44 protein-coding genes (2 of these 44 running past the window's edge) are annotated in these 57671 nt (G+C 48.6%); 32 read left to right on the top strand and 12 right to left on the bottom strand.

Annotation, left to right across the window (positions count from 1 at the left end):
- On the top strand, window positions 1-226 hold the final stretch of the coding sequence (locus tag JJU34_RS10155; protein WP_228692247.1) for a hypothetical protein. Its footprint begins 323 nt before the window's first position; the window shows 226 of its 549 coding nt (coding positions 324-549); the start codon falls outside the window, past its left edge; it ends in the stop codon at window positions 224-226.
- Window positions 223-414 (top strand): hypothetical protein, encoded by a 192-nt coding sequence (locus JJU34_RS10150; protein WP_228692246.1) that lies wholly within the window; start codon window positions 223-225, stop codon window positions 412-414. Before JJU34_RS10155 ends, JJU34_RS10150 begins: the two co-directional genes overlap by 4 nt.
- A gap of 430 nt (window positions 415-844) precedes the next feature.
- On the opposite strand, the gene JJU34_RS10145 is transcribed toward JJU34_RS10150, so the two are convergent.
- Complete coding sequence (locus JJU34_RS10145; RefSeq protein ID WP_228692245.1) at window positions 845-2551, bottom strand: glycoside hydrolase family 43 protein; 1707 nt, start codon at window positions 2549-2551, stop codon at window positions 845-847.
- 294 nt (window positions 2552-2845) lie between these two features.
- On the opposite strand from JJU34_RS10145, the gene JJU34_RS10140 reads away from it, so the two are divergent.
- From JJU34_RS10140 to JJU34_RS10070, 15 genes are all read left to right on the top strand, one after another.
- Complete coding sequence (locus JJU34_RS10140; RefSeq protein ID WP_228692244.1) at window positions 2846-4444, top strand: sodium/solute symporter; 1599 nt, start codon at window positions 2846-2848, stop codon at window positions 4442-4444.
- Window positions 4445-4490: 46 nt separating this feature from the next.
- Window positions 4491-5570, top strand: coding sequence for a Gfo/Idh/MocA family oxidoreductase (locus JJU34_RS10135; RefSeq protein WP_228692243.1), 1080 nt, complete (start codon window positions 4491-4493; stop codon window positions 5568-5570).
- 158 nt (window positions 5571-5728) lie between these two features.
- Entirely contained in the window at window positions 5729-6991 is a 1263-nt protein-coding gene (locus tag JJU34_RS10130) for an enolase C-terminal domain-like protein (RefSeq protein WP_228692242.1), read from the top strand.
- Window positions 6992-7474: 483 nt separating this feature from the next.
- On the top strand, window positions 7475-10681 hold the full coding sequence (locus tag JJU34_RS10125) for a TonB-dependent receptor (protein ID WP_228692241.1): 3207 nt from the start codon (window positions 7475-7477) through the stop codon (window positions 10679-10681).
- A 16-nt stretch (window positions 10682-10697) separates the two neighbouring features.
- A complete protein-coding gene (locus JJU34_RS10120) occupies window positions 10698-12584 on the top strand; it encodes a RagB/SusD family nutrient uptake outer membrane protein (RefSeq protein ID WP_228692240.1) in 1887 nt (628 codons plus the stop codon).
- Between the two features lie 175 nt (window positions 12585-12759).
- A complete protein-coding gene (locus tag JJU34_RS10115; protein ID WP_228692239.1) occupies window positions 12760-13209 on the top strand; it encodes a hypothetical protein in 450 nt (149 codons plus the stop codon).
- A gap of 172 nt (window positions 13210-13381) precedes the next feature.
- Window positions 13382-14644 carry a sialate O-acetylesterase gene (locus tag JJU34_RS10110; protein ID WP_228692238.1) on the top strand — a complete coding sequence of 421 codons (1263 nt, stop codon included), beginning with the start codon at window positions 13382-13384 and terminating at the stop codon, window positions 14642-14644.
- Between the two features lie 70 nt (window positions 14645-14714).
- Window positions 14715-15737: a family 43 glycosylhydrolase gene (locus tag JJU34_RS10105; protein ID WP_228692237.1), complete on the top strand. Its 1023-nt coding sequence runs from the start codon at window positions 14715-14717 to the stop codon at window positions 15735-15737.
- Between the two features lie 98 nt (window positions 15738-15835).
- Window positions 15836-17230, top strand: a complete 1395-nt coding sequence (locus tag JJU34_RS10100; RefSeq protein ID WP_228692236.1) for an alpha-L-fucosidase — start codon at window positions 15836-15838, stop codon at window positions 17228-17230.
- A gap of 4 nt (window positions 17231-17234) precedes the next feature.
- Entirely contained in the window at window positions 17235-17969 is a 735-nt protein-coding gene (locus tag JJU34_RS10095; RefSeq protein WP_228692235.1) for a GDSL-type esterase/lipase family protein, read from the top strand.
- Window positions 17966-19390: an alpha-L-fucosidase gene (locus JJU34_RS10090; protein ID WP_228692234.1), complete on the top strand. Its 1425-nt coding sequence runs from the start codon at window positions 17966-17968 to the stop codon at window positions 19388-19390. Before JJU34_RS10095 ends, JJU34_RS10090 begins: the two co-directional genes overlap by 4 nt.
- The gene (locus tag JJU34_RS10085; RefSeq protein ID WP_228692233.1) at window positions 19387-20847 is read left to right on the top strand and encodes a sulfatase; all 1461 of its coding nucleotides are present in this window, start codon (window positions 19387-19389) and stop codon (window positions 20845-20847) included. The genes JJU34_RS10090 and JJU34_RS10085 overlap by 4 nt, the downstream gene beginning before the upstream one ends.
- Window positions 20847-23156, top strand: a complete 2310-nt coding sequence (locus JJU34_RS10080; protein WP_228692232.1) for a glycoside hydrolase family 95-like protein — start codon at window positions 20847-20849, stop codon at window positions 23154-23156. Before JJU34_RS10085 ends, JJU34_RS10080 begins: the two co-directional genes overlap by 1 nt.
- Before the next feature lies 1 nt (window position 23157).
- Window positions 23158-25875 carry a sialate O-acetylesterase gene (locus tag JJU34_RS10075; RefSeq protein WP_228692231.1) on the top strand — a complete coding sequence of 906 codons (2718 nt, stop codon included), beginning with the start codon at window positions 23158-23160 and terminating at the stop codon, window positions 25873-25875.
- A gap of 131 nt (window positions 25876-26006) precedes the next feature.
- On the top strand, window positions 26007-26648 hold the full coding sequence (locus JJU34_RS10070; protein ID WP_228692230.1) for a TetR/AcrR family transcriptional regulator: 642 nt from the start codon (window positions 26007-26009) through the stop codon (window positions 26646-26648).
- Between the two features lie 68 nt (window positions 26649-26716).
- Here the strand turns inward: JJU34_RS10070 and JJU34_RS10065 are convergent, their stop codons facing one another.
- Window positions 26717-27937 carry a DSD1 family PLP-dependent enzyme gene (locus JJU34_RS10065; RefSeq protein ID WP_228692229.1) on the bottom strand — a complete coding sequence of 407 codons (1221 nt, stop codon included), beginning with the start codon at window positions 27935-27937 and terminating at the stop codon, window positions 26717-26719.
- A 194-nt stretch (window positions 27938-28131) separates the two neighbouring features.
- Between JJU34_RS10065 and JJU34_RS10060 the strand changes: the two genes are divergently transcribed.
- Window positions 28132-28824, top strand: a complete 693-nt coding sequence (locus JJU34_RS10060) for a DUF6563 family protein (protein WP_228692228.1) — start codon at window positions 28132-28134, stop codon at window positions 28822-28824.
- 247 nt (window positions 28825-29071) lie between these two features.
- On the opposite strand, the gene JJU34_RS10055 is transcribed toward JJU34_RS10060, so the two are convergent.
- The 5 genes from JJU34_RS10055 to JJU34_RS10040 all read right to left on the bottom strand — a co-directional run bounded on the left by JJU34_RS10055 (window position 29072) and on the right by JJU34_RS10040 (window position 32765).
- Window positions 29072-29602, bottom strand: coding sequence for a dihydrofolate reductase family protein (locus tag JJU34_RS10055; RefSeq protein WP_228692227.1), 531 nt, complete (start codon window positions 29600-29602; stop codon window positions 29072-29074).
- 107 nt (window positions 29603-29709) lie between these two features.
- On the bottom strand, window positions 29710-29943 hold the full coding sequence (locus JJU34_RS21810) for a DUF5615 family PIN-like protein (protein WP_366512692.1): 234 nt from the start codon (window positions 29941-29943) through the stop codon (window positions 29710-29712).
- 110 nt (window positions 29944-30053) lie between these two features.
- Window positions 30054-30281 (bottom strand): DUF433 domain-containing protein, encoded by a 228-nt coding sequence (locus JJU34_RS10050; RefSeq protein ID WP_228692226.1) that lies wholly within the window; start codon window positions 30279-30281, stop codon window positions 30054-30056.
- 286 nt (window positions 30282-30567) lie between these two features.
- Complete coding sequence (locus JJU34_RS10045) at window positions 30568-31773, bottom strand: class I SAM-dependent methyltransferase (RefSeq protein ID WP_228692225.1); 1206 nt, start codon at window positions 31771-31773, stop codon at window positions 30568-30570.
- 2 nt (window positions 31774-31775) lie between these two features.
- Window positions 31776-32765, bottom strand: coding sequence for an aspartate-semialdehyde dehydrogenase (locus JJU34_RS10040; protein WP_228692224.1), 990 nt, complete (start codon window positions 32763-32765; stop codon window positions 31776-31778).
- A gap of 117 nt (window positions 32766-32882) precedes the next feature.
- Between JJU34_RS10040 and JJU34_RS10035 the strand changes: the two genes are divergently transcribed.
- From JJU34_RS10035 to JJU34_RS10010, 6 genes are all read left to right on the top strand, one after another.
- On the top strand, window positions 32883-38156 hold the full coding sequence (locus tag JJU34_RS10035; protein ID WP_228692223.1) for a lamin tail domain-containing protein: 5274 nt from the start codon (window positions 32883-32885) through the stop codon (window positions 38154-38156).
- Between the two features lie 79 nt (window positions 38157-38235).
- Window positions 38236-39225 carry a TRAP transporter substrate-binding protein gene (locus JJU34_RS10030; protein ID WP_228692222.1) on the top strand — a complete coding sequence of 330 codons (990 nt, stop codon included), beginning with the start codon at window positions 38236-38238 and terminating at the stop codon, window positions 39223-39225.
- Window positions 39226-39402: 177 nt separating this feature from the next.
- On the top strand, window positions 39403-39876 hold the full coding sequence (locus JJU34_RS10025; protein WP_228692221.1) for a TRAP transporter small permease: 474 nt from the start codon (window positions 39403-39405) through the stop codon (window positions 39874-39876).
- Window positions 39873-41147: a TRAP transporter large permease gene (locus JJU34_RS10020; RefSeq protein WP_228692220.1), complete on the top strand. Its 1275-nt coding sequence runs from the start codon at window positions 39873-39875 to the stop codon at window positions 41145-41147. The genes JJU34_RS10025 and JJU34_RS10020 overlap by 4 nt, the downstream gene beginning before the upstream one ends.
- 184 nt (window positions 41148-41331) lie before the next feature.
- A complete protein-coding gene (locus tag JJU34_RS10015) occupies window positions 41332-41787 on the top strand; it encodes an Hsp20/alpha crystallin family protein (protein WP_228692219.1) in 456 nt (151 codons plus the stop codon).
- 264 nt (window positions 41788-42051) lie between these two features.
- A complete protein-coding gene (locus JJU34_RS10010; RefSeq protein ID WP_228692218.1) occupies window positions 42052-43635 on the top strand; it encodes a DUF5060 domain-containing protein in 1584 nt (527 codons plus the stop codon).
- A 202-nt stretch (window positions 43636-43837) separates the two neighbouring features.
- Here JJU34_RS10010 and JJU34_RS10005 read toward each other — a convergent pair whose 3' ends face one another.
- The gene (locus JJU34_RS10005; protein ID WP_228692217.1) at window positions 43838-44029 is read right to left on the bottom strand and encodes a hypothetical protein; all 192 of its coding nucleotides are present in this window, start codon (window positions 44027-44029) and stop codon (window positions 43838-43840) included.
- 164 nt (window positions 44030-44193) lie between these two features.
- Here JJU34_RS10005 and JJU34_RS10000 point away from each other — a divergent pair, with 164 nt between their 5' ends.
- A complete protein-coding gene (locus tag JJU34_RS10000) occupies window positions 44194-44367 on the top strand; it encodes a hypothetical protein (protein WP_228692216.1) in 174 nt (57 codons plus the stop codon).
- A 65-nt stretch (window positions 44368-44432) separates the two neighbouring features.
- On the opposite strand, the gene JJU34_RS09995 is transcribed toward JJU34_RS10000, so the two are convergent.
- Window positions 44433-45293, bottom strand: coding sequence for an N-acetylmuramoyl-L-alanine amidase-like domain-containing protein (locus JJU34_RS09995; protein WP_228692215.1), 861 nt, complete (start codon window positions 45291-45293; stop codon window positions 44433-44435).
- Between the two features lie 4 nt (window positions 45294-45297).
- On the bottom strand, window positions 45298-45759 hold the full coding sequence (locus JJU34_RS09990; RefSeq protein ID WP_228692214.1) for a DinB family protein: 462 nt from the start codon (window positions 45757-45759) through the stop codon (window positions 45298-45300).
- Between the two features lie 169 nt (window positions 45760-45928).
- On the opposite strand from JJU34_RS09990, the gene radA reads away from it, so the two are divergent.
- The 3 genes from radA to JJU34_RS09975 all read left to right on the top strand — a co-directional run bounded on the left by radA (window position 45929) and on the right by JJU34_RS09975 (window position 50339).
- Window positions 45929-47305, top strand: a complete 1377-nt coding sequence (gene radA, locus JJU34_RS09985; RefSeq protein ID WP_228692213.1) for a DNA repair protein RadA — start codon at window positions 45929-45931, stop codon at window positions 47303-47305.
- A 45-nt stretch (window positions 47306-47350) separates the two neighbouring features.
- A complete protein-coding gene (locus JJU34_RS09980) occupies window positions 47351-49696 on the top strand; it encodes a hypothetical protein (RefSeq protein WP_228692212.1) in 2346 nt (781 codons plus the stop codon).
- Between the two features lie 433 nt (window positions 49697-50129).
- On the top strand, window positions 50130-50339 hold the full coding sequence (locus JJU34_RS09975; protein ID WP_228692211.1) for a hypothetical protein: 210 nt from the start codon (window positions 50130-50132) through the stop codon (window positions 50337-50339).
- A 123-nt stretch (window positions 50340-50462) separates the two neighbouring features.
- Here JJU34_RS09975 and JJU34_RS09970 read toward each other — a convergent pair whose 3' ends face one another.
- Window positions 50463-52259 (bottom strand): SLC13 family permease, encoded by a 1797-nt coding sequence (locus JJU34_RS09970; protein ID WP_228692210.1) that lies wholly within the window; start codon window positions 52257-52259, stop codon window positions 50463-50465.
- A 356-nt stretch (window positions 52260-52615) separates the two neighbouring features.
- On the opposite strand from JJU34_RS09970, the gene JJU34_RS09965 reads away from it, so the two are divergent.
- Complete coding sequence (locus JJU34_RS09965; RefSeq protein WP_228692209.1) at window positions 52616-52795, top strand: hypothetical protein; 180 nt, start codon at window positions 52616-52618, stop codon at window positions 52793-52795.
- 103 nt (window positions 52796-52898) lie between these two features.
- Here JJU34_RS09965 and JJU34_RS09960 read toward each other — a convergent pair whose 3' ends face one another.
- Window positions 52899-55034 carry a M3 family metallopeptidase gene (locus JJU34_RS09960; protein ID WP_228692208.1) on the bottom strand — a complete coding sequence of 712 codons (2136 nt, stop codon included), beginning with the start codon at window positions 55032-55034 and terminating at the stop codon, window positions 52899-52901.
- 249 nt (window positions 55035-55283) lie between these two features.
- Here JJU34_RS09960 and JJU34_RS09955 point away from each other — a divergent pair, with 249 nt between their 5' ends.
- From JJU34_RS09955 to JJU34_RS09945, 3 genes are all read left to right on the top strand, one after another.
- A complete protein-coding gene (locus JJU34_RS09955; RefSeq protein WP_228692207.1) occupies window positions 55284-56294 on the top strand; it encodes a dipeptide epimerase in 1011 nt (336 codons plus the stop codon).
- Between the two features lie 3 nt (window positions 56295-56297).
- Window positions 56298-57365, top strand: a complete 1068-nt coding sequence (locus tag JJU34_RS09950) for an aminotransferase class I/II-fold pyridoxal phosphate-dependent enzyme (protein ID WP_228692206.1) — start codon at window positions 56298-56300, stop codon at window positions 57363-57365.
- 220 nt (window positions 57366-57585) lie between these two features.
- Window positions 57586-57671 carry the start of a hypothetical protein gene (locus JJU34_RS09945; protein ID WP_228692205.1) on the top strand. 640 nt of this gene lie beyond the right edge of the window, so 86 of the gene's 726 nt are visible here — the first part of the coding sequence; the start codon lies at window positions 57586-57588; the stop codon falls past the right edge of the window.

The following is a 57671-nucleotide window of genomic DNA, read 5'->3' as shown; positions in this document are numbered from 1 at the left end:
CGCCAAATACTGGACTGATGGTAGTTTTATTGAAGTATGCAATGAGTCGGAATCATCAAAAATATTTTACTTTACTGGGGATCATTCAGCAATAATGTCAACCATTTCCGGGTATTATGATTCCAAATGGGGCCCGGACATACTGGTAAGGCATGCGCCAACGAACTTACCGGGAATATATGTACCAGCGGATCGTAGATATTTTGCATCTATTCTACTAAGATGAGAGGGCTACGCCCCTTTGGATTGATCGTAGGCTTTGCTACTGGCTTTTTGATTCGTCATAACGAGGGAGAAAAATCCAAATTTATTTCCTTTGCGTCTTGGCGCCTCTGCGTGAACCTCTTTTTTCCCGGAACAACGAACGGGTATGTTGAAGATTTCAGGGCTAACGCCCTTGGGTGGCTGTTGTAGATATGCGGATTCTACTGATATGTCAGGGCTCTGCCCCTTTGAGATTGCACTCGACTTGGTATTTTCTATTAAGCTATCAGCGCTAACACCCCTGCGGTGATTAGAAGCCTTTGCCACAGCTATTTTTGGTTTCTTCCCGCAACGAGGGAGACGAATTTACCCCTATTTTCTTTGCGTCTTGGCGCCTTTTCGTGATCCTTTTTTATCGGAGAGATCGAGATAACAGCGCAGCGAGCAGATAGAGTTATCTTTGTTACCTGGCGGTACTGATGAATACTTGAGAATATGCATATTTCACTTGACCGATTGCTAGAAAGAAAAAAATTATCAAAATCTATTTCCGGAATTTCGTCAGAGCAGGAATTGATGACTTCCAAGCCTTCCCTGTCTGCGATACGGATGGATTGCTGATTTAAGAAATTTTCCTCAATTACTCAGGCTTCACGTCATTGGCAGTGGTGGCATATAGCCCAATCAGGGTTCCGGTGAATCCTCCCGCCACATTGGTGGAAAGGATGTCTCCCGAAACGCCTCCGCCCAAATTCTGAAAATCACCCCCTTTTGTCGCATAGCTGAAACGGTAAGCATCGCCTTCCGCTTCTACCCGAAGCTGTACCGGCCCATTTGCCGCAAGCTTGCGGCTGCCTACCAACGTAGAAACACCGTTTTCGGTCCGCTCCAGTACCAAATACTGCTCATCTCCCTTCCTGGTGATTCCAAAAACATAATGGAATTTCTCGCTTTGAAGACAGCTTATACCTGCCAGATCCTTTTCCGAGGCGGGTGAATAGTCCACGGTCGCCGTAAAGCTGAATTTTTTGTGCTGCTGCCGGTAGAAGAGCGATGAAATGGGCTTTACCTCTTTGATATTTACCGCAAAAGGACGTATTTCCAACCCCTTTTGGCTGGTGGCGATAAAATCTTCCCGCGGCCCTCTCAATCCGATCCAGCGGTAGTCCAGCATTTCGGATTGAAATGTTTCCGTGTAGGTAAAGTTGCCATTTGGAAAGAAACCTTCCTGCCCTGTTTTGTTCTGTACACCTGTGGGCAGCTTGAGTTTAGGGCTGATGGGGATCAGGCCATTTTCAAAAACCGGAAACGCTCCGGTCCAGTCTACAGGCAAGATGAACGTTTCACGACCCGTGTTTACCCGATCCACTTCATTGGGGCGAATACCCAGAAAGACGCCATAATACCTGTCATCCGGGCCCAGCACCAAATCCGCATGTCCAGCCCAATCCACTTTATTTTTTCGGTCCTTTGCGAAGTATCGCTGGGTAAGGATGGGGTTGTTGTTTGCCGGCACGTAGGGACCGGTTGGCTTGTCGCTTACAAAGATCACTTCGCTGTGCCAGGATCCGGTTCCCCCTTCGGCACACATCAGGTAATAGCGCCCATCTTTTTTGTAGATATGCGGGGCTTCTATCCAGATAGGTTTTTGGCTAATGTCGACACCTCCATCCACAATCACTTGGTCGGTTCCCTTGATCACTTGGTCTGCGTTGACATCGTATTCCCATAGTTTGATTACCCGATGCCCTTCGTAAAGCGCTTTCACCGGAGCGTCGTTGTGTATCACATAGGCTTTTCCGTCATCATCAAAAAACAACGCCGGATCAATCCCCCCGAAGTCCAACTTGATCGGATCACTCCATCCCTCCCGTGGATCGCTGGTTTTCACCACCATATTGCCTATTCCTCCGGCGAATTGGGTCGTGATCATATAAAACGTGTCGTTGTGGGGGTTGTAGATTATATCCGGTGCATAGATCCCCGCACTGATGCCCGTATCGGCTACTTTCAATTGGGATTTTCGGTCCAATACATGGCCCAGTTGGGTCCAATTAACCAGGTCATTGGAATGAAAAATCGGAACGCCCGGAAACATGGCAAAGGATGAGGTAACCATATAGTAGTCATCTCCTTTTCGGGTTATGGAAGGATCCGGATAACACCCCTGCAAAATGGGGTTGTAAAACTCGCCATCCGCCAAGGGATAGTCGTTATACACGTCATCATTGCCCTGGTACACCGCATTGGAGAAGGTTGGATAATTCTCCGGTGTTTGCTGGCTGTGGGCTAGCCCTAGGCAGAATAGGACCAGTGTTAGGGTAGCGATTGCTTTGGGTGCTTGCATCTGTCAATTGGAATTTTACCAAATATAAAATGTAATTTCTACACTAGATAATCTGTAGCCGTTTTATTTACGTCAGTTTTTAGCAAGTGATGGGATGCTGCAAGTAATAAGGACTATGCTCTTTCACACAGATTTATAGGTCCTTACCCCAAACCTAGTCCCAGTAGCAACAAATTTCACAAAAGACCTGAATCATAAATTAGGTCCCATGCCCTATTTTATATACTTTTGAGTCATGTAGCTTTGTTAAAGATACAGTCTTATATAATTGATGTGCCAAATGGCCTTAACAATATGAATTCACTGGAGACTATAGACCTACTGGTCATACTGGCATATTTGGTAGGCATTGTTATTATTGGACTAAGGTCCGGCCGAAGTAGTCGCAAAACAGGTAACGACTATTTTTTAGCCGGAAAATCATTGTCTTGGGCCGTTATTGGAGCGTCTCTTTTTGCCTCCAACATATCTACGGTACACTTGGTCGGCTTGGCAGAATCTGGCTTTACCGATGGGATCGTTTGGGGAAATTTCGAATGGTTTTCGGTAATTGAACTCCTGCTCCTAGCCTTTGTATTTGTGCCTTTTTACTTGAGAACCAAAATTACTACGCTCCCTCAGTTTCTGGAACTACGTTATGATTCACGATCCAGGGTGCTATTGGCGATTTTTAGTATCCTTGCAGCGCTGTTTATGCACATTGGCGTGAGTTTATATGCCGGTGCGGTGGTATTTGAAAATGTATTTGGCCTTAGCGTGCCCATATCCATTGTCCTAATTGCCCTTGCCACCGGAATCTATACCATAGTTGGTGGACTGACCTCCGTGGTAATCACAGAAACGGTTCAGACCATCATATTAATCGCCGGATCGATTACCATTACGGTACTTGCCATCCTTCGCTTGCCGGAGATGGGAATTACTTCTTACGAGGAGCTTAAGGAGGTGGTAGATCCCGACCGTCTGAAAATAGTTAGTTTCGATGCTGCCAAAACCGGATTCACATTTAGTGACATGTTGTTCGGGTACTTGATTTTGGGCCTTTGGTATTGGTGTACGGACCAAACGATTGTGCAGCGGGTATTAGGTGCCCGTTCTGAAAAACAGGCCAAGCTCGGCGCTTTATTTGCCGGCTTTCTGAAAATCCTTCCGGTTTTTTTCATGGTGGTTCCCGGTATTTTGGCTTTTGCCTTATTCAGGCAGGAAGTTGGAAATGAAACCAAAAATGTATTACCCTTAATGATCAGCAACCTAATGCCGGTAGGCTTGAAAGGTCTTATGGTTGCGGCCCTGCTGGCAGCGGTCATGAGTAGCGTGGCAGCCGCTATTAATAGCTGTTCCACGTTGATCGTTTACGATGTCTTTGATAGGGTCAAGCCCCATCTTACCGATAGCAAGAAAGTATACATAGGAAGGGTTACCGGACTTATAGTCTTGGTTGCCGCCGTGATATGGTCCCCGTTTTTGGGAAACTTGGGAACCCTATTCGAATTGATCAATCAAATGTTTTCCATATTTGCCCCATCCATCGTGGCTGTTTTTCTGTTCGGAGTGGTATCGCCCCGAGGTACTGCAAATGCGGCCTTTTACACGCTTTTGATTGGAAGTTTATTTGCTGCAGGTGTATTTGTCATTGAGAAGTATGTGCCCATAAATGGAGGTTTGAATTATGTATCTAGGCCGGATGGATTACATATCAACTGGCTAAAACAAACCTACCTTTTCTTTGTGTTCTCTGCCGTACTTTATGTCTGTGTTTCCTATTTTGACAAAAACGTGCAGGTAGTGTCCCCTACATTCTTTCTGAATGTGAAAAGCCCATCCAAAATGGTCAATTTGCTGAGTGTGATCTTACTGGCGATCATGTTGATCTTGTACTGGGTATTTTACTAAAAAGAAGGAATTATGGCACACCTAAACCGTTCATTTATTCGGACATATGCATTTTAAACAAGCCCCAGAAATTCCCGAAAACCCGCTTCCTATTGTCGTTATAGGAGGAGGCGGAATTGTGCGCGATGCCCACTTACCGGCGTACGCGTTGGCTCAATTTCCTGTCGTGGGAATGTATGACTTGGTGCCCGAAAAGGCTAACTCGCTCTCGCAATCCGTTGGAATGCCACAATGCGCATTCGATTCGTTGGATTTGTTGATTCAGAAAGCCAAGGAAGTAAGCGCAGTCTTTGATGTGGCGGTACCTGCGGATCAAATTTTGGAAATTTTGGAGCAATTGCCGAATGGATCGGCTGTGTTACTACAAAAACCCATGGGGGAAACCTTACAGGAAGCGAAGCATATCCTTCAGCTTTGCCGGCAAAAGTCCTTGGTAGCTGCAGTCAATTTTCAGCTTCGCCATGCTCCCTATATGTTAGCCGCCATGGATGTGATGGAAAGGGGCCTGATCGGAGAAACGTTCGATGTAGAGTTTAACGTTTGCGTGCACACGCCGTGGGAGCTTTGGGGATTTCTGAAAACCAAACCTAGGTTGGAGATTTTATACCATAGCATCCATTACCTAGATACTGTCAGGGCTTTTTGGGGTGAGCCGAAACGAGTTTTCGCATCTACTATCAAACACCCGAACCATGCGCAATTGGCCCCTACAAGAAGTACCATCGTGCTTGACTATGGTGCCTACCGGCAGGCACGGATTATGACCAATCACGGGCACGATTATGGACCCGAGCACCAGCAATCGTACCTAAAAATTGAAGGAACAGATGGTGCAATCAAGGTACAAATTGGTACTTCCTTCGACTACCCGAAGGGCAGACCTTCCAGGTTTGAATATCATACCCGAAAAGAAGCCGAGAAGGGTTGGCAGGAAGTTCCCTTGATCGGTGATTGGTTCCCCCACGCATTTATAGGTCCCATGGCATCATTGCAACGGCACCTTCAAAACCCCCATTCAGCATTCCCAAATGCCGTAGAGGATGCGTATCAAACCATGAAGTTGGTCGAAAGACTGTATGAATCAAATGAGATAGGGGCTCTTCCCCTCGAAAATTTTAGTAGCTAATAAACTATAGCGTTGCAGACGAATCGGAAGATTCACCGATTAGGCCGCAGCAATCTTGAAAATAATTAGAGGAACATGAAATCGAGCACGACGCAAGGAGGGACGATCATAATTTGTGCGAGATTCCATCTGACCTTTGAAAAACAAATTATAGACAGATGAAATCAATTGTTATCAAATCGGGACGATCTCAGGATGTCCAATTTGCGTTAGAAAACGGAGCCGGCTCTGACGCAGTCCATTCTACACCGATCTACGCCTATGCACTTTGTAGGTTGGATACCGACGCTCATTTAGAAGGCGTTGGCATGGCACTGACACTAGGTGCCGGCAACAAGCTGGTATGTGGTGCCATTGACTATTTGGTACAGCATGTGGTTGGTAGGGAGATAAATGAACTCATGGCCGAATTTGGAGTCACCTACAAAAAAATGGCCGATGATCCTAACCTTAGGTGGTTGGGGCCGCATAAAGGAGTTATTCACCTTGCCCTGGCCTCTGTGGTGAACGCCTGTTTTGATCTTTGGGCAAAATCGAGGTGTCAGCCGTTATGGAAATTGTTGATTGAGCTCTCTCCCGAAGCGCTAGCCAATACGCTGGATTTTTCTTACTTCGAAGACATTTTACCCAAGCATGAGGCAATCGCTCTGTTAAAAGCCCAAGAAGATGGGCGGGTCGGCCGCATGGAAATTATCAAGCAGGGCTATCCTGGATACGATACTTCCATAGGCTGGTTTAATTACTCCGACGAGCAGGTTATAAACAATATTAAAAAGTCCATCGACCGGGGGTTTACCGCCATTAAGTTAAAAGTTGGGTCGATAGATGCAGACAGGGATATCCGTAGAGCCGAGTTGGTACGCCACGCGGCGGGACCGAAAGCGACCATTATGTTGGACGCCAATCAGCAATGGTCCCTTCCTAAAGCGATAGCTATCTGTCGCCGACTTCAGGACATAACCCCCTTTTGGATAGAGGAGCCCACCCATCCGGACGATATTCAGGCACATGTTACTCTCTCCAAAGAGGTAAATCTTCCAATTGCACTTGGAGAACATGTGCCTAACAAGATTATGTTCAAGAATTTTATTCAATCCGGCTGCATGTCTTTCAATCAGGTGGATGCCGTACGGGTAGGAGGAGTATCGGAGTTTCTGCTAATAAGCCTACTGTCGCGAAAATATGGCATTCCGGTAGTGCCCCATGTGGGGGATATGGGACAGATACACCAGCATTTGGTACTGTTTAACCATATCGGTCTTGGACACCCGGCACTTTTACTGGAACACATACCTCATTTGAAAGACTATTTTAAATATCCGGCGCAGGTAGTTGGTGGTAAGTACCTGACACCACAAGAACCAGGCTTGAGTGCCGATTTCAAAGATTATGTATTGGAAAGGAAAGCTCTCTCCTACTGATTTTTGAGCCTACAGTCCGCTCAGCAAAATTTTTTGTAAAAACCTTTCAAAAATTAGGTCTTATGACCTATTATTCCTAATATTGGGCATATGACCTAAATTTGATTGGTGTCAATCTACTGTGGCTGTGGTTTTTGGGTTGCCTACTAAACAATATGCTACGTCCACTTGCATCAGTCTGTATAGGTACATGCATGACATCATGTATATGTACAAGAAAAATCGCCCTTTCCGCTACGAATACTTCTGGGTGCCAGCCCTCGCTCAAGTAGCGCTGTCTGTTAATTACCGATGGCAGTCTCTCATGGACAGGGAATGCCTATTACCCTAACCACCAAAATTTCGACCGATGGCAACGATATACCCGAACACCTCTTAGCAATCGAACACCTTAACCGGTGAAAACGCCCGATTTCGGCAGTCCGTGCCGACGGTGCCCTAGCACCCAACTTTAGATACGAATAAACCTAAATCCATAAAATTATGCTTGAAAATTTACTTGTAGAATGTCGGTCGTGGTCTCGCAGCGCCTTTTTTGGTCTCGCCGCCCTGCTACTGATATTTCAGGGGGCGGCAGCTGTTGCTGACCCTAGCGAAAAAATGCTCTTGTCAGCATCTATGCCATCAACAGGAGTGGAAGCGTCCATTGTGACGGGTAAAGTAGTAGATAAGGATGGAAACCCTATTCCGGGAGCAGCCATTCTTATCAAGGGTAGCAGCAGAGGTACTTCTACTGACATTGATGGAGAATTCACCTTGGAAGTGCCAGATGGCGGGGTGATAGTGGTTTCCTTTTTGGGATTTGTTACGCGAGAGATAGCTGTAGGTAACCAAACAGAAATGGAGATCACCCTCACGGAAGATATGACCCAAATGGATGAAGTGGTGGTCGTAGGTTTCGGAACTCAGAAGAAATCTCACCTAACCGCAGCAGTAGAGCAAATAGGCAGTGATCTGATAGAGAACAGGCCCATTAATCGATTGTCTGAAGCACTTCAGGGAGCAGTTGCCGGTTTGTACGTTACACCGGTAAATGGCGGTCCGGCTCAGGAGTCAAATTTTAACATTCGTGGTTTCACCGGATTCGGCCAAATGGGAGGCCCTTTGGTACTGGTAGACGGTGTGGAACGCGTCATGAGCGATGTAAACCCCAATGACGTAGAATCGGTCACGGTTTTGAAAGATGCTGCAGCTTCAGCCATCTATGGTTCCAGAGCGCCTTCCGGCGTTATCTTGATTACCACCAAAGGAGGAAAAAAAGGGGACAAAATGCAGGTCAATTACAGCGGCAATTACAGTATCGGGTCACCTATAGGCATGCCGCAATGGGCCAATTCTTGGGAATACGCTGAAAAGATCAACGAGCAATACCGGAACTCGCTACAGGCGCCTATTTATACTGAGGACGCGATACAACGAATGAGGGATTATGGAGCAGGTTTGATTCCCAATAACATCGTAACCGGAAATGGTACCTACGGAGCCCATTGGGATATGAATGGAAACAGCGATTGGTTTAGCTTGATGTACAAAAACTCGATACCAAGCCAACAGCACAATGCCAGTGTTTCGGGAGGGAGTAATAGCACCGGATACTATGTGGGTCTGGGTTATAATGAGTCTCAGGGGATCATTCGAGGTGCAGACGATAAATTGAATAGGTACAATGCGCTTTTAAAGGTGACTACGGATGCCACAGATTGGCTAAGTCTCCGCATGAGTATGAACTATGTGAGGACAGATGAACAGGCCCCCAATTATCGTGGCGGTGGACCCAATTACAGTGATATCTGGACGAATGCGTCCGCTTCACTTCCGAATTGGGTTGATTTAAATCCAAACGGAAGCCCCTCATTCTTGAGCAGCGGTCCGTCGCTACGTGGCGAAGGCGGCGACCAATCCAATCAACGGAACGAAACAACGCTCACTGGCGGGTTCACTATAAAACCGTTTAAAGGCTTTAACATTAGGGGAAACTATACCTGGAGAAACCTTACCTCTCACCTGGAGCGAAACACGTTTGTCATTTTAGTAGAGGAGGCTAATGGAAGCATCCGTAACTCCGCAAGGTCTGCCCAGCAGAGCAGTGTACTTCGCCAAATGAATTTCACAAACTACCATACGGCAGATATCGTAGCCGATTACAATACGCAGCTAGGAAAGCACTCCATCAATGCGTTGGTCGGATACCAGGAAGAGTATAATAACTTCTCCCAGTTATCGGGAACAGGCAGGGATTTATACACCAATTCGGTGCCCAGCATAAGTACCACGTTTAACCCGAACCCTACAGTGACTGATGCATTAAGTCACTGGGCAACCCAAGGTGTTTTTGGAAGAATGGCCTACAACTATGCTGAAAAGTACTTCATCGAATTTAACGGACGGTACGATGCACACTCCAAATTTCCGGCAGATATCCGATGGTCCTTCTTTCCATCCGTTTCCGGAGCATGGAATATTGCAGAAGAGAACTTTTGGTCCATAAGCAAAGTGGATGCCTTTAAAATCAGAGCAGCCTACACATCTTCCGGAGATCCCGGACAGGGCAATTACCTGTACCTGCCAACCATGGGAACAGGCATAGGAGTTGGCGATGTACTGTTAGGAGGAGTAAAACCCAACATGGTATTTATGCCGCCACTGGTCAGTGCGGACCTGACTTGGTCCTCACCGCAAACCATGGGTTTTGGTCTAGATATCATGGCGCTGCAAAATAGACTTGAGTTGACGTATGACTGGTATCAGCGAACAATCTACAACCAACCCGGGCCGGCCAAAGTTTTACCCCAGACGATTGGAACGGGTTTGCCAAGTGTCAACAACTCGGTGAGTGAAACCAGAGGATGGGAATTTTCCATGAAATGGCGAAATACCGGAAGTATAGCAGGTCGCCCATTTAATTATTCCGCAAGATTTAACATTGCCGATTACATCGGGTATGTAGTCGAATACGACGAAAACATCACCGGACTGAGGAACGGAACCTGGACTCCAGGAGAGGTCTTTGGCCAGATTTGGATTTATGAGTCAAATGGCATCGCACAGAATATTGCAGATGTAGAAGCCAATGTACCCCAAGGGGCCGCTTGGTACTATCCTGGAGATTTGATGATCAAAGATTTGAATGGGGATGGACAAATTAATGCCGGAGAAGGCGGCAGATGGTATGCCAGAGGCGACCAAGTGATGGCCGGATACAATTACGGGCGTTATCGGTATGGAATGAATCTACAGGCCAATTGGAATGGGATCGATCTCTCCGTTACATTCACCGGGGTGCCCCAATGGATTGCTTTTTCGGGCAATTTTCATGTCAGACCTGCCGGACACGATATCTGGAATTCAAAATGGTTTACCAATCATCGCGAGCTAGGTACCTGGACAGCGGAGACGCCGGATAACTATTTCCCAAGACACTCCTTTAAAACCTATCCTGCCACGGATCAATACCTTGAAAACCTGGCACATTTACGGGTTCAAAACTTACGCATCGGCTATAATCTGCCCAGAGCTCTTATTGATAGAGCCAAGCTGAGCAAAGTATATGTCTATACCAGTGCGGAAAACTTAGGTATGATCTACTATAAATCTAATTTTAGATACGAACCTGAGATTATCGCCAGATACGGTGGCGCCGGATACCCTCCGCAACGCCAAATTTCAATGGGTATTAACATTGGTATCTAATTAACTGACAGTAACTATGAAATCTCTTATAAAATATAGTTGGACGTTGCTTATCCTAGTTGCCATGTCCATATCTAGCTGCATGGAGGACTTTCTGGAAAGATATCCCTTGGATGCAATGACGGATGCTACCTACTTCACTTCTCCGAATGATTTAAAAGTAATGGCCAACGGTTTTTACAGGCTATTGCCCAGATATCATTTTCAGGGACAGGGCAATGGTGCCCAGAATAACCAATTGGATGCCAATACCGACCTACAAGTAGGCACAGCTCCTTCGGGATTTTTGTTTCAGAGAGGAGCCACGGGTGAGGCACCGGCCACAGATGGAAGTTGGAACAGCAGCTTTAGCTGGATACGACAAATCAACTATTTGATAAATAATGCCAGACGGGTGGCCGTAAATCCGGAATCGAATCAGTACACCGGAGAAGCCTATTTTTTTAGAGCCTGGGTGTATATGAACCTGTTGGATCGCTATGGAGACGTACCGATTTACACAGAAGTGCTGACGACGGATAGTGAACGACTGTATAAAGCAAGAGATCCCAGATCTGACGTGGCAAGGTTTATCATTCAGGATTTGGACTCTGCTATTGCAAACCTTGGCTGGAAAAATTCAACCTTCGCTGCATCCGGAAGGGTTACCAAAGAGGCAGCTTTGGTCATGAAGGCCCGAGCGGCCTTATTTGAAGGCACTTGGCAACGCTACCACGGCGCAAAAAGCACCCCTTTTGCGGTAACCGGACAAGATGGGAGCGAATTTTTGCGCATGGTAGAACCTACCATTCAGCAATTAATCGATCGTCAAGGCGCTACTTTATTTACCAATGGAGGTCCCTTTAATGAACCCTATAACCAGTTATTTTCGCAACAGGATGCCTCGTCGTCGCAAGGAGTCTTTCTATACCGGATATACAATGTAAATGAAATCGTGGGCCATAATTTCTACGATTTGGTTGTAGATAATGCACAGGCTGTAACCTGGAAACTGGTATCTAGCTATTTGGATAAAGAGGGCATTCCCCAGCATTTATCTGGTTTGCCCATCGATTATACAAGTCTAAATAGTCTGGGTGAAAACTTGGATCCACGATTTAGACAGACTATCTGGACACCGGATCGTGGGCCTCAACAACAAATTCCGGGTTATAGAACAACTCCAACTCCATTGCCATTGAGGTATCCGCAACTCAATAATGTGTTCTCCAACAATTTTACGTCTACAGGACTTCGCAGGTGGAAAGGCGCCATCATGGATGAAAATGAATGGAGAAATGGTTCAACCGACGAGGTATTGATACGTTATGCGGAGGGGCTATTGGCACTTGCAGAAGCAAAAGCCATTTTGGGTACAATCAATCAGGGAGATTTGGACAAAACGGTAAACCTACTACGTGCTCGGGTAGGTATGACGCCTATGTCGTTGGCTGAAATCAACACTTGGCCGATCCAATATTCCACAAAAGACGGTTTCGATCCATCGGAATCAAATATCGTTAACGAAATTCGCAGGGAACGCGTGGTAGAATTGGCCTTTGAAGGACACCGTCAGCGAGACTTAAAGCGATGGGCGATTTTCCACGACGTAATCAACGAATGGAAGCCAAAAGGTGCGCATTTTCAGGAGTTTGTAGATTACTACAACGATCCTTCCAGATTAGCAGCAGATGGTATCAATCCAGCTAATACCGGTGTTTGGCAGCTAAGAATGGGTGAGAATTTCAGTACCTTCAATGACGGTAGTATCAATCCATTCTTTAGAAATCCTGATTTCCGGGAAGGTGGAGAAGGGTTTTTCATTGAGCCTGACCGCGTTTATTTGTCTCCGATCCCTAGAAATGAAATTGAAGTGTATGCCGATGCCGGATACGAATTGAAACAAAACCCCGGATGGTTTTAATAATCTGTGAATAACGAAATACTTAAAATTATGAAATCGAGCATGACGTAGCCGTCACACAGTGGGATGCCCCGATAGCTTTCGGGGCAACCATGCGACCTGCCTGCCGGTAGGCAGGGATTCCATCCCGATAAACCGGGACAAGTTTTGACCGCTAAAAAATAATTATAGACATATGAAAAAGCACCTTATAATTGCCTATATTTTCGTTCTAGGAGGATTACTATTTTCCTGTGAACCCAGAATTGACTTTGACGAAGGACAGTGGGGTGATACGGCCTTTATCACAAACGCGAATGTATTTACCCTTCAGGCTGACGAGCACGAACTACAGGAGTTTTACGAAAGCGGGGTACTGACACCCGCACGCAGACGGCTTATAGTTTCTACCGGTAATGCGGTGATCGAAAACGAAAACTTCACCGCTACCGTCCGGGTACCAGCAAACGCTGACCTTACCCGTGCCGGAATCATTATCAATCACCAAAGTATGCGGGTAGAACCTGTTGGTGACACCCCTCCAGCAGGTATAATTTCAGACCTTTCGTCTGGGGAATTTGTCTACAGACTTATTTCTGCGGATGGAACTAGACGCGAATGGGTTATTCGGATTGTGAAGCAATAACACAGCCCTTGTCTAGTTGCTGCCCGCGTGGGGTAAGAGTCATTTCAAGCAGTCAGGTGTAGTAGCCTGGCTGCTTGTTTTTAGATCATTTTATATGCCTGTCCAAAACGGGAGTTTTAATTATATAGAAGACGGGTCCATTTTCAATTTGTTGAAGCGGATTGTATTAGCAATGAAAACGTTAAAATTTTCCATACTATTATTTCTGTCCCCTTTATTGCTGGGAGCACAGGGTACAATAGATCTTTTCATTTGGGCAGGACAGTCAAATGCGCAGGGTTACACCGGGGATGCCGTAGATTATCCGGAAGACGTCGAAGACCTCGACAACCATATCCTTTTGAACTATACCGTATTTGGAAACGAGCAAACAGCGGGGAGGTGGATATCCATGCAGCCACAGCAAGGAAGGTATCCTGCCGGTCATTTCGGCCCTGAGGTTAGTTTTGCCCGCAAACTGAAAAAGGAGGGTTACCATCCGGCAATATTCAAATATACCCGAGGAGGCACCGGCTTGGCAAAGGATTGGAAAGGTCCCGGAGAAGGAGGCATCTACGATAAGATGGTGGCCGGACTGCAAACTGCCATCCGACAATTAAAGGAAGATGGATGCAGGGTCCATGTGCGCGGATTTATCTGGATACAGGGAGAAACTGACGCCGGAGACGACCATGCTGCCCGTAACTATGAAGGAAATTTAATGGAAATAATTCGGCATTTGCGTTCTGATGTTTTGCAAAACGACACCCTACCGGTGATTTTGGGGGTGGATGAACAACACTATTTAGTAGAGGAACGACCGATCGTCATGGAAGCGCAACAAAAAATAGCGCAATGGGATCCGCACATCATTTATACAACCATGTATGGCCTACCCAAGGCCGATGTTACCCATCTGACACCTGCCGGACTTGTCACACATGGTCACCGAATCTACAGCGCATATACGATAGTAGCAAGTCGCGGTCACGATCATCCGGTGAAAACGTCGTTTGCAGATCATTGGAAGTATGTAGGCCTTGGGGTAGCTGAACCGGGATATGTGGTATGGGGCACCCCGCGGGTCATAGGGGATGATGGGAAAACCCATCTGTTTGCTGCTCGCTGGCCTGGAAATAGCGTGGATCCGAGTTGGCGTTCCCATAGTGAGATCGCGCATTATGTGGGCGAAACTCCGGAGGGGCCATTTGTTTTTTCGGATATAGCGCTGAAAGGGATCGACAAAGCAACCTGGGACAGGTTTGGGATGCATAACCCGACAATACACAAAATAGATGGACAAAGTATTTTGCCTGTTGACGACAGACATTCACGGGTATATCGAAAAAGGTGGAGGTATACTCTGGCAATCCAAAGACGGCATCAAATTCGATCAGAGAGAGCAAGGTTTTTATCCAGTGGAAGCCTATATGGGCAGGGAAAAACTGACCAATGATAAATCCGGGATTTAAAATACCTTTAGTGTTTTGATTTAGGGCCTCGAGGACAAATTAACCCATTTAACAATGAAATATATCTGCTTCCATTGCTTTCTGTTACCGTTACTGATTTGGGCCAATTCAATAGTAGCACAGGATACAGCCAAAAATTTTAACAATATTGAATTTACATTTTCGGAAATCTCGGGCATAGGCTTCGAAAAGGGGGTAACGCGCAGGGACCCAAGCGACGTGATCAAAGTTGGCCAAACCTACTACGTATACTATACCAAAATCCCCGACGCCCAACCCAAATACTGGGGAGCGGGCTACTGGGGCGCCAGTGTCTGGGGCGCCAAATCGGAAGACGAGGGGTTTACCTGGAAGGAACTGGGGCAAATGCTGGATGTAGGGGAATCAGGTCAATGGGATGCACAAGCGGTTTTTACGCCAAATATTTTGGTTGCGGATAAGAAATACTACCTCTACTACACCGGTGTGAAACCCACACCTGGAAATGCCGATGGGGAATTTGAGAACAATAACATCAGTGACATCACTGCTATCGGCGTTGCTGTAGCTGATTCCCCTGAAGGACCCTTCAAAAGGATTGACCGGGCACCTATTTTGAAGGTAAGCGTTGAACCGGAGAAGTTTGACAGCTACCGTGTAGACGATGCTGCTCTCCTGTACCGAAATGGATTGTACTGGCTGTATTACAAGGGCAGGTCCCTGCTCGGTGGACAAGGTGGCCCCGCTCACACAGCCATGGGTGTGGCCTACTCCAGCTATCCAGAAGGCCCCTACACCAAATTTAGAGATGCCATACTGGACAGAAGCCACGAAGTAATGATATGGCCGCACAGTACCGGAGTGGCCGCCTTCGCCTCCTTATCGGAAACCTTTGAATATGCACCCGATGGCATCGATTTCATGTCCAATAAACTGAATGCAAAAGTTAGCAAACGTGCCGTCGCGCCCGGAGCTTTTCGCCCGGATCTCACTAACCCGGTGGTCGTGGGTGAAGGACTTAAGTGGGGGATATCGATGATACCTAACAAACACGAATGTTACCTGGTGCGTTTTGAACTGACTTCCACCCAGAAGTAGACTTGTCTTCCAATGAGATTACCCAATTGATCGGCACAGCTTTGTGCTTTCTGTGACTAATGCATTAAAACCACTGTTAGAATATGCTCAATAATCGAATGAAATCAAGATTGTTACTACTTTTTACCGCCTGTCTAATGCTACTGCATGTAAAAGGTCAGGCACAGTCAGAGGTTCCCATCCCTACCCAGGCCCAGTTGGACTGGCAAAATGCGGAACTCGTAGCCGTTTTCCATTACGATTTACATGTCTTTGATGGGAAGCCCTATAACCAAGCAAAAAATCGAATAACCCCAATCCCAGATTATAATATCTTTAATCCCTCTAACTTGGATACGGATCAATGGGTAAAAGCTGCCTATGATGCGGGATTCAAAATAGCTATTTTGACGGCCACCCATGAAACTGGTTTTGCGCTGTACCAAAGTGATGTCAATCCTTATTCCCTGAAGGCTGTAAAATGGCGGGAAGGAAAAGGAGATATCGTCAGAGACTTTGTCAATTCCTGCCGCAAATACGGTATCCAACCGGGCATATATATCGGTATTCGGTGGAACTCCTTCTTTGGTGTGCACGACTTTAAAGTACTTGGAGACAATGAGTTTTCCGCAAACAGGCAAGCCTATTACAACAAGATGTGTGAGGGAATGGTAGAGGAACTCACCTCCCGGTATGGCGAGCTTTCGATTATCTGGTTTGACGGTGGTGCACACGGCCCCGAAGTAGGCGGTCCGGATGTGCTGTCTATCTTTGAAAAGAACCAACCCAACGGCATTTTCTACCACAATACCCAACGGGCAGACATTCGCTGGGGTGGCAGCGAAAGTGGAACTGTCCCTTATCCAAGTTGGGGTACCTATCCCTTCCCCTATTCGCACGCCACCAATGGGGAGGTTGTTTTTAAAAACGATTTTCAGTTACTCAAAGAAGGTGATCCCAACGGAAAATACTACATGCCAGCCATGAGTGATGCACCTCTACGTGGTTTCAATGGCGGCCATGAGTGGTTTTGGGAGCCAGACCACGAAAAGTATATTTATCCGCTGGAGCGTCTGATGGATATGTACACCAAAAGCGTAGGACACAATACCTCGTTGATTCTGGGATTGACGCCGGATGCGGAAGGGCTGATGCCCGAAGCGGATGTTCGGCGGCTCAAGGAATGGGGCAATGAAATCAAACGACGATTTGACAACCCTTTGGCAGAGACTTCACGGACCGGAAATAAACTGATCATTAAACTAAAAGAAAAGGCCAAGATCAATCAAATTGTCTTACAAGAAGACATCCGTCAGGGCGAACGGGTCAGAGCATTTGTGTTAGAAGGGAAAACATCAACCGGCTGGAAACAGATCTTTGAGGGTACGGTGATAGGCCATAAATTTATCCATACATTCGATGACTTGGAGCTATCTGCGGTACGCCTTTCCATAAAGGAATCAAAAGGCAAACCAAACTTAAAATCCTTTCAAATCTTTAACACCAATAAGTAATCCGATGATACCGAAGAGGCCAATTTTCCCAGCGCTGTTTTTATTTCCACTCCTGTTGACCTTCGTATTGGCATTTAGCAGTTTCGAACGGAAAAAAATAAAGGTGGCCTGTGTGGGAGATAGCATTACCTACGGGGCAAGGCTCGATGATAGGGACAAAGACTCCTATCCTGCGCGGTTGCAGGCGCTGCTGGGAGATCGGTTTCTGGTTGAGAATTTTGGAGAAAGTAGCTTGACCCTGATCAGAAAAGGTATACCTACCGTCTGGAATGTGCTACCCAAAATAAAGGAGTCCAACCCGGACATTGTCATCATCAGTCTGGGAACCAACGATACCTGCGGTTTTGGCACTTGCGGAGATAGAAAGTGCTGGGAATACAAGGATGAATTTGAAAGCGACTACCGAGACCTAATCGATGAATTATCAGCGCTGCCATCAAAGCCCAAAATCTATATTGCTGCACCAACTCCCATGGTATTGGAAACACCCGAATTGGATAGGGAACGGATAGAAGGCTTGACTGTCCGTAAACCCAGGCTTCAGGAACTTATCGGCATCATAAAAAAAATTACAGCGGAAAAGGACGTACATTTTGTCGACCTCAACGAACCGCTGGATCATCGGCCGGAGCTTTTTACGGTAAGTGATGGAGTACATCCAAACAAAGAAGGTTATGCTGCCATTGCGGCATTGGTAGCGAAGCAATTGACAGCCAAAACTAAATCAATCAAGAAATGACTTTACCATCCGAACTAGCAAGAAAGTGGCGCTATAGGCTGCTTTATACATACATTCTATGGATCACACTTTGGCTGAATACTGCCGCTCAGCAGTCGATTCCCATTCCTACCCCTGCACAGTTGCAATGGCAGCAGGCCGAACTCGCAGCATTGGTTTGTTGGGACCTGCACGTATTTGATGGTGAGTTCTACGTTCAGCCCAAAGTAAGAATTACTCCGGTAAGCGACTACAATACCTTTAGTCCGCAAAAATACGACATGGATCAGTGGATACGTTCGCTGAAAGACGCAGGCTTTAAGATTGCGATATTCACAGTCAGCCACGAAACGGGATTCTTCCTACACCAAAGTAGTGCCACCCCCTACTCGATGAAAGCATTGGAATGGCAGGATGGAAAGGGAGACATTCTCAGGGATTTCAAAGCGGCATGCGAAAAGCATGGCATTCTACCCGCTGTATATATCGGAACACGCTGGAATGCGTTTTATGGAGTGTATGACTTTAAGGTTCAGGGAGACAACGAGTTTGCACAAAATAGGCAGCAGTATTACAACCGAATGATCGAAAAGGTTGTGGAGGAGATTTTCGCCAATTATGGCGACTGGGCCATGGTTTGGTTTGATGGGGGTGCGCACGGTCCAGAACAGGGGGGGCCGGATGTCCTTTCAGTATTTGAAAAATATCAGCCAAATGCACTGTTTTACCATAACCTGCAGCGGGCTGATATTCGCTGGGGCGGAAGTGAATCCGGTACAGTACCCTATCCGAGCTGGGGAACATTTCCATACCCGGCCATTGGTGCCGGTGAAAGTGCCAGAAAAGAAATCGGAGCGAACAATTTTCAGCTCTTAAAAACAGGTGATCCCAACGGCACCTACTACATGCCTGCCATGAGTGACGCGCCACTCAGGGGGCATGGCGGACACGACTGGTTTTGGGAACCTGACCGTGCGCATACGATCTATCCATTAGAAAAGCTGGTAGACATGTACTATCGATCTGTGGGACACAATACGACCCTCATTTTAGGAGTGACCCCCAATGCAGACGGGCGAATGCCAGAACCGGATGTAGAACGCTTGAAAGAATTTGGCGAAGAAATCGACCGCAGGTTTTCCAATCCACTTGCCAGTGTTTCGGGAACAGGAAATACTATTTCCTTGGTGCTGGACAGCCCGCAGCTAATCGATCAGATTGTTTTACAGGAGGATATTGCAAACGGGGAACGGGTGCGCGAGTTTATTCTGGAAGCCGATGTGAACGGAAAATGGAAGCAGATTTATTCCGGTTCCTCCATCGGTCACAAGCACATTGTGAGAGTCGATTCTGTTCGTACCGATAAAGTCCGTTTTACAGCCTTGACATCCCTAGGTACACCCCAACTGAAGAACCTATCCGTATATAGACCGCTGCCATGAATAAGCTTGTACGTCAATTGGTTTTTTATATGTCCCTGTTCCCTCTGTCGATCCAGGCGCAAACCGGGCAACAAAACCTCCCCAACATCTTGTTTATTTTGGTAGACGATTTGGGCCACCACGACCTGGGATATACCGGAAGTCGTTTTTACGAAACGCCCCATATGGATAAATTGGCTGCGGAGGGCATGGTATTTACAAACGCCTATGCTTCCAGTCCCATTTGCTCTCCTGCCAGAGCGGCAATAATGACCGGAAAACATCCTGCGCGATTAAATCTAACCGATTACATCCCCGGCAACCGCCATTATGGACCCCATCCCGACCAGAAACTGGCCTCCCATCCCTTTAACTTATTTCTGGACTCCGCGGAAATCACCCTTGCGGAAGCCTTGAAATCAAGCGGGTATGCGACTTTTTTTGCGGGAAAATGGCATTTGGGAGAAAAGGAGATTCATTACCCGGAAAATCACGGATTTGAGGTCAATAGGGGTGGAAACCATACCGGCCATCCCGCTGGTGGTTACTTTTCACCCTATAACAACCCCCAGCTGCCTGATGGACCGGAAGGGGAGTACCTGACGGATCGGCTGACCGATGAAACCATCGCATTCATTTCCCAGCAAAACGACCGGCCCTTCTTTGCATTTCTATCTTATTACACGGTTCATTTACCCTTGGAAGGAAAACCGGAAAAGGTAAAAAAATACCTGGAAAAACGTAGCCATATGCAGTATGAGGGGGAAGGATTCGATAAAGAAGGTAAGACTTATCTCAAAAACCATCAGGACAATGCGCAATATGCGGCGATGGTAGAGAGCTTGGATGAGAATATCGGACGTATCATGGAGTTCCTTTCCCAAACTGGGCTGGACCGCAACACGTTGATAATCTTCACTTCCGATAATGGAGGGATGGCCACTAGCAATATCATGGAACAAATACCCACATCCAACGCACCTTTGCGGACAGGAAAAGGCTATCTCCACGAGGGAGGCCTTCGGGTTCCACTGATTTTCCGCTGGCCTGGCATTATTAGGGCCGGTAGTAGGAGTGAGGTACCTGCCACTGGAACCGATCTTTTTCCCACCTTACTCGAAATGGCGGGTTTGCCGACTTTGCCAGAACAACACCGGGACGGTGTCAGTCTAAAACCGATTTTGCAGGGAAAAAAACTAGCGGATAGACCTCTTTTTTGGTATTTTCCCCATTACAGTGGCGGCTTGGGAGGTAGACCAGCTGCTTCAATCCGTGAGGGCGACTTTAAGCTGATATATCATTTTGAAGAGAATCGCAGCGAATTGTATGATCTAAAAGAGGATGAGGGAGAAATTTCAGCAGGTAATGAAAAGTATCCGGGAAAAAGTAAGCGGCTAAACAAAAAATTACAAAATTGGATCAAAGAAATGCCTGTATTAGTTCCCTACCCCAACCCATATTATCAACCCAGAGACTGATGAACTATAGATATCTGCTTAGCAACCGTCTACCATTTTGCCTAGCCCTCCTTTTTTTATTGGCGGGATGTAATGGTAAGGAAATACACCAAGAAACAGCTTATTTCATGGAACGTTCGTTCCCTGACTTGGCGCGGACTTGGGATGAAGGCGTTCCATTGGGTAATGCTACGCTGGGTGCCCTTGTATGGCAAAAGGAAAATAAATTGAGGTTTTCACTGGATAGGATAGACCTCTGGGATCTGAGGGAAATGGAAAACCTGGACTTCGAAAAATATGATTTCGATTGGGTAAAAGAGAAATGGGAAAATAACCAATATGCTCAGGTTCAAAAGCAATACGATATACCCTATGATACCCTGGCCGGTCCTTCCAAAATCCCGGGTGCTGCTCTGGAATTTGATATTTCTGGGTTAGGGGAAGTGGAGTCGGTTAGTTTGGACCTTCAGGGGGCAGCCTGCGTAATCCGATGGAAAAATGGCACGACCCTCAAGACCTTTGTACATGCCACCGAACCCATGGGTTGGTACCGATTCGAAAACCTCAAAGCTGACCTACTGCCTACGATAGTCCCTCCCCCGTATGTGGGTACTGGGTCTGTAAAATCCACTGATCCGGTAAGTGGCCAAGACTTACGAAGGCTGGGATATCCCGCCGGAGAGCTACTGCAAAATGAGAGCACCATTACCTACGATCAGGAAGGTTGGGACGGCTTCCGGTATCAAGTAAATACCCGCTGGGCCAAAAAGGGAGACCAACTGGATGGAAACTGGAGTATCAGCTCGAAGCGAAGGATGCAGGAGGCCTCGGTGAATGCATCAGAGGTCACGGAGAAGGCTTTTGCAAAAGGTATGGATGGGTATGAAACGGATCACCTTGCCTGGTGGGATGCTTTCTGGAAGGCATCCGCCATTACGCTTCCCGATACGCTCTTGCAGCAACAGTATTATATGGACATGTATAAACTCGGTTCGGCAGCGAGGAAAGGAGCCCCACCCATTTCACTGCAAAGTGTCTGGACAGCGGACAATGGGAAGTTGCCACCATGGAAAGGCGATTTCCACCATGACCTGAATACCCAACTCAGTTATTGGCCTACCTATGCAGGCAATCACCTGGACCTTGAGCAAGGTTTTTTGGACTGGCTCAAAACACATAAACCAACTTTTGAAAAATACACCAAGGATTATTTTGGGGTCAAAGGATTGAACGTTCCGGGAGTAACCACCCTGGATGGAGATCCCATGGGCGGATGGATACAATATTCTTTTGGGCCTACGGTCGGAGCTTGGTTGGGCCATCATTTTTACCTGCATTGGAAGTATTCCATGGATAGAGAATTTCTACAAAAGGAGGCTTACCCTTGGATCAGGGATGTGGCGGTTTTCCTCAACGAACTTTCGGTTGCGGGAGAGGATGGCAAACGAAAGCTTCCGATGTCTTCCAGTCCTGAGATCCACGATAATAGTGCCAAGGCTTGGTTTGATCAAATGACCAATTATGACCTGGCCCTCGTGCGATGGACTTTTGCCACTGCAAGCGAGCTAGCCATGGAACTTGGATATTCGGATGAAGCGGCAGCATGGAGTGTTATTTTAGATGAATGGCCCCATTATGCCACTGACGAAACCGGGCTTATGGTAGCTCCCGGAGAACGCTTAATGGATTCGCATCGGCACTTTTCCCATCTTTTGGCCATTCATCCACTAAGTCTCGTAGACATATCCAATGGAGAAGGAGACCAAGACATCATTACCCATACCATTGCCCATCTCGATAAAATAGGAACCTCCTACTGGACAGGTTATTCCTTCGCCTGGTTGGGAAATCTACATGCAAGAGCGGGTGATGGACAGGGTGCGGCCAAGGCGCTAAGGGATTTTGCCTCCTCATTCGTCCTGCCCAACAGTTTCCATGTGAACGGGGACCAATCGGGAACCGGAAAATCCAACTTTACCTACCGTCCCTTTACACTGGAAGGAAATTTTGCCTTTGCTGCTGGCATACAGGAGATGTTGATCCAAAGCCATACCGGCGTGGTGCGATTATTTCCGGCAATTCCATTAGACTGGCAAGACCTTTCTTTTTCTACTCTTCGCGCCCAAGGGGCATTCTTGGTTTCGGCAATTAAGACAATGGGTCAGGTAGAGTCGGTTGAAATTACCGCAGAAAAGGGAGGAAAACTTTTTCTTGAAAACCCCTTCGGTTCAGCTACTTTCACCTGCAATAAGGCATACGAAATGCTTGGAAATGAGCTTACACTTGATTTGAACGTAGGAGAAAAAGTAGTTTTCAAACGAAAGAGATAACATGAAAGGCTTCGCAGTTACCACAGGCCTATTCCTGTGCCTAATGGTACTTCTTCCTGGCATGGCGACAGCACAGGAGAAAGTGGATCTTTTTATTTGGGCGGGGCAATCCAACGCACAGGGTTGGATGGGGGATGCCGCCTACTATCCCGAAGGTTCTGGTGGTCTCGACAAATCCATTCTCTTAAACTGGACCTTTGTGGACAGCGAAAGCTCGGAGGGAAAGTGGGTCCCGATGCAGCCTCAGGCTGGCAGGTTTCCCAAAGGCCATTTTGGACCGGAGGTGACGTTTGCCCGGGAGCTAAAAAGGGCAGGATTCAACCCCGCAATGTTCAAATATACCAAAGGGGCAACCGGCCTCGCGCGAGACTGGAAATCCCCCGGTGAAGGCGGTATCTACGACCGCATGACCGCGGACTTGGTTTCGGCCATTGAGCAACTGGAGGAGGCAGGTCATCAGGTTACTGTTCGTGGTTTTATCTGGATTCAGGGCGAAAGCGACGCAGGGGAGGAAATCACCGCAAGGGAATTTTATGCTAACCTGAAAAACATGATTCAAGACGTGCGGCGTGTAGTCCATATGCCTGAGCTGAAAATCATACTGGGTGTAGATGAACAACATCCCTTCGTAAAAGAGCGTCCAAGCGTAGTAGATGCGCAGAAGAAATTAGCCGCAGAAGACCCAAACATCGCATTTTCCAGCATGCTTGGGCTCCCTAAGGCCGATGCGACGCACCTCACTCCCGAAGGGTTGATTGCCCAAGGGAATCGGATCTATAATGCCTATGTGTCGGTTCTCCCAGAGTCCGAACAATCGTCACTGAGAACTTTCCCGGGCAAAAAATCGGATTGGAAGGGGTTTGTGCGGTATACCTTTCCGTTCGAAGAGAGGGATGCCCATGTTACGCTGGCCAAAAACCCCCTTCGAGGGAACCCTTGGGTTTGGCGGGCACGTTTTCCGGAATGGCATACGGAGATGGACAGCATACTGCTTTCCGAAGGATTTCATATCGCTTATGTCAACACAGACAATATGTATGGCAGTCCGGCTGCCGTTGCAGTTTGGGACCGATTTTACGACTACCTCACAACCGACTGGCGCCTACACCCCAAAGTTTCATTGGAAGGAGTTAGTAGAGGGGGCCTTTTTATTTTTAATTGGGCCAAGCGTAATCCCGAAAAAGTGAATGCCATTTACGCAGAAGCCCCCGTATACGATTTCAAAAGCTGGCCGGGAGGATTTGGTGCAGGAAGAGGAAGTGAAGCGGATTGGGAGCGGCTAAAGATCGCATATGGATTTGCTTCCGATGAGGAAGCCTTGGCGTACACGGACAACCCAATCGACAACCTTGAAGGGTTGGCTTTGGCGAAAGTGCCGTTGTTGCATATGATAGGTCTGAATGATGAGGTAGTTCCGCCGGCTGAAAATACCTATGTGCTTATTGACCGATACATAAAACTCGGTGGACCGGCTACTGTCATTCCCTGCACCGTGGGAAAGCAGGCGTTATATGGGCACCACTTTCCCATTGAAACACCACGACTTGGCGCCGACTTTATCAAGTACCACACGGAATTACCCAAAGAACCGCTAGCCTCCCAGTCCTATCATGAGCAGCGGAATGGGATCAGAAATAGTCTGATCAAGTTTCAGCGGGAGAAAACGGGAAGGGTAGCGTTTCTCGGTGGATCTATCACCTACAACGGCGGATGGCGTGACAGCGTATCCAATTACCTCCAACAGCGTTTTCCGGATACGGAATTTGAGTTTATTGCCGCGGGCATTCCCTCCATGGGATCGACTCCGGCAGCTTTTAGACTGGAACGGGATGTGCTTGCCAATGGTCCGGTTGATTTGTTATTTGAGGAAGCAGCGGTAAACGATGCAGGTAATGGAAGAACCCCTCAGGAGCAGATCAGGGCTATGGAAGGAATAGTCCGGCATATCCGCCGTGCTAATCCGGTTGCGGACATGGTCATAATGCATTTCGTAGATCCGGGAAAAATGGAAGAATACCGCTCAGGTCAGGTACCAGAAGTGATTCAAAACCATGAAAAAGTAGCCGGGCATTACCAAGTGGGAACCATTAATCTGGCTAGGGAAGTGACCGACCGGATCGATGCCGGTGAATTTACTTGGGAGGATGATTTTAAAAACCTCCATCCCTCACCTTTTGGGCAAGGGGTTTATTTTCGTTCCATCAGAACCTTTCTGGAAAATGCCTGGGGGGGTTATGTAGCGGATGACGATAAATTGGAAGTTTATGGCATGCCTAATCCCATAGATCCTACCAACTATGAAGGTGGGGTACTGATTGACCCAAAACAGGCACGGATACAGCGTGGTTGGCAGCGAGTAGAAAACTGGAGACCCACCGATGGTGCGGGCACACGGGCCAATTATGTGGACGTACCGATGCTGGTAGCCGAGAACGGAGGGGCTACACTGGAGTTTGACTTTAGTGGAAATGCTGTTGGCATTGCCGTAGCCGCAGGACCGGATGCGGGTATCATAGAATACCGCATCGACGACCAAGATTGGCAAAAGCTGGACCTTTTTACCCGATGGAGTGCAGGCCTACACCTTCCTTGGTATTATACGCTAGCAGCCGGCTTGGTGAAAGGGGAACATGTGCTGAGACTCCGAACTACCGGGGAAAAAAACCCGCAAAGTAATGGAACAGCCTGCCGGGTAAGGTACTTCTTTGTCAACCGATAGATACGAACATTCGGGAATCGGCATAATGCTCGATTGTCAGCGGAAACATTTGGCTGACGGTTACTGGAGGGTTTTTTATTATTGTTAGCATAATCCGTTATTTTTGGGAAGCGGTTTATTAAACAGTCAATATGAAGAAAGGCAGAAAAGTAAATACGAAACAGCGTATCCTTGATACAGCGATAGAACTGTTTAATAAAAACGGTGTACAAAGTGTTACCAGCAGACACATCGCCACGGAAATGGGCATTAGCAATGGGAATCTGGATTATCATTTCAATAATAAGGAAGTTCTCTTGCTGGCGATCTACAAACAAATGCGGGAGGAAATGTCCTATTCGTACAAGGAGGTTGATCCCGGCATCAGTAGCTTTGAGCAGATACACCGGCTGCTAGGACATTTAGAGGGATTTCAATACAAATACCGCTTTTTTAACCTGGATGTGTTGGAAATTTCCCGTACCTACCCCAAGATCAATAGACTGCTGAGAAACACGTTTCGGATCAGGAAACAGCAAATGTCCGATATTTTCAAACGGGCCATCCAAGAGGGATTTTTGGTTAAAGCTACCGAAAATCATATCGAGCAGCTTCTCCTGTCGATACGGATTGTCATTACTTTTTGGCTTTCTCAGGAAGAATTGCAGTTAAATGCCAAGCCCAAGAAGGGGTCAGGTGGCATGTCGGAGAATATTTGGCTTTTGCTGCTGCCCTATATGACTCAAGATGGCAAGGATTTGTATAGAACGCTCATCGGGAAAGCGGCAGAGTAGCCAATCCCCCAATAGGACGGTTTTATAGCAACCCCCTTGCCCAACGGAAACCCACAAGAACCGTCGCACTAAACAGACTTCCCCCTCGCCAATACCGGAAGTACCCGCTCCACTTTATCATTGCGGATGCCGTAGATCACATCGTATAGGTTTACGGCAGGGTCGCAATGAGGTACGATCACTTCCAGCGGATCCCCCACCCGATAGTTTCGGTTTGCTTCGGTAAAGGTGATGGTGCCGTATTCGTCCGAGCCGGCATTGTACACAAAATCAGGTTCGCCGATCACCCAGCCGTTTGGTTTGTTCAGTGTAAAAGCCTTTGATCCCCCGTCGGTGATTAGCCTTCCAGAATGATTCGTATTTATCACCGTCGTAAGAACCGTGAGGGCAGCCTCAAAATCATCGAAACGTTCGGCATTTTTCGCTCCGCCGATTTCCAGGTATTGGCAGTCCATAAAGAGGTAACTCCCCACCTGCACATCGGTGAAGCCGGGTATTTCATGCATCATGTCGTAGGTACCCGTTCCACCCCCACTGAAGATTTCCATATTTAGCCCCGCTTGGTGCATCAGGTGATAGGTAGCCACTACTGGTTCGAAGGTGTTCAGACAGCGCGTCTTCCGGGCTTCAAATCCCTTCACATGCTGCACCCCACCGTCGTAGGCTAGTATCCCACGAAACCGAAGATTGGGTGACTTATCCACGAGCTGTGCCAACTGCAATGCAGGCTGTCCGGCAGGTACGCCCGATCGGCGGATGACATCGATGTCCACCACCACATCGGCCACGATTCCGGCTACCCGTGCTGCCTCTTGCAGGTCACGCGCATTTTGGGGATTGTCCACCGCCTGGATAAAGCCGGCATGCTTTTTCCGTAGTTCCATCGCCCTTCGGATTTTGGGGACCGTCACGTTTACTCCTGTCATTAGCACGGAAGCGATACCGTTTTCCAGCATCACTTCGGATTCCGAAAGCTTGGCCGCACATACACCTACTGCGCCGTGGTCAAGCTGCATCTGCGCCAGCTCGGGGCATTTATGGGTTTTCACGTGCGGTCTTAGTCCTACACCGCTGCCTTGGAGAGGAATACTCGCAGCTTTCAGGTTGTGCTCCAGTTTGTCTAGGTCCAGGCAAAGGGCCGGGGTATCCAGTTCCCACTTGGACTTGCCTATCTCGGCATGTAACCCATCAGAAATACTTGAGGCACGAAGTTGTGGGGTGACCCATAGGCCTGCCCCGCTGAGGGCGGCGGCTTGGAGAAAGCGGCGGCGGTTAAAGGAAGATGGCATATCAGGAATCTTAGCTTGGATGAGGGGATAATATAGCAAGAAAAGTGAGAAGTTGGTTTAATTTGGCGTAAAAATGATCTATGCAATACAACTGGTTTTCCAGTAATTTTTTTTCAAATACCTAGATCGACTTGTTTTATTTAAAGACTTATTACGTATCTTTGGTTCTTCCGTCTTCCCAAATTTTGCATGTGATGAATCCTTTTCGAAAATTTGGCAGCAATCCCTTACCGATCGGGGTAGTTGCTTTTCTGCTTGGTCTTTTCTCTTTCAACGCAAACCTCGCTCAAGGTGTGGGGTATCCGCAGGGGGTGTACATGTCCTTCGATGAACTTTTGAAGAAATCTCCCAGCGTGGCGGTCAAATTGGAGATAGAGCGCCGAACACCGGGTGATATCAAGATGGTCGGGGGCAATGACTATAAGCTTCATCCACCTGACAAAACCATCGCGAAATCCACCATTAGAAAGGATTACTTTGCCTATTCTGACGGAGATTCCCTCTACATCAATGGGTTGCACTACAAAATCCAACCTTGGTATGCACCAGTTTTGAGCGATGGACGTTATTTGGTGGTCAGAGGTGGCATATCCATGTACCCGGATATCCAAAAGGAGCAGTTGAACAACAAAGCACAGCTGGGGATTTTACTGGGCCCGATAGGCGGCGGCATCCAAGGAGCCAAGCTGGCCATGCTGCGGTTTATCTATGTGATCGATAAAAGTACCAATGAGATCACAACGGTTACCAGCGATTACCTTAAACATCTGTTGGCCGAAAATCCGGTGCTTTTGGAGCAGTTTGAAGCAGATGCGGAAAAAGCCGATCAGGCGATTTTTGTCCGGTATTTGACTGAGCTAAATCGCTTTTCCGGTGAACAATACTAAAAAAGAAAATTAACCAAACCACAAAAATGCTTTTTATTTTATCTCGCTCTTTTTAGGACTGATTTATTTTGCCATCTTTTTCGGTATCTTGTATTTGGTGTACAAGTGGGTGACCACCTTTATTGCACTTAGGCGTGAGCAGAATGAACTGTTGAGAGAGATTATCCGAAAGATGGGCGAGGTGCGGTAGGAATCAGGAAATTTTATGACCTGTTCATTATCAACAAACAGACGCAGTGGGGTATATTTACTCCCTTTTGTATTGCACCTGAACCAGTCCGGTATCAAAAGCCTTGGTTTTGATGAGTTTCAATTGCTGTTTAGGTCGGCCGTCTTTGAAGAGCCGGATGCCGTTCCCAAGTAGGATGGGGACAATCGAAATAATCAGTTCATCGACGAGGTCGATTTTCAGCAACTCGTGGATTACCTCTGCCCCGCCATCGCAATAGATGTTTTTCCCTTGTTCGCTTTTGAGTCTACGTATCAAGGAGCTGAGCTCTCCGGTATAGAACAGTGTTTTGCCAATAGGCGCCCTTTCCGTGCGGGTGATCACGTACACCTCACGGTCCCCATTATCGTAATGCTCGGTTCCGATCTCCCGCCTTACCCAATCGTAGGTCTTTCTGCCGATGATAATTGTGTCTACCGAGGAGGTAAAGGCTTGGTACCCGTAGTCCTCACCTTCTTTCTCCACGATTTTCAGGAAGTCCAGGTTTTCGTTTGGGGCAGCAATATAGCCATCTAGGCTGCAGGCAATAAACAGGCAGAGTTTTCGCATGGGTTGAATAGGGGTTGATTTGGTGACCCTTTGGGAAATAAAGTTAGCATTTCTCAAGGAAAAGGCTCCGTTGTACCTAAAAAATCGAGTTAGCAACCTGTCGTACGTCAGATCTTTCTGACTCTTACCTTATCCTTTGTGATCGTTATAAAAAGATGGTCCGAATTTCGATAATAGGTTTCCAGCGATTTAATAATATTCTTTTTAATATGAATGATATCCTGTTTTTCATACCGCAAAAAAATCACTGAACAACCTTGGATGCCATGAGAAAAAACCAACTCACCGAAATCTTTATCCTCCGTGAGCAAAAAGCCTTTTTTAGACTTTACGGTTTCGATGACTACCCGGTCGCTAACTCCTTGTAGGTGTTCTCGGATGGAAAAAACCTCGTACTACAATTCCACTAGATGATCAATCAGCTCTTTGCCCACATTTTCATCAGCGACGATCATGCGTTCTCCAAAGACTCCTCATTCGCAATTATATCCGCTGCATATTCAAGTGAAGCCAGAATATGCTCTTTAGTCAGATTGGGATAACTAGTTAATAGATCTGTCAGGGTATAGCCACCAGCCAGCTTTCTCATAAGGAGCTCCACTGTGATACGGGTTCCCTTTATGATCGGATTTCCAAGCATGATCTCCGGATTCCTTTCAATAAATTGGTTATGAGGCATAGTATTCCGGCGTTAACAGTGACTTTCTGCTATTATACATCAGGGATGCGTTTTTAATGGGGAACATCAAATGATAATCAGAATGTTCCGTTTTCTTCTATCTATCTATAAGTGCAAAATTGCAATAGTATATTGTGAAAGGTACGAAAACCAAGGAATGTGTCCAAAGAAATCATGCCTTAGTTTCAAGCGTTTGGCCAATAGAACTTTGGGTCAATTCGTTTATCCACTCCATTTTTTTACACAAACCCTATTCAATCCGTAAGTAACCAAATCATCACCTGCCCTAGTGCAGCTCTCCAGATGCGACCAGCTCACACACAAACAGCCTATACCCCGCCTCACTGCGCGTGCCGATCAGAAATTTATCGCCGCCGTCCCGCAGCCGGTACTTCTTCTTCAGGTCCTCGGTATGGAGGGCATAATTGCGGGTGATCACGTTCACGGTGCCCGAAGGAAACAGTTCCCTGAGCTCCCGCTTGGGCTGTCGGATCTCCTGCAAGATGCGGAAAACCCTCCCGGGTAAATCGTCGATCACGGAGGTTCCGGAGTACAAATGGCTGTTGGGGTGGAGTTTCTTGAGACCGAATCGCTGCGCAAAACTCCGAAAAGCCCCCGCTTTTAAGATCGCTGCCTGGGGCTCGATCAGAAACTCTCCGGCATCTCCATATTCGACCTGAGCGTCCTCCTCTTCTGGGTAGGTGAATGAAAAGGTAGGGGTCTCCATTGGACGAATATCTACACAGTGGATGTATGGGCTGCTTACGCTTTTCCCGGCCTCCCAGAACAACAACAATTCCTTGACCTCGTTTTTGTGTGCCACAATCCATACCTGCTGTATATCGGGTAGGGAGGCCAAGGCACCTTTTATATCCAGCATGGGGGAAACCTTTGCGAGTACCGCGTGCCCTTTTTGGGTGAGTAGGCTCCAATGCGCTATCAAATTGGGCTCGCAATCCTCCAGGCGCACCATCTTGCGGTTGTGCTCCCCCCTGCGGGCGGGATCTAGGTAGATCAGGTCGTATTTTTCTGTAGAATTGGCTAATAGCGCCAACCCATCACCGGTATGGACACGGATGGTGTCTGGAGCAAGCTGGGAAAAATTATGGGCGGCAAGCTCTGCCAGCTCAGGCTGTCTTTCCACGTAATCGGTCTTAGCAAAGGATTCGGAAAGGAAAAAGGTATCCACGCCCAAGCCTCCGGTAAGATCAATTAGGGTATTGCCCCGCACCAAGGAGGCTTTATAGCGAGCAGTTACTTCCGAGGATGCCTGCTCCAGGGAGAGACTGGCCGGAAAGATCAGTTGCGGATGCTGTGCCCACGAGGGAACCTTACTCCGAAGACGCTGACGGGCCTGTATCTGCTGTATGGCCAGCTTCAGGTCAAAGGAAGCTTTGCCCCGATGGGTTAAAAGCAAATGTGCAGGATCCCCGTCTAGGTTATCCTGCACAAATTGTCGTAGGGATTCGTTATAGTAGCCGGAAAGATCCAACGTTATACCATGCTGTGTTCCACTAGATAGGAAGCGATTTGTACGGCATTGGTGGCTGCACCTTTGCGTAGGTTGTCTGCTACGATCCACATATTTAGCGTATTTGGCTGGCTCTCATCGCGCCGGAGTCTTCCCACAAATACCTCGTCCCGCTTATGGGCGTTAAGGGGCATGGGATACACGTTATTGGCAGGATCATCCTGGACCACGACACCGGGTGTATTGGCGAGCAACTCCCGTACCTCGTCGAGATCAAAGTCTTTTTTGAACTCCACATTCACCGACTCGGAGTGTCCTCCCATCACAGGTATACGTACGGTGGTGGCAGTGACCTGAATGCTAGGATCGTCGAAAATCTTCTTGGTTTCGTTGATCATCTTCATCTCCTCCTTGGTGTAGCCGTTGGGCTGGAACACGTCTATGTGTGGCAGCACGTTCAGGTCTATTTTATACGGGTATACCATGTCGGCCTTTTCGCCTTTGCGCTCGGCCATCATTTGGTCCACAGCAGCTTTGCCTGTACCGGTAACCGATTGGTAGGTAGACACGACGATCCGTTTGATGCCGTATTTTTCACGAAGCGGTGCCAAGGCCAGCACCATTTGGATGGTGGAGCAGTTGGGGTTGGCGATGATCCGGTCATCGATGCGCATGGCTTTCCCGTTGATCTCCGGAACGACCAGCTTTTTGCTGGGATCCATCCGCCATGCAGAGGAGTTGTCGATCACGATGGTGCCCACTTCCGCAAATTTTGGTGCCCACTCCAATGAAGTGCTACCGCCTGCCGAGAAAATGGCAATGTCCGGCTTTTCAGCTACTGCCTGACTGAGTCCTATCACCGTATATTCCTTGCCTTTGAATGACAGCTTCTTACCGGCAGATCGCTCGCTCGCTACCAATAGCAGTTCATCAAAGGGAAATTGATGCTCATCGAGCACCTCTAGGATTTCGGAGCCCACCAATCCGGTGGCTCCCACTACGGCTAGTTTCATAGGATTATAGTTGATTTTTCAGATAATTAGTTAGCTTTTTCTGAGTTTTATTCGCAATACCAAGTGTTTTATAAATTAGAATTACGGTTTATTCGTATTTATTCTTAAATTTCATACATGAAAGCCTTATGCTTTGTATGGGGTTTCGTTGCTTTTTCCATACTAGGTTTTACGCTATCATTCGAAACCGAAACTTTTATACTTCAGGATTTTGAAAGCAATTTTGAAATAGTCAACTATCCTGAGGAATTTTTGCCGGGTTGGGCTGCCAGTGAAGTGCGAATCGGCACCTCCAGGGTTTTCCAAGCATCCGGAAAAGGTATCAACGGTTCTACGGCCTTGGGCGTTCAAACCATTGGCAGTTTTGACGCGCAAATTTACATAAAAACAACTACTATCGGGCTGAAAGGCAATATATTTTCCTTTTTTGCACGCACGGAACGAAACGGCAGCGGCAACCGGCCAGTAATTGTGACCTATACTTTTTCAGAAGCAGGGCAGCAATCCCAGCAGGAGCCGCTGGGGACTTTGGAGAGTTTTCCGAATGCCGATACGGATTATCGCCTCTGGGAAATCCCCATTCCGGAGTTTTGGTGGAATCGGGAGGAGGTCACAGTAACGTTGACCGTACGATACGGTCCGGGTACCGGCACAGCGGCCAGGTGGTACATGGATGATTTTGGCATTCAGCTTTCTGAACTACCCGAACCCGCTCCCGATGACCCGGACCCGGAAGACCCGGCCATTGGTCCGTCAGGATTTCCATCGCTGCTGCAGGTGGAGGCATTGAATGGGCACACCCTTGAGCTGACTTTTGATGGACCTCTACCCAGCTCCATGCGTATGCCCTTGCTTTCAGCGGGCTACGGAGCTCCAGAGGAATGGGGCGTTTCGGAAAATCGGCTTACCCTGCGTTTCTCAGATTACCTCTACCCAAACTCCTACGAACTCATTTTTGCCCTTGTTGGAGATCCGGAGGGCATGGAGCATCAAGTAGCCTTCGAACTGCAAACTCCGATTCCGCCCGGGGCGATCATTATCCATGAATTCATGGCAGATCCCAATCCCAAGGGCTTGCTTCCTTCCGACCTACTGCTTCCCACAGCTGCGAATGACGAATACATCGAACTGTATAACCGCATGGACAAACCCATTCGGCTGAGAGGCTTTACTTACAACGATAGTCCGGTGGAGGAAGCCGTGATTATGCCAGGGGAGTACTTGCTGTTGGTTCCTATGCCCCGCAAGGACAACTTTCTACCTTGGGAGCCTTTGGCCGGTGTAACCGGATTTCGGGCACTGCCCAATGGTTCTGGGCAGATACGTCTTCGGGACGGATGGGGGAATGTAGTCGATAGCCTTACTTATGATGCCTCTTGGTATGGAGATCCGCAAAAGTCCCAAGGAGGGTGGTCCCTAGAGCGGAAAAACCCCTATGCGGCATGTAGTGATAGGTACAACTGGGCTGCTTCCCAAAGTTCAATGGGAGGAACTCCCGGCACTCGGAATTCGGTTTACACCGATCAGCCGGACACTCGACCTTTTCTCGTGGAACAGGTGCTTCCGCTTAGCAGCGATGTACTTCGCGTACACTTTTCGAAGCCACTTTTTCCAGATCGACACCCCGAGGGCACGATCCTACTCCGTGGCGAAACCCTGAGAGTAGACAGCTTGGCCGGCGCGGTACTTTGGCTGCGGTTGCCATTTGCATTAAGCTCTGGCGAAACCTATGCCCTTTCTTTTCTGGGCATCAACGACTGCTTTGGTCAGTTGCTGGAGGAGGAAAACGTTTCATTTATTTACGATACGGATCCGCCGAAAATTACCGCGGTAAGTGGCCGGGCGGCCGATGAGGTGCTGCTGTATCTGGATGAACCGATAGATGCGGCCAAACTGCCCAGTGCCTCGGCGGTACAGCTCACTCCATTTACGGGAGCAGTCAGTCAGCTCCAATTGCCCGCGCCGGATCGCTTGCTCCTATTGCTCCAAAATAACCTGCCAGAGGGGCAGGAGTACGTGTTGGAGATTAGCGGCCTAACCGATCGCTTTGGAAATAGCATGGAACCTACCCAACTGGGTTTTTTCTGGATGGATCAGGTAGACACGGTTTTCTTTTCCGACCCCAATGCGGTAAGTGTGCGTTTCAAGGTCGAAACCGATCGTTCTTCTACCCTTCGTAGGGAGAATTATCGGCTGGACCGTGGATTGGGTCATCCGGTAGCCGTAGTAGAGGATGCGGAGGAACCAAGAACCGCCGTGTTGATTTTTGACCGTGACTTTCCCACCAATCAGGCGATCACCGTGGAGGTAGATGGGGTGCTGGATGAGGAGGGTAATCCGATTACCGCTTTTCGAAGATCCTTCACCTGGGATACGCGGGCCATTGCACTCAGTTCGGTTACACCCATTCGCCCTAGCGGGTTAGCTCTACAGTTTAATAAGTCCTTGGATCCAAAAACCGCCGTAATTGACGCGAATTACTCTGTATTGCCTGAGGCTGGACAACCGTATTCGGTGAACATTATGGACGGACAAACCGTGCGATTAGATTTTGAGGGGGAATGGAAGGAGGACATGGCGTATCAGGTAAGGGTACGCTCGCTGCGCGATTTGTTTGGAAATGAAATGCTACGGGAAATCACCGGGAGCTTCAATCTATCTGCTGCCCGGCCCCGAATAGACACGGCTTATCTGATTTCCCCTTTTCAACTCATGGTTCAAGCAGACCGTGCGCTGCAGGCTCCGTTTTTCTTTTTGGTCCAGGATAGACCTGTCAGCGCGCAGCGAGAGCTAGCGCCGGGCATGTACGAACTGGACGTTGATTTCGCACTGGATTCGGAGGAGCTGCTGCTAACCCTAACACTCCCAGAGGAAGCCCCTATTAGCTACTTATTGGTCAATACGAAGCTCCGATTGCAAGATGTACGGTTGGTGGATGCACAAAGGATGCGGCTTGCTTTCACCGATTTTTTGGATCCAGCGATGGCGCTGCTGCCGGACCGGTATCTAATCAATGGGAGAGCGGTGGATGAGGTAGAGATCGAGCAGGAAGGTTTTTTGGTTTGGTTGGCTTGGAAGGAGCCGTTGAAGCTGGGCTCCAGCTGGGAACTGGTATTGGGTCCCCTGCAAAGCCTAAGTGGGAAAGCACTAGGCCAGGTCACCCAATCCGGCAACTACTCCGATGGCATCGTAGATAGATGGGTTTCACAGGCCCAAACCGCGGTGCTGGTGCATGAAACAGCGCTACCCTTGGAAAGTGCCTTGCAGGGGCGATTTGAATTGGAAGATGAGGATATAGAAGTAGATGCATGGGTCAATCGGTCTCAACCCAGGCAGATTCAGTTGGTATTTTCGAAGCCTCTACAGGCTGACCGGTCTTACAGATTGCGGCTCCCACCGAGGCTAGATGCGCAGGGAAAGTGGCTTTCGGGGAGTTACCGGGAAATACGCTGGGACACGCGTCCTCCCCACCTACAGCAGGTAGAGGTGGTTCGGGATACGGAGTGGTTGCTGCATTTTGACGAGCCTCTGGACCCGGTTTTTGCATTGGTACCCACCTTTTACGAAGTAGCTGGAGTGAATCCATCGGAGGTGCAGCTTGGTCCGGACATGCACCAAGTCACCTTGGTTTTTGACGAGCCACTTGCGAGTGTAGGCAGTCTGCTTACCTTGATTCTTAGCGGTATCGAAGACCTTCAGGGGAATGCAGTGGAACGGCAGCTATTCACCTTTACTTACGAGCCCCCTGTGGAAGCGACCTATCGGGAGATTGTCATCAACGAGGTGATGCCTGCGCCCCGAGAGGGTGGATCACTCCCCAATGTCGAATACGTGGAGCTGTTCAACGCTTCACAGCGTCAGGTGCAATTAGGAGGGATGCGTTTTGGCAATAACCGGAGCTTTACTTCGCTGTCCCGGCACGTATTGGAACCTGGAGAATTTATGATTCTTTGCCCTGCCTCACAGGTACCCCAATTTGCAGCTTTTGGAAACGTGATGGGAGTTTCGCCCTGGCCTACCCTGTTGAATGCTGGGGACGAGGTTTGGATCGGAACGGCAGAGGGCTCCGTGTTAGACCGATTTGCCTACGATAATTCCAGCTTTGGAAGCGCAACACTCGCCCAAGGAGGATACAGTCTGGAGCTTGTAAACCCCTATCACCCTTGTGAGTCTCCCACCAACATTCGCCCATCGAAATCTCCGCAGAGAGGGACCCCCGGTCAGCAGAATTCCGTGTTTGATCAAACACCGGATCGGATATCACCCCGTCTGTTACAGGCGGATCCCATAGGTCCGGATCGGCTGCGACTACGGTTTTCCAAGGCAGTAATCGACCGCAACCGGAATGCCCAGATTTCCTTGGTTCCTAGTTTGGATCTGTTGGAAATAGCGATGGATCCCGAGGATCCCTATGCACTGTATGTGACCTTCGCATTGCCATTTGAAAGCAATCAGCGCTACGAAGTGACGATCGCAGACTGGACAGATTGTGCAGGCAATGCACTGGATCCCCAAGCCTCCCGGTTGGTCTTTAAGATTCCTGCGGAAGCTTTACCTGGAGATATTGTTTTGAATGAAATCCTATTTAACCCCCGGACCGGCGGCCCCAAGTTTGTGGAAATCTACAACGCTTCGGATAAATACATCGATTTGAAAAATTGGAAACTAGCAAATGTCGCAAATTGGGAAGTCGCAAACAGAAGGGTGATTTCCGGCCAAACGGACATCTTGCTTCCCGGTTCATATCGCGTATTTACCACGGACGCAGGCCTCCTCCACCAACATTATCCCCGAGGCCTAGCCGATACCTTTCACCAAATGAGTTTGCCTTCTTACCCCATTGGCAGCGGTACCGTCGTTTTGCTTAATCCGGAGGAAACCATCCAAGAACGATACAGCTACCACGAGCGCCATCACCATCCGTTATTGAGGGAGGTTAGGGGCGTAAGTCTGGAGCGGCTCAGTATAGATGGGAACGTGGATGATCCCGAAAACTGGCAATCGGCCTCCGCCACGGTGGGCTATGCCACGCCTGGTTTCCGCAACTCCCAAATAGTGTCGCCTAATCCATTGGAGCAGGGAATACAGATATCGCCAAAGGTCTTTGTGCCGGATGGCGTGGGCGAGGCACCCTTTACGACCATTTCCTATACGCTGGATCAGTCTGGGTTTTTGGCTACTTTGCGTATTTACAGCACCGATGGCCGGATGGTGCGCGAGCTCTGCCAAAATCAGCTTTGGGGACTATCCGGTTTCTATACCTGGGATGGTACCGACGAGCGGGGTGCGCGGGTGAAGTCCGGCTATTACGTGGTTTGGGTGGAGTTGTTCCATCCGGATGGTACAGTGAATCAGTTCAAGAAAACCGTGGTGGTAGGGACTAAATTTTAGGGCCTCTTACCAATGTCAAGGGATTTTTTGTATTTTCGGGATTGTGCCTAAGGTTAATTAAATCCGCATTGGACCCAAAATGACAAATAAAATTCCCGGTTTTGCTCTGTTGATTTTATTCGTAGGAAGCCTGTTGGCTTGTTCGGTCAATTCTGGGCAGCAGCCAGAGTATACTCTTCGTTTCGGGCACCTGGCAAATAGGCAACATGGCTGGCATCAGGCAGCGAAGCGCTTTGCCGAGGAAGTGTATCGGCGCTCAAATGGACGCATGGAGGTAAGGGTGTATCCCAGCGAGCAGCTTGGCAAGGAAATGGATGTGCTGACGGGGATTTTGGTAGGTAGCGCCGATATCATGATCACCGGTGAATCCCTGCAAAGTTGGAGCCTGCCCAACGCCATCCTATGTGCCACTCCCTTTGCCATCCGGGACAGCGAACACCTGAAGAAGATCGCGGGTGGGCCTATAGGAAAAGAGATCGAACAGCATATCATAGACGGTGCCGGGTTTAAACCCATTGCCTGGTTTGAGCGCGGAGCCAGAAACCTGACAGCTAACCGAGTTATCCGTCACCCCGATGAGTTAAATGGAATGATACTCCGTGTCCCGGCGGTGTCCCTGTACGTAAAGACCTGGAGTGCTTTGGGTGCCAAGCCCACGCCGATGGCTTTTTCGGAGGTGTTTACCGCCTTGCAACAGTCTACCATCCACGGTCAGGAAAACCCCTTCGCACTTATCAAAGATGCGGGCCTTTACGAAGTCCAAAAGTACTGCATGCTGACTGAGCACGTAAAGGGTTGGTCCTATGTGGTGATGAACAACAAGAAGTACGAAAGTCTTCCCAAAGAGCTGCAAGAGGTAATAGACGAAGCCGCCGCCGTCATGCAGGCGTATGAACACGAACTCTTTCTTAAGCAGGAAAAATTGGATTACGAACACCTATTGGCACAGGGGATGGAATTTATCGAGGTGGATAAGGAGGCTTTTCGGGAGGCCGCCACCAAGGCGGTGATGGAAAATTTCAATGAGCAGCAAAACGATCTTCTACGTAGAATTCAGGCCGTCAGATGAAATCGAGCACGACGCAAGCGACACACGGAGGGATCATTATAATTGCGAGATTCCATCTGACCGTTAAAGAACAAATTATAAACAGATGAAATCGAGCATGACGCAAGCGACACACACTGGGATGACTATACGCCATGCGAGATTCCATGTGACCATTGAAAAATCAATTATAGACACATGAAAAACAGCTCCGCACTTAAATACCTTGACCGGGTACTTTCCTTTCTGGTGGTCACCAGTTTTGTGGTGATGATCGCGGTGGTCGTTCTGCAGATACTGGCCCGCTATGCCCTTCCTTGGTCTCCCGAATGGACGGAGGAGCTGGCCAGGTTTTGCTTTATCTATTTAGTGAGCTTGGCAGCCGGTTTGGCCATTCAGGAGAGGCTTTACGTCAGCGTGGATTTTTTGCTGGAAAAGTTAAAGCCGGCCGTGCGAAGGGGATTGGAAATAGGCATCCTTGTACTAATCGTCGTCTTTATGTTTACCATGGCAGCGGTCAGTCTTCCCTTAGTACAAATCGTCAGCCTACAGCGATCCCCGGCCATGCAGCTCAATATGTCTTGGATGTATGCAGCCATGACCGCTATGGGCTTTTTCGTCGGTCTTTACGGTAGTTTTCAACTTGTCGAACGGATAAAACAACGCACATGACGATCCTGCTTTTTGTCGTATTTTTACTGTTGCTGATCCTGGGTGTACCCATCGCCTTTGCCTTGGGTCTCTCGGCCTTTGCATACATTCTGTTGAGTGATTTACCGCTGATGGTGATACCCCAGAAGATGTATGCAGGCATAGACGTCTTTGTGTTGCTATCTATCCCCGGATTCATTCTTGCCGGTAACTTGATGAATGCCAGTGGAATTACCGACCGTATCATACGTTTTTGCAATGCATTACTGGGTCATATTCGAGGTGGATTGGGCCTAGCAAACGTAGGCGCTTCCATGTTGTTTGGCGGGATTTCCGGTACTGCCATCGCCGATACCGCGAGTATTGGTGCGGTGATGATTCCCGCCATGAAAAAGGAAGGATACGATACCCCATTTTCCTGTGCGGTTACTGCTTCCTCCTCTACTATAGGACCAGTGATACCGCCGAGTCTTCCCATGATTATCGCCGCTACACTTACCGGTCTCTCGGTGGGTAAGCTCTTTGTGGCAGGCATCATACCCGGTATACTTTTGGGCTTGGGTTTTATGGTGGTCACCTACGTGATATCGGTGAAACGCAAGTACCCCAAAAGGCCAAAGACCCCTACCTTGCAAATGCTGAGGACGTTTTATCAGGCATTTTGGGCGATCATGATGACCTTGGTGATATTATTTGGGATTATTGGGGGCGTGTTTACCCCTACGGAAGCTTCTATCGTGGCGGTCATCTATGCCATGGCAGTCGGTTTGCTGGTTTACCGGGAGCTGGAATTCAAGGCTATTCCGAGAATTATCCTTGAATCGGCCAAGACCACCGCTTCCCTGATGGTGTTGGTTGGCTTTGCAAACCTTTTTGCTTGGATCATGACGGTGGAGGAACTCCCTCAGCTTATTGCCGATTCCCTGCTGAATCTCACGGAAAACAAGTTCATCCTACTCTTGATGATCAATTTGCTCTTGATCTTCGTAGGTGCTTTTATGGAGACCATCGCTGCATTGTTGATCCTGTTTCCGGTCTTGCTGGGTGTAGCCGTGCAGGTGGGTGTGGACCCGATTCAGTTTGCGATTATCATGGTATTTAATCTGGTGATAGGCCTGACGACCCCACCTGTAGGGGTTTGCCTCTTTGTAGCTTCGAGTATTGGGCAAATATCTTTGGAGAAAATTGCCAAGGCAGGGCTACCGTTCTTGTTGGTAAGCCTGTTGGTGTTGGCCCTGATTACCTATGTTCCCGGAATTTCTCTCTGGCTGCCCGGCCTGTTTTACGATTGATCCCCACACAGTCATATTGGCATAATTCTACTTTTTTATAGGTCAAAATGACACTAATCGCAATCCATACTATGACGTATTGTCCTGATTACAAACTGGATAGCCATTTATTCTGCTTGGCATAGGTTTTGGGTAGGTGGAGAATGTAAGAAACAATTCGAAAACCTAAAATTCACGTATAGCCATGACACTGATGAAGATTTCAAACGACGCAAAGAAGAACCAATTTCCCACCTTCGACACTTGGTTTGACCAATTGTTTGATTTTCCTGCCAGCATAGACCGCGCGGGAAGACCGGGCAGTTTCAGAAGCACGCTGCCTGCGGTAAATATCAAAGAGGATGAAAAATCCTTTCAGCTGGAAGTAGCAGCCCCCGGGTTCTCCAAGGAGGATTTCAAGATCAACTACGATCACGAGCAACTCACGATATCCTCCGAGAAGAAAGAGGAGTCCGTAAGCGATGAGAAGGTCACCCGAAGGGAGTTCAGCTATCAAGCATTCAAACGTTCTTTTTACCTTCCCGAGGAGATGATAGATGTGGAAGGTATCCGTGCGCAGTACAAGGATGGAATCCTACATGTCGTACTGCCAAAGCGGGTTCAGCAGGACAAACAAGTAAAGCAGATTCAGATCCTGTAAGCTGTTGCCCGTACTATTTCAGTTCCCCGGCTGCCGCAGATTCCATTTCAAGTTGGCGGTCAGTTGGGTAAATCATATAAAGAAAGCTGCCTCAAGGTGATTGGGGTAGCTTTTGTTGTTAATGGATAGCGTTGTTTTCGATCATTGGAAGTAGTGTTCATTCTGAGAAAGTCTAAATCCGAAGTTCTATTTCTGGTTTTTTAGCAAAAAACCCGTTAAATTATTCGCATCGAAACGGTTTTCTCCCATAATCCTACACTTGTTATGCATGATGCTTTCCCCACCTCCTATTTTAAAAGCCTGCTGAAGGTTGAATATTTGTGTGTATTTGTCGTAACTACCCTACTGTTTTCCTGCCAACCGGATCAGCCGCTACCTTCGGTGGAGCAGTGGGGTGTTTTTGAGTTGGAGTTTTCCGGGCCGGATACTGGAAATCCTTATATGGAGGTCGAATTTTTTGCCGAGTTTTCTTTCGAAGGCGGCGAAAGAATTCAGGTTCCGGGATTTTACGATGGGGATGGGGTTTACCGCCTTCGTTTTTCACCCCCAGAGAAAGGAATCTGGCACTATCAAACGCGTAGTGAAACCTCTGCCCTTGATGGAAAAACCGGTCGTGTACAAGCCGTAGCTCCTACGGGAGATAATCACGGACCCCTACGCATCGTCAATACGTTTTACCTTCAGTATGCCGACGGCACGCCCTTTTACGGTATTGGAACCACAGCCTATCAATGGACCAGTGTAAAGCAATCCATCCAGGAGAAAACCTTGGAGACACTTTCCGAATCACCATTTAACAAGATACGGATGTGTGTGTTTCCAAAACACTACCAGTATGGCAACGAAACCGACCCTTGGGCCTATCCCTTTCAAAGGGATGGAGACGCCAATGACTTTACGCAGCCTAACTTTGCCTTTTTTCAGAATTTTGATAAACGGGTTCACCAACTGATGGATAGGGGCATTCAAGCGGATGTGATTCTTTTTCACCCCTATGACCGCTGGGGCTATGCCGCCATGGGCAAGGAAATGAACGAGAAATATGTTCGCTACCTAATGGCGCGCCTATCTGCCTACCGAAATGTATGGTGGTCTCTCGCCAATGAATGGGACATTCCCTCCATCAAGGAGACGATAGACTGGCGAGGAATTGGAGAGATGCTGCAGCACGAGGATCCCCATCAGCGTTTTCGTGGCATTCACAATTGGTACAGCTCTGAGGACCATTTTTACGATCATACCGAGGACTGGATCACGCACGTATGTACCCAGACCTATGAGTTTTGGAACGCCATCCGCTGGCGGGATATGTATCAAAAGCCCCTCCTTTTTGACGAAATGCGATACGAGGGCAATGTACCAAGCGGTTGGGGCAATCTTAGCGGAGAAGAAATGACAGCCTTTTTTTGGATGGCAGGGCTCAGCGGTGGATATCCTACGCACGGGGACACCTTCAAGAATGATTCAGACGAGGAAACCGAAGTGCGGTGGTGGGCTAAGGGCGGTACACTGATGGGAACGAGCCCAGATCGCATCGCTTTTTTCCGGGAAATCATGGAGAAATTGCCTGTTCATGAGATGTCACCGGTTTTCATCTCCTCTGAGGATCCCAAGAACCTCATGAAAAACCAGCACCTGTTTCAGAAGCCGGGAGAGGTGTACATGTTTTACACCGGATCGGAGGGGCAGACGCTTTCAGTAAACCTTTCTGGTAGCGGGTCCTATCTCCTTCAGGTGATCGATACTTGGGGCATGGAGGTAGTGGAAGAGCGATCGGTAGAGGGGGGAGAATTTTCCTTTACCACCCAGGCACCGTATACCGCGCTTTTGCTGAAAAGGGCAGATTGAAAATAGCCCAGAAAGGCTATTGTTATTTGGCACTATAAAATCCTCTAAAGTATGCAAATTGCATCGCATACTTTTAAGGTAGCTATTAGGCAAACTGAAAGTACCGGGCTAGTTTAAAAAACTTGCGAATCCGGGTTTTTAAGATACTGGATAGGTCGCCGATTAACAGTCTAGTCTAAAACGGTAGGGAAGTGCGAGACACCTAGAACATGCTTTTTCGGAACTTACCCTGAAAATAGGCGTCCGCTACAAACATAATCGTAAGCAAAACAAGTAGTGAGGGAAACAACGCCGTGGGTACAGCAAGCCACCCCAGCAGCAGGTTTACGGTTAGCAAGGCTACACAGGTTATCACCAGGTAATAGGAGACAGTGAAGATTCGATACGCTTTCATAATACTAATCTGCCGAAGAAAGTTTGCGAAATGGAATTAAAGAGATCTAAAGCGTAAAAATATCGGTCCTCACTGAATAAAAATTTCAGTGGTGGCTAAAGTTTCAAAAATTTTTATTAACCAATGGGCTCCAATATCTTTGTTCCAAACCTTAGGTATTCGATATGAAAACGCTTCATCTTTTGAGAATAGCCTTTGGCGTTATGGCCGTGGTAGCGCTTTTCCTCGGCATTGTTTGGAAGGACCTTCGCTTACTCCTAAGCGGCTTGCCTTTTCTCGCCTGTACCTTTATGGTGAATAAGGGTATTAAAGCCCAACGCGGAAAAATCCCGAGCTAAGCTTTATGTATTGCGGAAGAATCGCTTGGTACGCTGTTGGAGAGGGTTACTGAAGGTCCCGTTTTTTAATCCATATCAACAGCTCTACTAACCACAATTCCCGACTGGGACTTATTGCCCATTAGATACTCCTGCAGCGTTTTTGCGGAGATCTCCACCTCCTTAGAGGTAAGACTCGCATGCATCAGGTGGATACGGCCGCCCCGCTCCACGGCAAAACCCACATGCACCACATCCAGATTGGGGATGGTAGTCGTGATGGCAATCATGTCCCCGGATCGGATCTGTCTCTCGTGCCGGTGTATGTCGGCTTTCGGAATGTAAAAATAGCTGCGTGAACCTATCGCCTGCTCTGCTTTGGCCAGCGCTTCTACATAATCCGGCCGGCTTAACTGAGCATAGTATTTCGGATTGGAGGACATAAAGCTGGGTTTGTTTTCGTAGGGTTGGCCCCCGATAGACTGGGTGATGTCCCTCACCAAGCCCTTCTGTTCGTTTTGGTAGATCCAATCGGTAAAGTAATGCAGACGGGAAGGGTATTCTCCCAGTATTCCCTGCTGATAGCGGATACGTTCAAGCTCCCTTTCATAGGCCTCCATGCCCAATTTGCCGTGCTTCGCCACTCTGGCCAAGGCCAGTACCGTTTCCAGATAGGTCGTGCAGTCCAGCCCTACTAGGTTAACCACCAGGCGTTCCGGGCCGGGCAGTTCCAGTGTCTTCTCTACATAAGGAGTACCCAAAAACCAGCTTCCAATCTCCATCAGCAGGTCATTGATGCTTTTATCTTGCACATTTTCCTCCGAAAAGCGCTCCAAAAAGCTTTCCAGCCTCTCCCGGCTTTCGGGTGTGCATACCGTCTGCGAATGTGCGGGTACAGCAAGTACTAGGAGGAAGAAAATAGTCGATAAAACGCTTACTACTTGCATGGTTCTAGTTGCCTCTTTTTAGCATAATATAATCAGTCACCACCGGTTGCAGGCCACTTTCCCGAAAGAGGGTGGCGATCTGTCCTCGGTGGTAGGTGGAGTGGTTTACGATATGAAAGAGTATATCGGCCACCCGATTTTCAAACGTTTGTCCTTTCGAATTGGTATAGACTACGCTGCTTTCGAGGTCTATGCTGGCCAAAAGTGAAATCGAAAAGGCATAATTATTCCGGTCTATCTGTGACTCCCAATCCAACTCCCGCCGCGCCCACACGCCAAATGGTTGCTGGACAGGTTGTATTCGGGAATTCCAAATCTGATGTGCGTTAAGTATATGATTCAACAGCCCAAATGCTTTGTCCGGAAGTGCGTCTCGATGCTCCAACATCGCGGTTATCACGAGCTGATTGGCTTTGTGCGTGTAATCAAATAGGTCTTTGAACATGGATTCCATTGTCAGCCACATTTTTTAATAGCCGTTTTTCATGGTACAGTTTTCACTACGCCCTCAGTGCGGCACTTCGCGTAATTTCGACCCAATATATTAATCTTTCCTTGTATCTTTAAACCTCTCTTCGACTTCATTTTTGCCAGCTCACTGAGATTGAGCCGGCTATCTCGAACCAACAAAATCTATGGCAAAAGTAAAAACGACTTTTTTCTGTCAAAACTGTGGCGCACAAAGTCCCAAATGGCTGGGAAAATGCCCTTCCTGCGGGCAATGGAATACCTACGTGGAGGAAATCGTCCAAAAGGAAGAAACCGGCAGGGGTACTTGGAAGACAGGGCAAGCCGTCAGCAAAAAAGCCGCGGTACCCCGCAGACTCCAAGATATTCGATTTGAAGAGCAACCCCGCTTGGTAACCGGAGATACGGAGTTGGACCGGGTATTGGGATCGGGCATTGTGCCGGGATCCCTGATTTTGATCGGCGGGGAGCCAGGGATCGGCAAGTCTACGCTCCTGCTACAGATTGCGCTGATGCTTAACCAAATCAAGGTGCTGTATGTGTCTGGCGAGGAAAGTGAGACACAGATTAAGATGCGTGCGGAGCGCATGGAAGCCCATTCGGACAATTGTTATCTCCTGGCGGAAACCAATACGCAGCAGATCTTCCAGCAGGTGGAGGCGCTAAACCCAGACCTGCTGATCATCGATTCCATTCAAACCTTGCATAGTCAGCACGTGGAATCTGCCGCCGGCTCAGTGAGTCAGGTGCGGGAATGTACCGCCGAGATCATGAAATTTGCAAAAGAAACCGGAACCCCCGTATTTCTGATAGGCCATATCACCAAGGACGGCACCATCGCCGGGCCTAAAGTACTGGAACACATGGTGGATACGGTGCTTCAGTTTGAAGGGGATCGGCACCTGAGCTACCGCATCCTGCGCACCTCCAAAAACCGCTTTGGATCTACCAACGAGCTGGGGATCTACGAGATGCATGCCGATGGCCTTCGCACCGTGACCAACCCCTCGGAGATCCTGATGACTCAGCGGGAGGAACAGTCGAACGGCGTAGCCATTGGGGCTATGCTGGAAGGAAACCGCCCCTTGCTTATTGAAATCCAGTCACTCGTCAGTCCGGCCACCTACGGTACCCCCCAACGCAGCTCCACAGGGCACGATGCCAAACGGCTCAATATGCTGCTGGCCGTATTGGAAAAGCGGGGCGGTATGCGCTTGGGCCAACAGGACGTATTTCTCAACATTGCCGGAGGGCTCCGAGTAGACGACCCCGGCTTGGATCTGGCCGTTTGCGCATCATTGATATCCTCCTACGAGGATACTCCCGTAGATCCGTCCATTTGCTTTGCAGGTGAGGTAGGGCTGGGGGGAGAGATCCGTGCGATCAACCGGGTAGAAAGCCGCATCGCCGAAGCAGCCAAACTGGGTTTCAAAAAGATAATGGTATCCAAATACGCCATCAAAGGCCTTAGTGCCAACAAATACGATATTGAGATTATTCCCCTTACCAAACTGGACGGGATGTACGCCAAGCTGTTTTCCTAGACCAGTCGCAAACGATCCGATCAATTACCTCCAACCCAAGATACCATGGATTCGAAACTGCCTTTTAACCGTTCCCGCAGAGCTTTTTTGGGCGCTTCGGCTTTGCTGGCCTCGGGCGCAATACTACCTGCATTGCCCTTTTCCTTAATAGATCCGATGGCAGATGCGAATCCTCCGGTTGCTTTCCCTCACTTTCCCCATCCCATCTATGCCTTCGTGTGGCGAAACTGGAACCTGGTGCCGTTGGAAAGAATGAAGGCGGTAGTAGGATGCTCAGAAGCAGACCTGCAATCCTGTGCCGAAGCTATGGGCCTGCCTAGGTATAAGCCTGTTTCACAAGAACAGTGGAACCGCAGTTATATCACGGTTATACGCAGAAACTGGCACCTGCTTCCAAAAGAGCAGTTGACCGAATTGCTGGGCTGGACCACAGAGCACTTGGAATTTACCCTTCAGGAGGATGACTTCCTCTACATCAAATTGGGCAGCGTTAAGCCCGATTGCCCGCCCCTTCGATGGAAAGGGATGGATGCGGAGGTGGCGAAGAAGCTGGAAAAAATCCGGAGCATTTCCGGGGAAGCTTTTGCCGTAGCCGATAGCAGTCCGGGTGAGCCCCTTTTTGATTTTGTAAGGCAGCTTTCTGCCAAGCCCGCCGGACAGACTAGGCCGCTAACCTCGGGGTTTTCACCCCGATACGGGTATGGATATTTTACACTTTTCGGAGATCCCCTCGCCGATGGCGCGGTAGATCCCTTTCCGGAGGGTTACCTGCAGCGTATGGGGGCCGCGGGATTGGACGGCACTTGGCTTCACATTGTCCTGAGCAAGGTTACGCCCTTTCCCTGGGATCCCTCGTTAAGCAAAGGCTGGGAGCAGCGATTGGAAAACCTGGCCCGACTGGTGGAAAAGTGCCGGAAGCATGGCATAGGTATGTACCTATACCTAAACGAGCCCAGGTACCAACCTCTTTCGTTTTACAAAACCTACCCGTCCTTCAAAGGCGTTACGCGGGGAGATAGTGCTGCCCTGTGCACCAGTGTGCCAGAGGTGCAGACCTATATCGTGGATTCCATCGCTCGTGTGGTGGAGCGTGTGCCCGATGTCGCCGGTTTTTTTTCCATCACTGCCTCCGAAAACCCTACCCACTGCTGGTCGCATTTTCAGGGCATGGACTGCCCGCGTTGTGGGCCGAGAGGACCAGAGGCGGTCATTGCCGAGCTGAACACCCTCTATGCAACCGGCATACAGCGTGGCTTGGAGGCGCATCGCAAAAACATTAGCCCAGGTTTCGAGGGTTCCGGCCCACGGCTTATCGCCTGGGATTGGGGCTGGCGTGATGGCTGGGCAGCGGGCATTGTGCCTCAGTTGCCCAAACAGACGGCCTTGATGAGCGTGAGTGAGTGGGACCTCCCCATAGAGCGGGGAGGGGTACAGGCCAGCGTGGGAGAGTACTCCATTTCAGCCGTTGGTCCAGGGCCCCGGGCCAAACGCCATTGGGAGATTGCGCAGCAGCATGGATTGGAGGCCTTTGCCAAGATACAGGCGGGTACTACTTGGGAATGTGGGGGCCTGCCCTACGTTCCGGCCTTGGAGAACGTAGCCCAACATGCCGTAAACCTGCGGGATGCGGGTATCAAGGGTCTGATGACGGGTTGGACCTTAGGAGGCTACCCCGGGTCGCCCAATTTGGAAGTGGTATCGGTGGTAGGGAGTGATCCGGGCATCTCGGTTCGGGAGGCCATGCAGCAGGTTGCCAAGAGAAGGTTTGGCCCAGCTGCCGATGCGATGGTGAAAGCCTGGTACGGCTTTAGCGCGGCATTTCGGGAGTTTCCGTATCATATTGGTGTCGTCTATAATGCCCCAGTACATTCCGGTCCGGCCAATCTACTTTGGGCAAGGCCAACCGGCTATTCGGCCACCATGGTGGGGCTGGGGTACGATGATTTAGACAAATGGCGGGGCATTTACCCGCCGGATGTATTTATTCAACAGCTTTACAAGGTAGCCGAGGGTTTTGAGGAGCCCTTGCGGGAGTTAACGAGCAAGACGGAGGGGATGGCCTTGGATGAATGGACAGCCGAAGAACTAAATGCAGAGATGCGCATTGCCGAGGCGGTGAGCATTTTATACCGATCGGTGGCCAATCAGGGCCGGTTTATCCAAAAAAGGGGTGATTGGGAAACGGATAGGGATCCGCAGGCTAAGCTTTTTTTAAAGGAGGTTCTAGAGGATGAAATTCGTTTGGCAAAACGGCTGTTTACCCTTCAGCGGCAAGACTCCCGAATCGGCTTTGAGGCCACCAACCATTATTTTTACGTGCCGACAGATTTGCAGGAGAAGGTTTTGAATTGTAGGTGGCTGTTGGAAGAATGGCTGGGCGTGACCGTATAGTCTGTGACGGGTAGATATACATAGGAGGTATGATTTCTGCGTGGATCTGTCCGAATTTGCGTATCAATACTATCACCCCTTCGGGATTTGGCATCGCGATGCAGTCACGTTTCCGGTATCACAAAAACCGATTGTTTAGGAAGGATTAGGGTACATACTATAATACCTCAATCCCGAAGGGATGGCAGTATTATAGAAAATATAGATAATCCGTGGATTAAACCCTGGAGGGGTGATAGAAGAGCCTTGCATCGAGGCTAGGGAAATTGGGAAATGCCTTTTTGAATACCATTTTGCCACCATCGTCTGATTTTGCCGGACCACACCTTAAAAAAAATCCCAGACTGAAATGAAATTTCACTGAGCTCCTTTTGATTTGTAAATGGGATCAATCTGTACACTTGTTTTTTCACAAATTTAAACCCCTAAAAAGATGCAAAATAGACAAAGGTGGTTGGCATTCTACAGCGTGATGTTGGGATTCTGTTTGTCCATTGTGTTTATCCTGTGGCGGGGGAATGGATACCACATCACCTCCGAATCACCCGACTTTATCGTGTTTTCTTCCTTCGTTGCCACTTCAATCAGCTTTCTGATCGGCCTGATCCGGTATTTGCCTTTCCGAAAAAAGGAAACCGGCTAAATCTTCAAGCCTAGGGGTATTCAGGTACCCCTAGGCAAAATGAATTTCTTGATAGCTTCCCTAAGCGTGCAGAAATAGGGCCTCTATTTTGGCGTTAGCCTTTTATTCCTCCCCAAAAGGAGATCAAATATAGAATAGGTAAAATACCGTCACCGTAAGCACCACAAAGATCAAGGTTAGCCCGCTTCCCGCTTTGATATAGTCTTTGTTTTGATAGCCTCCCGCCGATATCATCAGGGCATTTACCTGATGGGTGGGAAGCAGGAAGGAATTGGAAACCCCAACCGCTGCCAATAGCACCAAAGGTCTGGGATCCAAACCGGCGATCTCGGCCATCCCGATCACCAAAGGTGCCAACACGACCACAGCCCCCACATTGGACATAAAGAGCGAGAACACCGTGCTCAACACGGTAATGGCAATTAATAGCACCAGGACCGACTGCCCTTCAATCAGCTGCATGACGTATTGGGCAAGGAAATACGCGGCCCCGGATTTTTGCATGGCAATTCCCAAGGGAATCAACCCTGCCAACAAGAATACCACTTTCCAGTCAATGGCATCGTAGGCTTGTTGAATGGTGATCACCCTCGAAAGGATCATGGTCATGGCACCGGTCAGAAAGGCCAATGCTATGGGTACTCCCAAGAAAGTCAACACGATCCCAAACGCAAAACTGGCCAATGCAGGAATCGCTTTGGACTGATTCTTCGGTTCGGCTTCTATGGGAGTCGCCAGAACGAAATCCGTGTGGCTTTTGAGACTTCTTATATTATCCCACAACCCATACACTATCAAGGTATCCCCCTTCCGAAACCGATGATCGGAAAAATCACCCTTGATTTCTTCTCCATTGTTGAATAAAATCAGGGGCTCTAGGGCAAATTTTCGCCGGAAGGCAAAGTCCCTTAGTGTCTGACCGATCAGTTCCGATCCCGTTCCGACAATCACCTCGGCAAATCCCGATTCATCCGGTTTAGTGAGACGGTTAAAGATTCCGGGTTGGAAGATTTCCTGTAAGCCATAGATTTCCGCAAGTTTTTTGGCTTCATTTTCTGAGCCTAACAAGGCGATTATCTGCCCTTGGGCAAAAACGGTTTCCCTCCAAGGTGCGTATACCACAGCCTCTCCGTCGGCTAGGGCGATGAGGTTTAGCCGAAAATCTTTCCAGATTCCGGAAGATTCCGTGGTCTTACCGATTAGGCTGCTGCCCTCTTGTATCGAAAAATACCAGAGGTTATTGGGAAGGCGCAAGGTCTCAATCAATTTTTCCTGAGCGGATTTTTTCTTTGCACCTTTTCCCTCCTTGGGCAGTATGTAATTGCCCAATAGAAAAAAGTATACGATGCCTGCGATCAGCAACACGGCACCGACGGGCGTGACCGCAAATAGGGCATACGGTTCCAAGGAAGCATTTTTCAGCAGATCATTGATCAAGATCAAATGGCCTGACCCAACCATGGTCAAAGATCCACCTAGTATAGCTGCAAAGCCAAGCGGCATGATCAATTGGGTGGCCGGTATTTTGGTCTTTCTGGATATATCCAAGGTTCCGGGCAAAAACAAGGCTGCAGCTCCGATATTTTGCATAAATGCAGAAAGGGTGCCAACGGACAGCCCAAGGAATCCGATAATCTTGTTTTTATCGTTACCTACCTTCTTGAGCACAGCCTCCGAAAAGCGTTCCATTACCCCGGTTGTTGTGACTCCATATCCCAAGATCATCACCGCCAACATAGAGATCACGGCGTTGGACGAAAAGCCCTTGAGCATTTCATCCGGGGTCAATACACCCGACCAGCCCAAGGCAAGCATGGTGATGATCGCAACCACATCGATGCGAAATATCTCAAATACCATCATGATAACTGTGGCTACCAAGATCGCCAATACAATCACTATCTGAATGTCCAATTCCATCGGTATAAGTTAGCTATAGAACTTCAAATATAGTAGGTGACTGGAGGTGTTATCGGTATAAAAAGTCACAATGGAAGCTTTATTCAAACCACGTAAGAAGGCAAAATCCTAAGAAATCAGTTCACAGGCTGACAGAAAACTTGAAGCTACACTGAAATTATTTTTCAGTCAGACCGATTAAATTTGCAATACGCTTTGTGTTTAGGGATTGGCCTCGAATCCGTTGAATCCATCACGGGAGGATAAAATGAGGTGTTTTCATGCATGCAGCATCCGTTTGCTAGTTGAACGTTACTTGCAGGATGGTTGATTGGCCCTAAGGTATATCGTACAATCGTCTAAAAACCCGTTTTCCTATGAAAGACTTGTCTTCTGCTAGAAAATCACTTCTTCTCTTTATCCTGCTTCTCGTACTCGCCGGCTGGGTTGGCTACCTGTATGGCTGGGCAAGCCTCACCGTGGTGGTCCTGCTTACCGCAGCCATGTTGTTTACAGCGATCTCCCTGCTAAAGGATCTTCGGGCTAAACAGGAATGAAGCAATAGAAACCTCATCCAGCTTTCGCCTACTCCGTAAATAGAAAAACCCCCAGTCTGGTAAGCCCGATTGGGGGTTTGTTGGTTCATATGAATTGCATGACCTACTTGGTCACCACCAAGCTGGCCTCATCCAATCCGCGCTTCTTCAGCAAGGCATCGATTTTTGGCTCAGCGCCTCGGAAACGTACATACATCTCCATGGGATCATCGGTACCGCCCCGCTCTAGGATCTCTTTGCGGAATGCCAGTGCTTTGTCCGGATTAAACAGTTCCGTCTCTTTAAAGGCCTGAAAGGCATCCGTGTCCAATACACCGGACCAGATATAACTGTAGTAGCCGGCCGAATAGCCTCCACTAAAGATGTGCTGGAAATAGGTACTTCGATACCTCGGAATGATCTCGGATATCAATCCCATGTTCTCTACCGATTGCTCCTCAAAAGTAGTTGCATCCTCTTTAATAGGCTCCTTACGGGTATGGTAATCCAAGTCCAGCAAGGAGGCTGCCAGGTACTCCGTGGTGCCGAATCCCTGCCCGAAGGTGCCGCTGCTGGTGAGTTTTTCGATAAGCGCATCGGGAATTACCTCTCCTGTTTGATAGTGAAAGGCGTACTGCCTTATCACCTCCGGTTCGGTGGCCCAGTTTTCCATCACCTGAGAGGGTAGCTCCACAAAGTCTCTGGGAACGGAAGTTCCTGCAAGGCTGCTATATTGCACGTTGGAGAGCAATCCATGCAGGGCATGCCCAAATTCGTGGAAGAAGGTGGTTACCTCGTCAAAGGTCAAAAGCGCCGGGGCATCGCCAGCGGGTCGGGAGAAATTGCAGACGATGGAGATTATCGGCTGCATACGTTCTCCGTCCACGGTCTTTTGTGACCGGTAGGAAGTCATCCAGGCACCGCCCCGTTTGGAGGCCCTGGGATGGAAATCCATGTAAAGGATGCCCACGTGGGTACCGTCCGCCTCCTTCACTTCATAGGCTTTGGCATCCGGATGGTACACCGGAACTTCGGGTCGGTACTCAAAGGTAAGTCCAAACAGCTTTTTCACGACTAGGAATACGCCCTCCTGCACCTTGTCCAAGGCGAAATAAGGCTTAACCTCTTGCTCGTCCAGGTCAAATTTTTGCTTCCTGAGCTTTTCTTCGTAGTAGCGCCAATCCCAAGGCTGCACAGAAAAATCCTTGCCCCCCACCTCTATCATGGCTTGCATCTCGTCCCGTTCCACCTTGGCTTTGGCCAGGGCAGGTGTCCAAAGTTGATTCAACAGTTTGTACACATTATCGGGGTTTTTGGCCATGGTCTCTTCCAGGGCGTAATCGGCATGGGTTTCGTATCCGAGCATGCGGGCTTTTTCCAAGCGGAGGTTGGCGATTTCTACCAGAATGACCTTGTTATCGTTTTCATTGCCCTGATCGGAGCGGTTCTTATAAGCTTCCCAGATTTGCTTGCGCAGGTTGCGGCTGTCGGCATATTGCAGGAAAGGCATGATGCTGGGGTTATGCAGGGTAAAGACCCACTGGCCTTCCTTGCCTGCGGCTTTTGCATCGTCTGCTGCCGCAGCAATCAGCTCATTGGGCAGGCCTGCCAGCTCAGCTTCGTGCTCGATGACCAACTGAAAGGCGTTGGTTTCTGCCAGTAGGTTTTGGCCAAACTGAAGGGTGAGGGTAGAAAGGCGGCTGTTGATCTCCCGCAGCCGGTCTTTGTTTTCTTCGGCTACGTTGGCACCGCTTCGTACGAAGCTTTTGTAAGTTTTTTCGAGCAGCTTTTGTTGCTCTGGGCTTAGCTCCAGTTTTTCCCTAGCCTCCCATATGGTCTGCACACGCTGAAACAACGCCTGATTGAGGCTGATGTTGTCACTGTGTTTGGACAGTTCCGGTGCCATCTCCCGGGCTATACCCTGAATTTCGTCGTTGGTGTTGGCGGAGTTGATATTGTAAAAAACCCGCGAAACCTTGGTCAAGAGCTCTCCGGAATATTCCAGGGCCTCGATGGTATTGGCAAAGGTAGGTGCCTCGGTATTGTTGACGATGGCGGCAACTTCGGCTTCTTGCTGCTTGATGCCTTCCCGCAGCGCAGGCGCAAAATGGGCAGGTTCTATTCGGTCAAAGGGAGGCACCCCAAACGGGGTGTCATAGGATTCAAAGAAGGGGTTCATAGCTGATTTTTTTTCGTTTTCCGGATTGCACGCTACAGATAGGGAGGCGGCTACCGCGGATGCGATCAATAGCTTTTTCATAGGTTAAGAAACGTCTTTAATTTTTGAATTACCATGGACAACGATTTATTGTACGCTCAGGGATTGAACAATTGTCTAATTGGCAGTAGCAAAGATAACCCGAATGGATCATTTTTGGTTGCAGTGTCCCTCATACAATCAAATACCGACCGTTTATTCCTTTAAAGCGGATTCTGAATTACCTTTATAACCACTAATCCGGTTGGATGCTACAGCTCGGAAATTCCAAAACCTGTTATTTGTTGCCCTATGAAGATTGAGATTTTAGTCAGGCAGTTGCCGCTCAAGCATACCTTTACCATCGCCCACCAAAGCCGCGATGTGCAGACCACCCTGATCGTTCGCCTCTGGGACGGAGACACCTACGGTCTCGGGGAGTCTACGACCAACCCATTCTATGGTATCACCGTAGAGAATATGACGGCTTGCCTGGAGGATGCTCAAAAGATCCTAGAAAATGAATCCATACAGCATCCACCTCTGCTTTGGGAGAAGACCAAAACAATTTTTGCCAATAACCCCTTTGCCCAATGTGCCTTGGATATGGCGGCTTGGGATCTATACACCAAAATGCGCGGTGAGAAGCTTTACGAACACCTGGGCCTCGATCCGGGCACCATTCCCCTGACCAACTTTACCATTGGCATTGCCTCGGTGGAAAAAATGGTGGAAAAGATGCGTGAGTTTGACTGGCCCCTCTACAAAATTAAGCTGGGTACCGACCACGACATGGAGATTATCCGCGAGTTGCGAAGACATACGGACGCAGTATTCCGCATCGATGCCAACTGCGCCTGGACCGCAGAACAGGCCATTCGCTACTCCCATGAACTGAAGCAGCTTAATGTGGAATTTATGGAGCAGCCGTTGGCCAAAGATGATTTGGCGGGGATGAAGGAAGTATATGCACGCAGTGCCCTGCCTGTTATTGCCGACGAAAGCTGCATTGTGGAGGCGGATGTGCAAAAATGCGCGGGCCTTTTTCATGGAATCAATGTAAAGCTTACCAAGGCCGGAGGCATTACGCCAGGACTACGGATGATTCAGGAGGCAAAGCGGTTGGGTATGAAAACCATGGTGGGCTGCATGACCGAATCCAGTGTAGGTATATCGGCCATTGCCCATATCGCGCCACAGCTCGACTATGTAGACATGGATGGGGCTATGTTATTGGCAACGGACATAGCGACAGGGGTAAAGATTACACGGGAGGGGGTCCAATTTCCCGATAGACCAGGTACAGGAGCCTTGCTAGTTTAAGCCATGATGCAAATTCGCCTCGTAACCGACCGAGCTCAGCCGGTGATTTTTCAGGAAGGCAGACGTTATTTACAGTTTGCCGGCACCTCCTATTTGGGTATGGGTAGTGTGCCGGAATTTGAGCAATTGATCCATCAAGGCGTTGCATTGCACGGGGTTAATCATGGATCCAGCCGGAACAGCAACGTACAGTTGGGGATCTACGATGCCTTTGAGGCATTCTTTGCCTCGGAAGCAGGGGCTACAGATTCCTGTTTGCTCAGCAGTGGATTCTTGGCCGGGCACCTTGCCATTCAGTCGTTAAAGCCGGAGGTGGATCTCCTTTGGATTGCACCGGATGCGCATCCCGCTATATTACCGGAGGGAAAAACCGGTGTACCCTCACAGTCATACGAGGACTGGGTGGAGTCCTGCATGCAGAAGGCGCAGTCCCTGATGGGGCACCGAATAGGTATTTTGGCCAATGCCGTTAATCCCCTAATACCAAAAGTACACGATTTTGACTGGGTAGGTCAGCTCCCGCAAGTTAACCAATACCACCTGTTGATTGACGACAGCCATGCCTTTGGGGTAGTGGGTGATACCCTCTTCGGAACGTATCAGCGATGGGCCCACCTTCCGATCAATCTGTGTGTATGCGGTTCCTTGGGAAAGGCACTTTCCCTGCCGGCTGGTATTCTGTTGGGAAATGCCGATTGGATTGCTGCTGTCCGGCAGCATCCCATATACCGTTCCTCTTCTCCCCCTGCGCCGCCATTTTTGCATGCCTTTATACAGGGACAGGCGCTTTACCTGCACCAAAAGGAGGTTCTGGCAAAGAAGGTAGCTGCGTTGACAGCCCGCCTATCGGACCTACCAGCGTTTTATACCGCGGACGAGTACCCTGTCATTTCCTTCGCCAATCCGGTTTGGGTACAGGCATTGGCGGCTAGAGGGGTGGTGGTATCTTCTTTTCCTTACCCAGGGCCACAGGATGCGCCCGTAAACCGCATCGTGTTATCAGCGGCACATACCGACGAGGACTTGGATTACCTTATCGCCTGCTTGGAGGACCTTCAGGCGGCCCGGTAGCCGGCACAATCAGTGGGGAATGGCATGAATCTTGGACCACGGAATCAAAAGAATGGTAGGGGAAGTCCTAGCCGGGAAAAATATCCCAGTATTTGAACGTCTCCTATTGGCCAGATTTACTATCCGATAGCAGCCTGGCAAAAAAACCGCAAAAAATTACAGATAGATGACCCATTGGCCTTTTGATTTTTCCTGCAAATTCCTTTTATACTGTGGCTTGATGCTAGCGTGTACCCTGCTTAGCGGCCCGTTAATGGCACAGGGACAGTGGACCATTGATGCCGAAACGGGCATCCCATTTACGGG

Origin of the sequence: Lunatimonas sp. (genome assembly GCF_020832325.1) — a bacterium.
Classification (GTDB): domain Bacteria; phylum Bacteroidota; class Bacteroidia; order Cytophagales; family Cyclobacteriaceae; genus Lunatimonas.
Note: the sequence above shows the minus strand (reverse complement) of the source record. Positions and strands in the feature narration are given on the sequence as shown.

Excerpts from the sequence above, each read along its gene's own strand:
- JJU34_RS10015 (WP_228692219.1), top strand. The coding sequence starts at position 41,332 with ATGACACTGATGAAGATTTCAAACGACGCAAAGAAGAACCAATTTCCC.
- JJU34_RS10035 (WP_228692223.1), top strand. The coding sequence starts at position 32,883 with ATGAAAGCCTTATGCTTTGTATGGGGTTTCGTTGCTTTTTCCATACTA.
- JJU34_RS09970 (WP_228692210.1), bottom strand. The coding sequence starts at position 52,259 with ATGGAATTGGACATTCAGATAGTGATTGTATTGGCGATCTTGGTAGCC.
- JJU34_RS10075 (WP_228692231.1), top strand. The coding sequence starts at position 23,158 with ATGAAAGGCTTCGCAGTTACCACAGGCCTATTCCTGTGCCTAATGGTA.
- JJU34_RS10130 (WP_228692242.1), top strand. The coding sequence starts at position 5,729 with ATGAAATCAATTGTTATCAAATCGGGACGATCTCAGGATGTCCAATTT.
- JJU34_RS09960 (WP_228692208.1), bottom strand. The coding sequence starts at position 55,034 with ATGAAAAAGCTATTGATCGCATCCGCGGTAGCCGCCTCCCTATCTGTA.
- JJU34_RS10115 (WP_228692239.1), top strand. The coding sequence starts at position 12,760 with ATGAAAAAGCACCTTATAATTGCCTATATTTTCGTTCTAGGAGGATTA.
- JJU34_RS10005 (WP_228692217.1), bottom strand. The coding sequence starts at position 44,029 with ATGAAAGCGTATCGAATCTTCACTGTCTCCTATTACCTGGTGATAACC.
- JJU34_RS10055 (WP_228692227.1), bottom strand. The coding sequence starts at position 29,602 with ATGCGAAAACTCTGCCTGTTTATTGCCTGCAGCCTAGATGGCTATATT.
- JJU34_RS10105 (WP_228692237.1), top strand. The coding sequence starts at position 14,715 with ATGAAATATATCTGCTTCCATTGCTTTCTGTTACCGTTACTGATTTGG.
- JJU34_RS10030 (WP_228692222.1), top strand. The coding sequence starts at position 38,236 with ATGACAAATAAAATTCCCGGTTTTGCTCTGTTGATTTTATTCGTAGGA.
- JJU34_RS10040 (WP_228692224.1), bottom strand. The coding sequence starts at position 32,765 with ATGAAACTAGCCGTAGTGGGAGCCACCGGATTGGTGGGCTCCGAAATC.
- JJU34_RS10145 (WP_228692245.1), bottom strand. The coding sequence starts at position 2,551 with ATGCAAGCACCCAAAGCAATCGCTACCCTAACACTGGTCCTATTCTGC.
- JJU34_RS09980 (WP_228692212.1), top strand. The coding sequence starts at position 47,351 with ATGGATTCGAAACTGCCTTTTAACCGTTCCCGCAGAGCTTTTTTGGGC.
- JJU34_RS10125 (WP_228692241.1), top strand. The coding sequence starts at position 7,475 with ATGCTTGAAAATTTACTTGTAGAATGTCGGTCGTGGTCTCGCAGCGCC.
- JJU34_RS10020 (WP_228692220.1), top strand. The coding sequence starts at position 39,873 with ATGACGATCCTGCTTTTTGTCGTATTTTTACTGTTGCTGATCCTGGGT.
- JJU34_RS10090 (WP_228692234.1), top strand. The coding sequence starts at position 17,966 with ATGACTTTACCATCCGAACTAGCAAGAAAGTGGCGCTATAGGCTGCTT.
- JJU34_RS10120 (WP_228692240.1), top strand. The coding sequence starts at position 10,698 with ATGAAATCTCTTATAAAATATAGTTGGACGTTGCTTATCCTAGTTGCC.
- JJU34_RS10000 (WP_228692216.1), top strand. The coding sequence starts at position 44,194 with ATGAAAACGCTTCATCTTTTGAGAATAGCCTTTGGCGTTATGGCCGTG.
- JJU34_RS10140 (WP_228692244.1), top strand. The coding sequence starts at position 2,846 with ATGAATTCACTGGAGACTATAGACCTACTGGTCATACTGGCATATTTG.
- JJU34_RS10060 (WP_228692228.1), top strand. The coding sequence starts at position 28,132 with ATGAATCCTTTTCGAAAATTTGGCAGCAATCCCTTACCGATCGGGGTA.
- JJU34_RS10025 (WP_228692221.1), top strand. The coding sequence starts at position 39,403 with ATGAAAAACAGCTCCGCACTTAAATACCTTGACCGGGTACTTTCCTTT.
- JJU34_RS10110 (WP_228692238.1), top strand. The coding sequence starts at position 13,382 with ATGAAAACGTTAAAATTTTCCATACTATTATTTCTGTCCCCTTTATTG.
- JJU34_RS09965 (WP_228692209.1), top strand. The coding sequence starts at position 52,616 with ATGAAAGACTTGTCTTCTGCTAGAAAATCACTTCTTCTCTTTATCCTG.
- radA (WP_228692213.1), top strand. The coding sequence starts at position 45,929 with ATGGCAAAAGTAAAAACGACTTTTTTCTGTCAAAACTGTGGCGCACAA.
- JJU34_RS10065 (WP_228692229.1), bottom strand. The coding sequence starts at position 27,937 with ATGCCATCTTCCTTTAACCGCCGCCGCTTTCTCCAAGCCGCCGCCCTC.
- JJU34_RS10080 (WP_228692232.1), top strand. The coding sequence starts at position 20,847 with ATGAACTATAGATATCTGCTTAGCAACCGTCTACCATTTTGCCTAGCC.
- JJU34_RS09975 (WP_228692211.1), top strand. The coding sequence starts at position 50,130 with ATGCAAAATAGACAAAGGTGGTTGGCATTCTACAGCGTGATGTTGGGA.
- JJU34_RS09995 (WP_228692215.1), bottom strand. The coding sequence starts at position 45,293 with ATGCAAGTAGTAAGCGTTTTATCGACTATTTTCTTCCTCCTAGTACTT.
- JJU34_RS10070 (WP_228692230.1), top strand. The coding sequence starts at position 26,007 with ATGAAGAAAGGCAGAAAAGTAAATACGAAACAGCGTATCCTTGATACA.
- JJU34_RS10150 (WP_228692246.1), top strand. The coding sequence starts at position 223 with ATGAGAGGGCTACGCCCCTTTGGATTGATCGTAGGCTTTGCTACTGGC.
- JJU34_RS09955 (WP_228692207.1), top strand. The coding sequence starts at position 55,284 with ATGAAGATTGAGATTTTAGTCAGGCAGTTGCCGCTCAAGCATACCTTT.
- JJU34_RS10050 (WP_228692226.1), bottom strand. The coding sequence starts at position 30,281 with ATGCCTCATAACCAATTTATTGAAAGGAATCCGGAGATCATGCTTGGA.
- JJU34_RS09990 (WP_228692214.1), bottom strand. The coding sequence starts at position 45,759 with ATGTGGCTGACAATGGAATCCATGTTCAAAGACCTATTTGATTACACG.
- JJU34_RS10100 (WP_228692236.1), top strand. The coding sequence starts at position 15,836 with ATGAAATCAAGATTGTTACTACTTTTTACCGCCTGTCTAATGCTACTG.
- JJU34_RS09950 (WP_228692206.1), top strand. The coding sequence starts at position 56,298 with ATGATGCAAATTCGCCTCGTAACCGACCGAGCTCAGCCGGTGATTTTT.
- JJU34_RS10095 (WP_228692235.1), top strand. The coding sequence starts at position 17,235 with ATGATACCGAAGAGGCCAATTTTCCCAGCGCTGTTTTTATTTCCACTC.
- JJU34_RS10085 (WP_228692233.1), top strand. The coding sequence starts at position 19,387 with ATGAATAAGCTTGTACGTCAATTGGTTTTTTATATGTCCCTGTTCCCT.
- JJU34_RS10010 (WP_228692218.1), top strand. The coding sequence starts at position 42,052 with ATGCATGATGCTTTCCCCACCTCCTATTTTAAAAGCCTGCTGAAGGTT.
- JJU34_RS10135 (WP_228692243.1), top strand. The coding sequence starts at position 4,491 with ATGCATTTTAAACAAGCCCCAGAAATTCCCGAAAACCCGCTTCCTATT.